We start from the raw sequence: 56,344 nt of genomic DNA, 5'->3' as shown, positions 1-56,344 counted from the left end.
GGAGGCGGCCATCGACCTGCTCGTGGACTACGCGCCCCGCTACCGGCCGATCGCCGAGCGGGCCGGGCTGCCGTTCGAGCCGGGCGATCCCGTGGTGGTCGCCCGCGAGCCGGGCAGCGAGATGACCGACTTCGGCGCGCCGTTCGCGATCCCCGAGCTCGACCAGGAGCCGATCGACGCCGAGACCGCGCGCCGCCGGGTGGCGCTGCTGCGCGCCGCCTGGGAGCTGTTCGACGAGGTCGCCGCCGAGTCGCCGGAGGACCTGCGCAAGGGCCCGCGGGGCGGCGGGCGCGACCTGTCGAAGGTCGTGGCGCACGTCGTGGAGGCGGAGCGCTCCTACGCCCGGAAGGTGGACGTACGGTACAAGCCCTACAAGAACCCGGCGGACCGCGACGCCATGCGCGAGGAGCTGGCCGAGGTGCTGTCACGCCCCTGGCAGCCGCCGCAGACCACCGGCTGGCCGCCCGCCTACGCCGTGCGGCGCACGGCCTGGCACGTCATCGACCATCTGTGGGAGATCGAGGACCGCCGATGAGGCGCGGCAGCGCGCTGATGTTGCGCGACAGGTAGGCGGCCACGGCCTCGGGGACGACGTGCCGCGAGGTGATCTCCGTCTTCCGCAGCGGCAGCCGTACGACCTCGTAGACGCCGCGCGACGGGTCCTCGAACTCGGGCCCGTGCCGCAGGGCCGGGTCCATGTCGATGAGACGGCAGCCATATACGTGCTGAGTCTTGACCTCGCCCTGCCACGGATAGGTGACCGTGGTCAGCGGGGTCACGCCCGAGACCGTCGCGCCCAGCTCCTCCAGCAGTTCCCTGTGCAGCGTGTGCTCCAGGGTCGCGTCCTGAGGCTCGACGTGGCCGCCGGGTACGGACCAGTAGACCTGGCGCCCCGGCACCGTCCGGCGGAAGATCACCAATCGCTCGTCATGATCAAGAAGGACACCACGGACGCTCGGTCGCATACGACCACCCTATTTGGCCGCTATGACCTTGGGGTAGCCTAACTTACGGTACCGTAACCTACAGGGAGACGATCTTGATGGCGATGACGCAGACGCAACTTCTGCACGAGCTGGAGCCCGTGGTCGCCGGGGAGCTGGACCGCCACAACTCGATGGCGAAAGAGTGGTTCCCGCACGAGTACATTCCGTGGAGCGAAGGCCGCGACTTCGACGGCGTCTATGGCGGCGAGGCTTGGCAGGACAGCGACTCGAAGCTGCCCGAGGCCGCCCGGATCTCGCTCATCGTCAACCTCCTCACCGAGGACAACCTGCCCAGCTACCACCACGAGATCGCCACCACGTTCGGCCGGGACGGCGCCTGGGGCACCTGGGTGCACCGCTGGACCGCCGAGGAGGGCCGGCACGGCGTCGCGATCCGCGACTACCTCACGGTGACGCGCGCGGTCGACCCGGTCGCGCTGGAGCGCGCCCGCATGACGCACATGGAGTCGGGCTTCATCACCGAGTACGGCACCATGCTGGAGCAGCTCGCCTACGTCTCCTTCCAGGAGCTGGCCACCCGCATCGCGCACCGCAACACCGGCCGGGCCTCCGGCGACGAGGGCTGCGAGCGGCTGCTGGCCAGGATCGCCGCCGACGAGAACCTGCACATGCTCTTCTACCGCAACCTGCTCAAGGCCGCCTTCGAGCTGGACCCCAACCAGACCATGCGCGCCGTGACCGACGTCGTGAAGACCTTCCAGATGCCCGGCTCCAGCATCGAGGGCTTCACCCGCAAGGCGATGATCATCGCCCACGAGGGCATCTACGACCTGCGCCTGCACCTCGACGACGTGCTCATGCCGGTGCTGAAGCAGTGGGCGGTGTTCGACAAGACCGGCCTCGACGCGAGTGGGGAGCAGGCCCGGGAGGAGCTGGCCGAGTTCCTGGCCAAGACCGAGACGACGGCGGCCAGGTTCGTCGAGCGCCGGGCCGAGCGCAAGGCTCGCGCCGCCATGCGCTGATCGAGCCTCCGGGCCGTTTGCCGATCACCAGCCGTAGCCGAACGGTTCGCGCGGGCGGTAAGGGGCCTCCAGGCGGGCGACCTCGTCAGGGGTGAGGACGAGGTCCACGGCGGCGAGCGCGTCGTCGAGGTGGCCGGGGCGCGTCGCCCCCACGATCGGCGCGGCGACGGCGCTCGCCGCACGCCCGCCCGCCGTGCCGTCGCCGGGCTTCTCGCCGAGCAGCCAGGCCAGGGCCACCCGCGCGGGCGGCACGCCGCGCTCCCCGGCGACGGCCCGCAGAGCCGCCACGACGCCGTCGTTCTCGGGCGCCCGGTCCTCGTGGGCCGCCCTGGCGGTGGCCCGCCCTTCCCGGCCGGCCAGCAGGCCCCGGGCGAGCGGACTGTAGGGCAGCACGCCCAGCCCCTGGTCGGCACAGTAGGGGAGCACCTCGCGCTCCTCCTCCCGGTAGGCGAGGTTGTAGCGGGTCTGCATCGATACGAACCGGGTCAACCCTGCCGCCTTCGCCACGTGCTGCGCCTTGGCCAGCTGCCAGCCGTACATGAGGGAAGCCCCGATATAGCGGGCCTTGCCCGCCCTGACCACGTCATCCAGGGCCCGCATGGTCTCCTCGACGGGCGTCTCGTCGTCCCAGCGGTGGATCTGGTAGAGATCCACGTGGTCGGTGCCCAGCCGCCGCAGTGACGCGTCGATCGAGTCCAGGATGTGCTTGCGCGACAACCCGCGATCGTTGATCCCCTCGCCCATGGGGTAACCGACCTTGGTCGCCAGCACGTAGTCGTCGCGACGGTCGAAGAGCCGGCGCAGCAGGCTGCCGGTGATCTCCTCGCTGACGCCGCCGGAGTACATGTCGGCGGTGTCGAAGAAGGTCACCCCGCCCTCCACCGCCCGGCGCACGATCGGCTCGGCGGCCTCCTCGGGCAGGAACCAGGGCGAGTGCGCCGGGTCGCCGTAGCTCATCATGCCCAGGCCGATCCGCGACACCTTCAGCCCCGACGTTCCCACGCGTACGTAGTCCATGGGTCCATCATCCGGTAAGCCCGTGCCCCCTCTTGACCCGGAGATGGTCTTGGACATCCCCGACATCGGGAAGGTTCCCGACTACGGGCCACACATCAACATCCCTGGGAGTGAAGGGTGAGAATCTTCGGGATCGCCGCGAGCCTCCACGCGGGATCGTTCATCACCAGGCTGCTGGAGGCGATGGAGGGTGAGCTGCCCCGGGGAGCACGCCTGGAGTGCTGGCGGGGGCTCGGCACGGTTCCGCCCCACTCCCTCGGTCCCGTGCCGGAGCAGGTCGGGGGCCTGCTCCGCAAGCTGGACGAGTCCGACGCGGTGCTGCTCACCGCCCCCGAGCACAGCCTGCTGCCGGCCGAGCTGGGTCACGCGCTGCGCTGGATGTCGAGCGGCGGGCGCCTGGCGGGCAAGCACGTTGCCGTGATGAGCGCCAGCGTGCGCGCCTGCGGCGCCATGTGGGCGCAGGCCGAGCTGTTCAAGGAGCTCACCGGCGCGGGCGCGGTCGTGATGGGCACCGAGCTGGTCCTCTCGCCCACCTGCCCGCACTTCGACGACCAGGGCCGTCTGACGGCGCTCTACCTGCGCGACCAGGTACGGGAGGTGGTCGGCCAGCTCTGCCCCGTACCGCACAGGACGCGGCCCGTGTTCACGCCCCGGCTCGTCCTGGCAGGACCTTCGGCATAATCCCGGCTCATGGGTCAGGGGCTGCGGCGCAGGCGCTTGACGTCGGAGCGGAGCTTCTTGGTGGCGATGCGACGCTCGACCGAGCCCCGGCTGGGCTTGGTGGCGCGGCGGCGCTTGGGCGGAGGCGCGATGGCCTCGCGGATGCGCTGGGCCAGGCGCTGTTCGGCGGCCTCGCGGTTGCGCAGCTGGGAGCGGTATTCAGACGCGGCGATGGTGATCGTAGGGGAGCCGAGCCGATCGAGGGCACGGGCCTTGAGCTCCGGCGGCAGCGCCGTGGTGGCGGACACGTCGAAGACGAGCTCGACCCGGCTGTCCGTGGTGTTGACGCCCTGGCCGCCCGGGCCTGACGAGCGGGAGAAACGCCAGACGAGCTCGGCGTCCGGGATGACGACCGAGTCGTTGACGACCAGCGGGCCGGGCATGGCGGGGTGCTCCTGTTCCTTCGACGTTGAATGTCACCGTATCTGAGCTACATATGCCGGAAGCAATGGGATTTTCAATCGCTGACGCCGCTGCGACTATGGAATCAACGATCTGTGGGGGAGGCCGATTCCGTGGTGCACGTGACGGCGGTGCAGATAGCCCTGGTGCACGTGTCGGCGACGCAGATAGCTGTGACGGTGCCCCTGGCCATCGCCTCCGCCACTGGATTCCTGCTGCTCCGCTGCCAGGGCAAGGGCCGGCCGTTCGGGCCCGGCGGCTGGTGGCTGGCGGTCGTCATCATCCTGCTGACCGGGCTGGTCTCCTCGGCTGTGGCGCTGGTGGGCGGTGAGCTGCTGAACAACTACCTGTCCACGGTGCTGGGCGCGGTCGCGCCGGGCGGCCTGTGGCTGAGCCAGGTGCGCTCCCGCGAGGATGACCGGCGCTCGCTGGCCAAGGAGGCGGCGACGTTCTGGCTGGTGTCGCTGCTGGCCAAGCTCGACCAGGCGATGGCCGAGGACCAGCGGGTCTGGTGCGAGAAGCGGGTCGACGACTCGTGGAGCGTGTACGAGCTGAGCCTGGCCGCCAACCGCTATCACGAGCGCATCGGCGAGCGGCTCTCGCCGGAGGAGCGCAGGAAGGAGCGGGTGCACGCCAGGCTCGACGCGATCGAGCGGCGGCTGGACGTGGCCGCGCTGGTCGAGGACGGGGCGTCGCGCTCCAAGGTGATCACCGCGCTGCGCGGCTCCCGGCACACGCGGCTGGCCAGGTATGAGCGCTATATCAATGATCTGACCCGGTTACACGGCATCCTGCGGCACGACGCCGAGAACGACGTGCTGCGGCTGCTGGCCTCGGCCTATCGGAGCGGATATCGGTCGCTGCCCAGGTTCGTGCCGCCGACGCGGTCGCGAATCGCCACGACGCTCAGGCCCCACCCATGAGACGCGCCGCTCACGTCTCACCTATGAGAGCCGCGAGTCTCCTCGACGAGCAGGATGGACTCCTCCTCGGCCTCGCTCAGCGTGAACTCGATGCGGGCCCCTAGCGCCTTGACGACGGAGTCGAGAGTGCGGAGCGTGAGATTCTCGTCCCCCGACAGGATCTGGCTCACCCTGCCCGGCGACACACCCATCGAGGCGGCCAGATCGGCCCGCGAGACCTTGTGCTCACGCATATACCACGTGATCTCGTCGACGGCGTCCTGGGCGAGACCGCCCGGGCTCACCTCGTCAGGCATGCTCCGGCGAAAGGCCATCTCGGTCTCGCTCTCAGCGGTCGGTTCCTGGTGACTTCACTTTAGCTCTACCTAAACCTTTAGGCAAGACTAAACCGGCAAACGATTTGCAAGTGAGGTGTGTCACGATCCCTGGGAATCACGGGGAAACTGGGAGGGCGCTGTGGCGGGCATCGTCGGCGTGCACGGGATCGGCAAGTACAACTACTACGTGGCGGCGGGCAACTCCGCGACGGGGGCGGCGGAGGCGATGCGCCTCAAGTGGGACCGCTACCTGCAGGCGGCGCTCGGGGGAGAGAGCCGGGCGTACTTCAGCGAGGTGGCCTACTTCTCCCACCTGCTGCACGACCGCCGGCCCGAGGAGGGCCCGCAGGCGTTCGCCGGTATGAAGGGCTCCGCCCAGCAGGTGCTCGTCGGCTGGGCCAGGAACATGGGTCTGGGGGAGCGCTTCACCGGAGCGCTCAAGCTGTTCACCGGGTGGCTGCTGGCCCGGCTCGACAGCCGGTCGGCGGCGTTCGCGTCGCTGTTCGCGCCGGAGGTGGCCGCCTACCTGACCGACCCGGCCCGGCGCGAGAGGTGCCAGGAGGCCGTCCGCGACACGATCAGGAAGCACAGCCCCCGGGTGGTGATCGCCCATTCGCTGGGCAGCGTGGTGGCCTACGAGACGCTCTGGGCCAACCCCGACCTCGAGGTGGAGCTGCTCATCACCCTCGGCAGCCCGCTGGGCATGCGCAACGTGATCTTCGAGCGCCTCCTGCCCGCACCGATCAACGGCCTCGGCTGCCGGCCCGCCGGCGTCAAGCGCTGGGTGAACATCGCCGACAAGGACGACATCGCGGCCATCCCACCCGATCTGTGCGGCAGCTTCACCGGCGTGGACGTGGAGGAGCTCGTCAATCTCGACTGGATCGATTTTCACACCGCCGAGAAATACCTGGGTTGCCCGGCGCTCGACCCGCATCTGCGACCATTCCTGCCATGACGTGGATTGTGTTCGACTACGGCAACGTGCTGTCCCTGCCCCAGTCCGAGTCCGACGCCGACGAGATGGCCCAGGCGGTGAACGCCGATCCCGAGGCGTTCAAGCGGGGCTACTGGGAGCACCGCCTGGAGTTCGACCGGGCGGCACTGTCTCCGGCCGCCTACTGGTCGGCGGTGCTCGGCCGGCCGGCCGCCATCGCCGAGATCGCCCGGCTGGTCGCGATGGACGTGGCCAGCTGGGCCTACCCGGACGAGGGGACGGTCGCCATCCTGAACGATCTCCTGGACGACGGCGGCAACGTGGCCCTGCTGTCCAACGCGCCCGCCTGCCTGGCCGACGGCCTGGACGGCCTGCCCTGGATCGCGAACATCAAGCACCGCTTCTACAGCGGCAGGATAGGCCTGGTGAAGCCGGACCGGGAGATCTTCGACCGGATGGCGGCCGACCTCGGCGCCGACCCGGCCGAGATCGTGTTCATCGACGACCGGGCGGAGAACGTGGCCGGGGCCGAGCGCGCGGGCATGACGGGCGTGCGCTTCACCTCCGCCGAGGCGCTGCGGGAGGCGCTCAAGGGGTAAGGCGTTCAGGTGTGAGGCGTTCAAGGTGTGAGGCGTGTTAATCGAGCGGCGGATTATCTCTTATGTGATTTATGGTGTCTCAAATGGAAAGCGCCTTTAACGTCGATCTGCGCGGTGTGGTCGACCTGCTCAGCCGCCATCTGTACTCGAGCCCCCGCGTGTACGTTCGCGAGCTCCTCCAGAACGCGGCCGACGCGATCACCGCCCGCCGGGCGGTCGACCCGGAGGCGCCCGCCATCGTGACCATCGAGGTGGCCGATGGGCGGCTCAGCGTGCACGACACCGGCATCGGCCTCACCGAGGACGAGGTCCACGTGCTCCTGGCCACCATCGGCCGCTCCTCCAAGCGCGACGAGCTGGGCTTCGCCCGGCACGAGTTCCTCGGCCAGTTCGGCATCGGCCTGCTGTCCGGCTTCCTGGTGGCCGATGAGATCAGCGTGCGTACCAGGTCGGCGAGGGGCGGCCCGACCGTGCTCTGGACCGGACGCTCCGACGGCCGCTACGAGGTGGCGCCGGCGGGGGAGGAGCGGGACGAGCCGGGCACCACGGTCACCCTCGTGGCGCGGCCGGACGCCGCCGAGTGGGTGACGGAGCGGACGATCACCGAGCTGGCGGAGCTGTACGGCTCGCTCCTGCCGATCGACGTCACCGTGAACGGCCGCCGCACCACCATCGGCGCCCCGCCCTGGCTGGCAAAGCACGCATCCCCCGCTATAAGACGGAATTTCCTGCAAAAGCATGGCGCGGAGCTGTTCGGGTTCACTCCGCTCGACGTCGTCGACCTCCACGTCCCCGAAGCCGGGCTCACCGGCGTGGCCTACATCCTGCCCACTCCGGCGAACCCGGCCGTCCGCGGCGGCCACCGCGTCTACCTCAAGCGCATGCTCCTCACCGAGAGCGCCGACGGCCTGCTGCCCGACTGGGCGTTCTTCGCCCGCGGCGTCGTCGACGCGGCCGAACTGCGGCCCACCGCCAGCCGCGAGGCGCTCTACGAGGACGACCTCCTCGAACACACCCGCCTGGAGCTCGGCCGCCAACTGCGTGCCTGGCTGGTCCGGCTGGCCGAGACCGACCCCGACGGCCTGCGCGCCTTCCTGGGTCTGCACCACCTGGGTGTCAAGGCCCTGGCCCTGCACGACGACGAGATGCTGAGGCTGGTCGATCAATGGCTGGAGTATGAGACCAGCGCCGGGCGGATGACGCTCGCCCAGTTCAGGACGAGGCACCCGAACGGCCGCTACACCACCAGCGTCGACGAGTTCCGCCAGCTCGCGGCCGTTTCCGGCGCGCAGGGCGTCGGCCTGGTCAACGGCGGCTATGTTTACGACGGCGAGATCCTGCCCCGCCTCACCCGCATCGACCCGGACGCCCGGCTGGCCCGCCTCGACCCCGCCGAGCTGGCCACCCACCTGAGCCCGCCGGACCCCGAGGCGGAACTGCGCGCCCGCCCCTTCCTCGGTGCCGCCGGGCGGGTGCTCGACCCGCTCGGTTGCGAGGTGGTGCTGCGCGACTTCGACCCGGCCTCGCTGCCCGCCCTCTACCTGACCAGCCGCGCGGCCCAGCACCACGCCGAGCTGCGCGAGGCCCGCGACGTGGGCGACGAGCTCTGGGCCGACGTGCTCGGCGCGATGGAGCGCACGCTGGCGGTGGACCGGCCCAGGCTGGTGCTCAATCACCGCAACCCGCTGGTCCGCCGCGTCACCGGGCTGCCGGACCTGACGCTGGCCGCCACCGCCGTCGAGGCGCTGTACGGCATGGCGCTGCTCCATGGGCACCATCCGCTGCGGCCCGCCGACACCGCGGCGCTCAACCGCTCGTTCCTGGGCCTGCTCGACTGGGCCGTGCAAGGGGGCACGCATGACTGACCAGGTCGAGACGCTGCTGGCGGAGGCGGCGCGCCTGCCGTACGGGGAGGCCAGGACCGTGCTGGCCGAGCGGGCGCTGCGCGAGGCCGAGGCGCTGCGCGAGCCGGAGCCGGCGATCGCGGCGCGGCTCGCGCTCACCCAGGCCTACCAGTACGGCGGTGAGCCCGCGAAGTCGTTCGCCACCTTCTCCCGGACCGTGGCCGCCTACGACGCCGAGCCCGGTCGGTTCACCGAGTGGCAGGCGCGCAGGGTGCTCTGGCAGTTCAAGTGGATCATGAGCGACATGCGCAGGTTCCCGGAGATCCCGCTGCGGCGGACGCTCGACGCCCTGGACGACATGGAGCGGCGCTACCGCGAGGCCGGGGCGCCCCAGGCCGTGTACGCGCAGCGCTGCCGCGTCGCGCTCCACCTCGGCGACGAACCGGCCGTCGAGGAGTGGCTGCACCGCTGGGAGACCACGCCGCGCGACGACCTGTCCGACTGCCGCGCCTGCGACCTCGGCGGCAGGGCGTACGCGCTGGCGTCGCTGGGCCGGTACGAGGAGGCCGTGGCCGTCGGCGGGCCCGTCGTCGCGGGCGAGTTCTCCTGCGGAGTGCAGCCGCAGAGCGTCCTGTGCACCCTGCTCACGCCGTACCTCAAGACCGGGCACCTGGACGAGGCCGCGGAGGCGCACCGCCGGGCGTACCGGATTGTGCAGGGACAGATCGGATATCTGGACGACATCGGCGACCACCTGGAATTCTGCGCGCTGACCGGGAACGAGACGCGCGGGTTGGAGATCCTGGAGCGAGAGCTGCCGCTGCTGGAGCGGCCGCCGTCGCCGGCGCAGGCCCGCTCGTTCATGACGGGCGCCGCGCTGGTGCTGCGCCGCCTGATGGAGACGGGCCACGACGGGCTCACCGTACGGCGGGCCGGCCGCGACGTGCCGATGCCGGAGCTGCACGAGGAACTGGCGGCCGGGGCGCGGGAGATCGCGGCCCGCTTCGACGTCCGAAACGGCGACGACGTCCACACGCGTCGCCTGGCGGCCACGCTGGCGGCCGAGCCGCTGGTCGCCCACCTCCCATTCGTCTCACCCGCCCGCCGCGGCGAGCCGGACGGACGGATCGACACCGACAGCCGTACGGCGGTCCGCGCGCTGTTCGAGCTGGGCGAACACGAAGCCGGGCTGGCCGCCCTGCGCGAGGCGGGCGACCCGGCCGCGGCCATGGAGGCGGCCAAGGAGCTGGCCGACCTCGATCTGGACGTCGGGGCGGCACAGGCGTACGCGGCGGCGGCCGACCTCTACCGGGACGCCGGCGAGCTCCTCGCCGCAGGCTGCGCCATGAGGCTGCGCGCGAAGTGCGTCTACTTCGCCAGCGACGATCTCGCCGAGATCAGCGAGGCGTACGCCCAAGCCAGAGCAGCCCTGACCGCGGCGTCGGACATGGGACAGCCGGACGCGGGGCAGCGGCGGGAGGCGGCCTGGGAGCTGGCCGGGCTCGGCTACGACGAGGCCGTCGCCCTCGAGTGGGCCAAGTGCTACGAGGCCGCGGCCGAACGCTGCCAAGAAGCCCTCGACACCTATCTGGCCCTCGACGATCAGATAGCCGCCGTGCGAGCCCGCGAGCTTCTGGAAGGACTGCGGGAAGAGACGGAGCAGGAGGGCTGACGCTGTTCGTCTCCGTCACGGCTCTCTTACTCCGCAACACCAACCTCTTCGGCATCACCACCCCCGGCATCGATCCCGGACTTGCAGACTGGACCCAGGAGGCCGACGGCCGTTGCGGGTGACCGGGATCGACTGGGGGCTCGGGTGGGACAGAGGATCGCAGTCGCCGCCGCGTGGATGGTGGTCCCGGTCACCGGGTCAGCGTTTGCCCCACACCGCGCGGACCACTTCGGCCAGAGCGCGCAACACCCGTGCCGGACGGTCAGGTCTTTTTCGGCCCGGATGGCCGGACCATCATCTCCTCTTCGGACCAGGGCGTTGTCGACGCCTCCACCGGCGCGCGGGTGGTCCCGCCCGACTCTGGCATGGATCGTCCGGTAGCGCTGAGCTCTGCCGGAGTTCTCGCCGACTACCACAGCGACAGTGGCAAGCTCCGGCTTCGGAACAGCCGAACATTGCGGCAGGAGGGGGAGGCGTCCATCGGCGGCGCCCCTGTGGCCTTCTCTCCCGACGGACGTCTCCTGGCCGTGCCGGACGCGGCGGACCAGATCCAGCTGTGGGACGTCGCCACCAACCGGCCTCTCGGGCTACCGCTCGCCGGCATTCCACCGGAAGCCGACTCCTTGGGCATCAGTTCCCTGTACTCGCTGGCGTTCACCCGGGACGGCTCGACCGTCCTGGCCGTCGACGGCCACAGCCGTCTCCGCACCCACGTCATCGCACCCGGCAAGATCAAGGATGCGTTCTGCGCCCAGTTCGGCGCCCTGTCCCCGGCGGACTGGAAGGCCCACATCCATGAACTCCCCTACCAGAACAGCTGCCGGACGATCTGAGGGGCCTGCACTCGGGCGCGGCGGGTTCAGCCGCCGGAGCTGGACGACCGACGCTGTTCATCCAGCCTTGACTCCACTGTCACAACCCTGTCAGTCGAGGTGGACATACCTGGACCGTGGACCGCAGATCCTTCCTCGCCGCAGCGGCAGTGACGTTCCTCGCGCCCTCCCAGCAGGCAGCAGCAGCCTCTTTCCAGCAGACCAGAACCCTCAAATCCGACCCCTTCACCCTCGGCGTGGCCTCCGGAGATCCGTCCACCGACGGCTTCGTCCTCTGGACCCGCCTCGCCCCGAACCCCCTCGCCGGAGACGGTCGCGGCGGCATGCCCTCCCGTGGTGTGGACGTCGACTGGCAGGTCTCCACCGACGAGCGCTTCTCCAAGATCGTCAAATCCGGTACGGCCGAGGCGCGGCCGGGCGCCGCTCACAGCGTCCACGTCGAGGTCGCGGGCCTGGAGCCGGGGCGCGACTACTTCTACCGGTTCAAGAGCGAGGGCAGGCTCTCACCCGCGGGGCGTACCAGGACCACGCCCACGGGGGAGCGGCCGCTCACGTTCGCGATCGCCGCGTGCGCGCACTACGAGCACGGCTACTACACCGCCTACCGGCGGCTGGCCGAGCAGGAGCCCGAGCTGGTGGTCTTCCTGGGCGACTACATGTACGAGTACGGCCCCAGCGGCTACACCGCGCTGGCCGGTCGGGTGCGTACGCATACGCCGGGCAAGTGCGAGACGCTGGCCGACTACCGGCTCCGGCACGCCCAGTACAAGAGCGACCACGACCTCCAGCGGGCGCACGCGGTGGCGCCGTGGCTGGTGGCCTTCGACGACCACGAGGTGGAGAACAACTGGGCCGGGTCCGTCTCCAGCACCGACGCTCCCCACTTCACCCGGCGCCGGGCGGACGCCTTCCGGGCGTACTACGAGAACATGCCGCTGCGCCGGGCGAGCCTGCAGGGCGCGGTGCTGCGGGTGAACCGGCGCGTCTCCTGGGGGTCGCTGGCCCGCTTCCACCTGCTCGACACGCGGCAGTTCCGTGACGACCAGGCGTGCCTGGACGGGGTACGCGCCGGGTGCGACGAGCGGCTGGCGAGCGGGCGTACGCTGCTGGGCGCCGACCAGTGGCGCTGGCTGGAGGACGGCCTGCGCGGCTCCGACGCCCGGTGGAACCTCCTCGGGCAGCAGATCCTGATGGCGCAGCGCGACTACAAGGTGGGACCGGGCCGCGAGGTGAACCTCGACTCGTGGGACGGGTACGCCGCCGAGCGGACCCGGCTGCTGGGCTCGCTGTCCGGCACCTCGAACCCCGTCGTGCTGACCGGCGACGCCCACATGCACCACCTGGCCGAGCTCAAGACCGACTTCGACGACCCCGACTCGCCCGTGGTGGCCAGGGAACTGGTGACGTCGTCGATCGCCAGTGACGGGGACGGGTACCGGGACCGGACGTGGATCGCCGAGGCGCTGCAGGAGAACCCGCACATCTCCTACATCGACCAGCGGCGGGGCTACCTGATGGCCAAGGTCACTCGTGATGATATTTCGGTGGATTTCCGGACGTTGGATTACATCTCCCGCAAGGGCGCCCCGGCCAAGACCGCCCACAGCCTCACCATCCCGGCCACCGCCGGACCCCGAGCCTGAACGTTCGCTGTCAAAGGGCTGAGGGTTCGCTCAACGCAGACGCGGCCGAGCCACCCCTGTGGCCCGGCCGGTGGGTGGTCAGCTCTCCGGCCAGCTGTCGTCCGGGAACTCGCCCGTGCCGCTGTCCGCCATGACCACCTGGTCGCTCTCGCTCAGGCCCGAGGTGATCTCCACGTACTGGTCCCCGCGCACCCCGGTACGCACCACCCGTGCCGCGTCGTGCCCGCCCGAGCGTACGGTGACCACGCTGGTGCCGTCGGCCCGGCTCTTCACCGCCTCTGCCGGTACGTAGATCCCGTCATCGGCCGTGCCCGTCGTCACCGACACCGAGGCGGTCTGCCCGAGCATCAGCCCGCGCGGCGGCTGGTCGAAGGCGAGCGTCACCGAGTAGCGGACGAGCTGGTTGCTCACGGTGGCGGTCGGCGCGATGCGGGTGACCGTGGCCGGATACTTCTCCGCGCCCCGCGTGGCCAGGGTGATGCTCGCCTGCTGGCCGAGCTTGAGCTTGTTCACGTCGGACTCGGTGACCAGCGCGTCGACCTGGAGCTCGTTCAGGTCGCCGAGGCTGATGAACGTACTGGTGCCCGCCGTGTCGCCGACCGATCCCGCCACCGACAGGACCGTGCCGACGGTGGGGGCCACGATCCGGGTGCCGCGCACCGCGTCGGTGGCCTGCACAAGGGCAGCCTGGGCGCGGTCCACGTTCGCGCTGGCCTGGTCCTCGCTGATGCCGCCCTTGCCGTTCGTACCGGAGCAGGGGCTGCCGCCCTGGGACTGGCGGGTTCCGGGCGTGGCCTTCCCGGTGGGCCGGCCCGAGGCGCCGGGCGTCGGCTTGCCCGTTGGCCTCCCGGTGGCCTTACCTGTGGGTTCGCCGGTGGCCTTGCCCGTGGGCTTCCCAGTGGGTTTGGCGGAAGGCTTGCCGGTGGAGGTGCCGGTCGGCGAGGCCGACGGACGGCCGCCGTCCGGCGTGGCCGTGACGGTCGCGGTGACGGTCGCGGTGACGGTCGCCGTGGCCGTGACGGTGACCGTGACGGTGGGCTGCGGCTCGTGGCCGCTCGGCGTGGGCTCCGGCGTCGGCGTCCAGGTGGGCCGGGGGGTCGGCGTCGTGCCCGGAGTAAGCGTGGTGGCGGGGCCAGCGTCCGCGACGGGCACCGAGGAAGGCCCGAAGGCGCCCCTGCCGGTGCCCACGACGGGAACTGCGGAAGGCCCGGAGGCGCCCTTGTCGGCGTCCACGACCGGAACCGCCGAAGGTCCGAAGGCGCCCTTGGCGGCGACCGCCCCGGCGACGGAGGCGGACGTGCCGCCGCCGCTGCTCGGCGCGCACGAGGCCGCGCTGGACGACGTGCTGGTGGCGGCGGTCGAGGCGGTCTCGAGGGCCTCCTCGGCGGCGGCCAGGTCGGCGGTGGCGGCCGTGTAGTTCTCGCGGGCCGCCCGGCTGTCCACCCGAGCCAGTACCTGCCCCTTCTTGACCTTGGCGCCGACCTTGACGTAGACCTTGGTCACCGTTCCGGAGCCGCCGAATCCCAGGTCACGCCGCGAGCCGTCCACGGTGTTGCCCGCGGCCGTGACCGAGGCGGTGACGACGCCCCGCTTGGCCGCGGCCAGCCGTACCTGGGCGGCGGGCTCCGAGTCGTCACGGAGCGCCAGCACCAGGCCGGAGCCGGCCACCAGGACGGCCAGGGCGAGCCCGCCGAGTTTGAGCGCCTTCGGCGGGATAGTCGATCTCATGAAGGCCCATCATGGCGTGAACAGGTTCGTACCAGGCTGCGAGCGGGCTCAGAGTTGTCTGTGTGTCTCCGTATGCTCCGGTTTTGTCAGCGAACCTTCAGCTAGCTCCCGGCTCCAGCGCAGACTGGTGTGCAAGGGTCACCGCCTGTGAAGGTGTCGACAAGGCGCAGAGCGCTGATGACCAACGGAGCCCTGAGCGTGCTCCTGCTGGGCGGGGTCGCGTTCGCGTACGCCCAGCTCGGCACGGGCGAGGTGGCGAGCGAGACGGTCACCCGCACGGTGACCGCCGGGCGCGGCACCGTGACCGCCTCGGTGTCCGCCTCGGGGGCGGTGGAGAGCTCCAAGAGCAGAGCGCTCACGTTCGGCACGAGTGGCACGGTCGAGCACATCTACGTCAAGGCCGGTGACAAGGTCCGCAAGGACGACATCCTGGCCAGGCTCGACGACGCGGCGGCACAGGAGAGCCTGTCGGCCGCCCGCGCCACGTACAACAGCGCCGTCGACGACGGGACCTCGACCGCCCAGCTCTACGCCGCCTACATCAAGGCGCGCAACGCCTACCGCGAGGCCCAGCGGACGGCCGCGGCGACGGTGCTGCGAGCGCCGTTCGGCGGCACGGTCACGGCCGTCAACGGCGCCGTCGGCGGTTCCTCCAACGGATCCGGCACGTCCTCCGGCACCTCCACCACGCAGAGCACCGGCCAGAGCGGGCAGAGCGGTCAGTCGGGCGGCGGATCGGGGTCCGGGTTCATCGACCTGGCCGACACCGGCAAGCTCCAGCTGGTCGGTACCTTCACCGAGTCGGACATCAGCAAGCTCAAGGTCGGCCAGGCGGCCACCGTCACGTTCGACGCGCTGCCGGGCGTCACCGCCACCGGCAAGGTCACCCAGATCGAGCCGGTCGCCGCCACCAGCAACAACGTCGTGCAGTATCCGGTGACGATCTCCTTCACCAAGGTCCCCAATCAGGTGCGACTCGGGCAGACCACCACGGTGGAGGTGGTGACCGGCGAGGCGGAGAACGTCATCTCCGTCCCTTCCACCGCGATCTCCACCAGCGGCGGGCAGAACACGGTCACCCTGCTCAAGAACGGCCGGCAGGTCAGAACCCCGGTCGAGGTGGGCGTACAGGGCGCCTCGCTGACCGAGATCAAGTCGGGCGTCTCCGAAGGCGACCAGATCGTCCCGCCGGCCACCACGACCACGGGCACCGGCAACAACCAGCGGCAGGGTGGCTTCGGCGGTGGCTTCCCCGGTGGCGGCGGCGTACCGGGAGGCGGGCGATGACCGCTCCCGTCCTGCGCGTGCAGAACCTGGTCAAGGAGTACGGCGAGGGCGACGCCAGGGTACGGGCGCTGCGCGGCGTGAACCTCGACGTCGAGCAGGGGGACTACGTCGCCATCATGGGCGCCTCCGGCTCCGGCAAGTCGACGCTGATGAACATCCTCGGCTGCCTGGACGTCCCCACCACCGGCCGCTACCTGATCGACGGCGCCGACGTCGGGCAGCTCGACGAGCACCAGCTCGCCAAGCTGCGCAACCGCCGGGTCGGCTTCGTCTTCCAGTCGTTCAACCTGATCCCGCGCATGAGCGCGCTGGCCAACGTCGAGCTGCCGCTGGTCTACGGCGGCGTCGGCCAGGCCGAGCGGCGCAGGCGCGCGCTGGCCGCGCTGGAGCAGGTCGGCCTGTCGGACCGCATCCACCACGAGCCCAACCAGCTCTCCGGCGGTCAGCAGCAACGCGTGGCCGTGGCCAGGGCGCTCATCACCGCCCCCGCCCTGCTGCTGGCGGACGAGCCGACCGGCAACCTCGACACCGCCTCCACGCAGGACGTACTGGAGATCATGGACAGGCTCAGCGAGTCGGGCCGCACGATCGTGCTCATCACGCACGAGAACGACGTGGCTGCGCACGCCAAGCGGGTCATCAGGCTGGTGGACGGCGCGATCGTGGAGGACGTCCGGCAGGGCCCGATCGACGGGCCGCCGCCGCGGATGGCGGAGGTCGCCCGATGAACCAGTTCGAGGTCCTGCGCTTCGCCCTGCGCGGGCTGCTGGCCAACAAGATGCGCAGCTCGCTGACCACGCTCGGCATCCTCATCGGCGTCGCCGCGGTCATCATGCTCGTCGCCGTCGGTGAGGGCTCCTCGCAGAGCATCCAGAAGAACATCCAGCGGCTCGGCGCCAACACGCTGACGATCTCCCAGTCCTTCGCGGGCGGCGGCGGTGGAGGCGGCGCATTCGGGCGGGGCGGCGGAGGCGGGGCACCCGGCGGCGTGCAGCAGAACACCGGCCCGCGTACCCAGGCCAGGGAGCTCAGCCTCGCCGACGCCAAGGCCCTGACCGACAAGACGGTGGCCCCGTCGGTCAAGTCGGTCTCGCCGGTCGTGACCGCCTCCTCGGCCGCCACCACCTACGGGGCGGCCAGCCACTCGATCGCCCAGCTCGTCGGCACCTACCCCAGCTACTTCGAGGCCACGAACAAGCCGGTGACCAAGGGCACGTACTTCTTCAACGACGACGTGCTGGCCGCCAGGAAAATCGTGGTGCTCGGGCAGACCGTGGTCGAGGAGCTGTTCGGCACCCTCGACCCGATCGGCAGGCAGGTGACGGTCTCCGGGGTGCCGTTCACGGTCGTCGGCGTGCTGAAGGAGACCGGGTCGACGGGCGGCCAGGACGCCGACGACGTGGCCATCGCGCCGCTGCCGGCCGTACAGCAGAGCCTGACCGGCTTCGGCTCGCTCAACTCCATCGTCGTGCAGGCGAGTGGCTCGACGGCGACGGAGTCGGCGCAGTCGGAGGTCACGGCCATCCTCAACCAGCGGCACGGCATCACCGGCACCGCCTCGGCCGACTTCCGGATCCTCAACCAGGCCACCCTGCAGGAGACCGTCAGCGCGGCGACCGGCACGTTCACCGTGCTGCTCGGCGCGGTCGCGGCGATCTCGCTGCTGGTCGGCGGCATCGGCATCACCAACATCATGCTGGTGACCGTCACGGAGCGGACCAGGGAGATCGGCATCCGCAAGGCCATCGGCGCGCCCAGGAGCGCGATCCTGGGCCAGTTCCTGATGGAGGCCACGCTGCTCAGCCTGGTCGGCGGGCTGTCCGGGGTGCTGGTGGCGTTCCTGGGCACCCGCTTCACCGTCGCGGGCATCCAGCCGGTGCTCGTTCCGTCGTCGGTCGCGCTCGCGCTGGGCGTCTCCGTCGGCATCGGATTGTTCTTCGGCAGCTATCCCGCCAACAGGGCGGCCAAGTTGAGGCCGATCCAGGCCCTGCGCCATGAGTGACAGACCCCCGAAGGAGACAGAAATGGCCAAACTCGACGGCTCGCCGTATCCGGACGATCTGGACAGCGAGCTGGCCGTCCAGCCACGGAAGCCCCTGTCGAAGGTGACGCTCGGACTGATCGCGGGCGTGGTGCTGGTGGCCGGGGTTGTGATCGGCATCCAGGCGCAGAAGGCGCTGGGCGCGCCCGCCACGGCCGCCGCCGCCCTGCAGCCGGGCGGCCGGCAGCTGCCAGGCGGGTACGGCCAGCAGGGCAGGCAGCCCGGCGGGTACGGCCAGCAGCCAGGCGGCCGGCAGCAGGTACCGGGCGGGTACGGTCAGAGGATGGGCGGCGCCGGCGGCGGCACCGTGGGCACGGTCGAGAAGGTCGAAGGCGGCAAGATCTACGTCAAGACCATGGACGGCTCCACGGTCACGGTCACCACCACCGACGCGACCACGGTCCAGGTGACCAAGCCGGGCAAGCTGGCCGATCTGCAGACCGGCGGCAACGTCGTGGTCCGCGGCGAGAAGGGCGGGGACGGCTCGGTGGCCGCCACCTCGATCAGCCAGGGGGGAGTCGGCAGATGACCGAGCCGGAGGCCAGGCTGCTGGTGGTGGACGACGAGCCCAACATCAGGGAGCTGTTCTCCGCCAGCCTGCGGATGGCCGGGTTCGAGGTCCTCACGGCGGCCGACGGCAAGGAGGCCCTGCGGGTCGCCGAGCAGAGCACGCCCGACCTGGTCATGCTGGACGTCATGCTGCCCGACCTGGACGGCCTGGCGGTCGCGGGCAGGCTGCGGTCCCGCGGCCGCCGGGTTCCGGTGCTGTTCGTGACGGCCAAGGACACGCCGGAGGACCGGCTCGCCGGGCTCGGGCTCGGCGAGGACTACGTGACCAAGCCGTTCAGCCTGGAGGAGGTCATCGCCCGCATCCGGGCGGTGCTGCGCCGGACCCGGCGGGGCGCGCCGCCGCCGAACCGGCTGCGCATCGCCGACCTGGAGCTGGACGAGGAGACGCATGAGGTGTGGCGCGACGGCGTCCAGGTGCGGCTCTCGCCCACCGAATACCGGCTGCTGCTCTACTTCATGCTCAACGCGGGACGGGTGTTGTCCAAGACGCAGATCCTCGACCACGTCTGGAACGGCGACTGGCGCACCGACGTGGGGCTCGTCGAGTCCTACGTCTCCTATCTGCGCCGCAAGATCGACACCGGCGAGCGGAGATACCTGCACACCCTGCGTGGCGTCGGCTACATCCTGCGCCCGCCCAAGGATTGACCCCGGCTTCCCGAATGGCAGGACTGAGGAGGTATCTCGCGCGGACGCCGCTCTGGCTGCGGCTCGTCTCGGCCACGCTGCTGATGGTCACGCTGGCCATCACGCTGACCGGGCTGTTCGCCGTACGGCTGCTGCGCGGCTATCTCGTCGAGCGCGTCGACCAGCAGCTGCGTGCCGCCAGCGTGCCGTGGCGGGGCGCTCCGCCGCCGCCTGAGCCGCAGCCGAGCCTGCGCCCGCAGCGCTTCTTCGGCCTGTTCCACTCGGTGCTCGTGGACTCCACCGGCGCCAAGATCCGGACCATGACCGAGTCCACCGAGACGCACACCCCCAAGCTGCCCAGGCTCACCAGCGCCGACGTCGCGCTCATGGCCGGGCAGCCCTTCACCGTCGACTCGCAGGACCCGCAGGGACCCTCCTGGCGGGCCGTGGCCATGCCGGGCCGCGACGGCGACAGCAGGATCATCGCGATCAGCCTGGGCGACCTGGACGACACGGTCTCCCAGCTGCTGCTCATCGTGGCGGTCGGCGGCGGCGGGACGCTCGTGGTACTCGGGTTCGCCTGTTACTGGCTCGTACGGCGGAGTCTGCGCCCTTTGGGGGAGATCGAGCGGACCGCCCGCCACATCGCGGACGGCGACCTGTCCCGCCGCGTGCCGCTCTGGGCGGCGACCACCGAGGTCGGCAAGCTCGGCCGGGCCCTGAACGGCATGCTCGGCCGCATCGAGGTGGCCGTCCGCGAGCGCGAGGCGGCGGCCGAGTCGGCCCGCGAGTCGGCCCGGTCGGCGCGGCGCTCGGAGGAGCTGACCCGCAGGTTCATGGCCGACGCCTCGCACGAGCTGCGTACCCCGCTCACCTCGATCAGGGGCTTCGCCGAGCTGTTCCGGCTCGGGGCGGACAAGGACCTGGCGGAGGCGACCCGGCTGCTGAGCCGGATCGAGGGGCAGGCCGCGCGGATGGGCCTGCTGGTCGAGGACATGCTGCTGCTGGCCAGGCTTGACCAGCGCCGCGAGCTCGGCGCGCAGCCCGTCGACGTGCTCAGCCTCGCCGCCACCGCCGTGATCGACGCCCAGACGCTCGCGCCGGACCGGAAGATCGAGCTGGTCATGCTGTACGGGAGCGAGGGTTCGGTGTTCGTGACCGGTGACGAGCCGCGGCTCGGGCAGGTGCTGGGCAACCTCGTGGGCAACGCGCTCAGCCACACGCCGCCGGGCACGGCCTTCACCGTCGGGGTCGGCGCGCGTGACGGGCAGGCCGTCGTCGAGGTGGCCGACGAAGGGCCCGGCTTCTCGCGGGAGGTGGCCGAGCGGGTGTTCGAGCGCTTCTACCGGGCCGATCCGGCGCGCAGCGCCGGCGGTGCCGGGCTGGGGCTGTCGATCGCGGCCACCCTCGTCGAGGCGCACGGGGGCAGCGTCGCCGCGTCGAGCGTGCCGGGCAAGGGCGCCACCTTCCGCGTCACGCTCCCGCTCGCCCCGTCCCAGGCCACCCGGTCGCAGCGTCAGCCGAGCGGACAGGCCGGGGCTCAACCGCACGGGTCTTAGCCGGGGGCTCAGCCGAACGCGTAGCCGTACAGGCCGGGGCCGCTGCTCAGCTCGCGGACCCTCCCCGGCAGCAGGCCGGGACGCAGGCCCGTCCGGCGCGAGCCGGGCACGTACAGCACCTTGCCCTGGTCCGGCGCCGCCACCACCAGCCCGTACAGCGGACGCTCCTTGGTGAGCTGCCGGTAGCGACCGCCGAGCGCGGGCAGCGCGGCCAGGGACGCGCCGAAGTCACGCCCCTTGCCCTTGATGAGCAGGTTGCCGTCCTTGGTCAGCCCGCCCTTCCTGGCCCCGGCCAGCACCTGGACCCCCTTTTCTCCGGGTACGCCGACGGCCAGCTCGTCGTCGCCGTCCCCGTTGAAGTCCCCGGCCGCCAGCGCGGCGCCGAACCGGTCGTAGTACCGGGGCGTGCCCTTGAGCAGCCGCTGCGTCCACATCTCCGACCGGGCGCCGCGCAGCAGCGCGCTCCCGCTCCCGTACAGGACGTGCACGGCGCCGTCGCCGTAGTCCATCGCCCGCTGGTTGGCGCTCAGCCCCTCGCCGGGTACGCCGACGGCCAGGTCGTCGTGCCCGTCGGCGTCGAAGTCGCCGGTCGTCAGCGCCGCCCCGAACGCGTCCCACTTCTCCGCCGAGCCCTTGAACCCGGGGCTGCTCTGGGTGAGGAGCCCGGCCCGCCGGCTCCGCACGTCGATGACGGTGACGGAGCCCTGGCCGTCCTGGGTGACGCTGTCGGCGGGCGCGCCCACGGCCAGCTCGGCGCGCCCGTCGCCGTTGAAGTCGCCGGTCGCCAGGGCCGCGCCCCACTGGTCCGTCACGTTCGCCGCCTGCCGTACCCAGGGGGTCTTCTGGGTGATCTGGTACGGCTTGCGGCCCTTCATCCAGTAGATCGTGACGCCGCCGCCCGTACGGTGGCCAGGAGCGCCCACCGCGAGCTCGTCGCGCCCGTCGCCGTCGAGATCACCGGCGGCCAGTGACGCCCCGAACCGGTCGCTCGACGGCTTCGCCGGCGCCAGCTCCTTGCCCGGCCGCAGGCCCGTGGGCGAGCCGTGGAACAGCTCGACGACGCCGTTGCCGTCGGCCCCCGGCACGCGCTCGCCCACGAACTCCTCTGACACGCCCACCGCGAGGTCGGCGCATCCGTCTCCGTTGAAGTCGCCGACCGCGAGAGCCGAGCCGAACGAGTCGCCCGGCTCGGCGCTCTCCTGGGTCAGCTTCTCCTTGCGCCCGCTGCCGTAGACGACCGTCACGGAGCCGGCCCGCCGGTTGTCGTAGGGGGCGGCCACCGCCAGATCGGGACGGCCGTCGCCGTCGAAGTCGGAAGGGGATCCGCCACACGACGGAGCCGCGGCGTGGGTCGTACCCGAAACGAGGGGAAGAACCAGGCAGGCGGCTAGCAGTGCGTTCATACCCGTAGGTATTTCCACCCCGACCGAACCAGGTCTTAACGCCACGGGAACGTGCCAGGATAGGCGGGTGGACATCGACCTCGCGGATCTGGGTTTCTGGCGCCAGTCCCCCAAGGCGCGGAATGAGGCGTTCGCCAGACTCCGGCAATTAGAGCATCCCGTGTTCTTCCCGGAGAAGAAGGTGCCCTTCCTCCGATCCGGCAGCGGCTTCTACGCCCTGGTCAGGCACGCGGACGTGGTGGAGGCCAGCCGCGACGCCAAAGTCTTCTCCAGCGAGCCCGCCGTCACCAACCCCGAGCCGCCGGGCTGGGTCAAGCAGGTGTTCGGCGAGTCGATGGTCAACATGGACGACCCGCGCCATGCGCGGTTGCGGCGCATCGTCACCCGCTCGTTCAGCCCGCGCATGCTCTCCGGCCTGCAGGACGACATCGAGGCCGCGTGCGAGCGGATCGTCGACGACGTGATCGAGCAGGGCCCGCGCGACTTCGTCGGCCAGGTCGCGGCCCGGCTCCCCATCCACGTCATCTGCGACATGATGGGCATCCCCGACGACCTGCGGGCGAAGGTCCACGAGCACGTCGACGTCTCCACCGCCTACACGGGCGTACGCCCCAGCCTGGTCCGCAGCGTTCAGCTCGCCGGCCAGAACATGCTGGCCCTCCTCGCCCTCCAGCGCATGGTGATCAAGCTGGGGCACGAGCGGGCCGCCGATCCGCAGGGCGACCTGGTGTCCCTGCTCGTCACCGCCAACCCCGACGGCGAGAAGCTCACCGACCGCGAGCTCGGCTCCTTCTTCGCCCTGCTCCTGGTGGCGGGCAACGAGACCGCCCGCAACACGATGGCCCACGGCATCAAGCTGCTCACCGACAACCCCGCGCAGCGCGACCTGCTGATGGAGGACTTCGACGGCCGCATCGGCAACGCGATCGAGGAGATGGTCCGCTACGTGTCGCCGATCATGCAGTTCCGGCGCACGCTGACCCAGGACTACTCCCTGCGCGGCCTGGAGCTGAAGAAGGGCGACAAGGTGGTGCTCTTCTACGGCTCGGCCAACCGCGACGAGACGGTCTTCCCCGATCCCGACAGCTTCGACATCACCCGCGAGACCAAGCCGCACGTCGGCTTCGGCGGGCCGGGCCCGCACTTCTGCCTGGGCGCCAACCTGGCCAGGCAGGAGATGCGGACGATGTTCCGGGTGCTGCTGACCAGGTTGCCGGAGATTCGCGCCGTTGGCGAGCCGGAGCTGCTGCTGTCCAACTTCGACAACAGCGTCCGCAGTCAGGGCTTCACGTTCTGAGCTGCTCTTCCGGGGCCAGGACGTTCCTTCTGATCGTCAGGAAGGTGATCAGTGCCGCGACGACCATCATCGCGGCGCTGATCAGCATGGCGGCGTGGAAGCCCGCGTTGAAGACGGGCGGGTTCTTGAAGGCGTCGCCGACCAGGCCGACCAGGGGCGGCACCGCGGCCACCGCGAGCAGGCTGCCGGTGCGGGCCACCGCGTTGTTGACGCCGCTGGCCGTACCCGCGTGGCGCTCCTCGGCGGTGGCCAGCACGGTCGCGGTCAGCGGCGCCACCGCCGCCGACAGACCGAGCCCGAACACCGTGACCGCGGGCAGGACCTGCAACACGTACGAGGCGCCGAAGCCGATCGTGCTCATCCAGAGGAACCCGAGCCCGGCCACCAGGATGCCGATCGTCATGGGCCAGCGCGGGCCGTAGCGCTTGGCCATCTCGCCTGCGCGCGCCGACAGCAGCAGCATCAGGATCGTCGTCGGCAGCAGCGACAGCCCGGCCGGGGTCGCCTTGAACCCGGACACCACCTGCAACTGCACGACGAGCAGGAAGAACACCACGCCCATCGCCGCGTACATGATCAGCGTCACCACGTTCACGGCCGTGAACACCCGATCCCGGAAGATGCTCACCGGCACCAGCGCGTCGGGGGACCTGCGCTTCTCCAGCACCACGAACGCCACGCCCAGCACCACCCCCACGACCAGCGGGATCGCCGCCCCCTTCTCGATCAGGCCGTAGGTGAGGCAGGCCAGGGCCAGCGCCGCCAGCACCGCGCCCAGCACGTCGAACCGGCCCGCGGCCTGCTCGTCCCTGCTCTCGGGCACGTGCCGCAGCGTGACCAGCACGACGAGCGCCGCGACCGGCAGGTTGAGCAGGAACGCCCATCGCCAGCCCGCTGTCTGCACCAGCACCCCGCCCAGCAGCGGGCCGATCGCCGCGGCCACCCCACCCAGTCCCGACCAGGCGCCGACCGCGCGCGGCCGGTCGTCCCTGACGAACGACGCCTGGATGATCGCCAGGGACCCCGGGGTGAGCAGCGCGCCGCCGACGCCCTGCAGCGCGCGGGCGGCCACCAGGAACTCGACGTTCGGCGAGAGCCCGCACAGCGCCGAGGCCAGCGCGAACCAGACCGTGCCGATCAGGAACACCTTGCGCCTGCCATAGCGGTCACCGAGCGAGCCGCCCAGCAGGATCAGCCCGGCCAGGGTGAGCGTGTAGGCGTTGATCGTCCACTGCAGGCCGGCCATGTCCGCGTCGAGGTCGGCGCCGAGGAAGGGCAGCGCCACGTTGACCACGGTGCTGTCGAGCATGGCCATCCCGGAGCCCAGCACGGTCGCCGCCAGGATCCAGCGTCCTCGGGCGGACTTGAGCGCTACGTGGTCGTCCTGCATGAGGGCAATCTTGTCATCCCTTTGGGTGCATAGCGGGCAGCCCCCTCCATGGACAGGTTCTACCCAGCACCCTCAGCGTTGCCCAGGGCCCTCAGCACGAAGCCCGTCACCAACGCCTCCGCCGCCTCGACGGTGACCGCGCCGCTGATCAGAGGCACTCGCTCCGCGCCGATCACCGCGATGATCATTCGGGCCGTGGCCTCCACATCGACCACCTGGAATTCGGCCGACTCGATCCCGCTCTCCAGGATCCCCACCAGGATGCGCTGCATGGGCGCCACGTGCTCGGCGAGCTGCTGGTAGGCGTCAGGACCGAGGGCGGCGCTGAGATCCGCCGCTCCCGGGTGCGGGTGCGCCAGCAGGCCGGCCAGCTGCAGCCGGACGAACACCCGCAGCCTGTCGGCGGGGGAGGCGACGGCCGGCAGCTCCTGCTCGTAGCTTTCGATGAAGTAGCTGGTGACCCGCTCGGTGAAGGCCAGCAGCAGGGCGGCCTTGTCCGGGTAGTAGTTGTAGAGGACGGTCCGGGTGATCTCGGCCTCGTGCGCCACGTCCGTCATGGAGATGGCGTCGATCCCCTGCGCCCTCGACAGGCGGGCGACGGCCTCGAGGATGCGATCGCGCGTCTGGGCTCGGTGCTCACCGATGGTGGCTGCGGAGATGCGGGGCATGCGTCCATGGTAGGCCGGTGCCCATCCGGCTATAGGCCGACTTCTCGTATGCCCTATGCGGCGGCCTTGACCACGTGGAGCAGCTCGCCGAGCACCTCGGTGTTGAGCTGGTAGGCCAGCTTGACCTCACGGATCACACGCTGCTGCTCCCGCTCGCCGAAGGGCAGCGCGTCGAGGCGGGCGCGATATTCGTTCTTGAACCGGGGCAGGCTGCCGACCTCGTCGAACAGGTAGAAGTCGACCCCGCCGCCCTTCTGGTAGCCGTAGATCTTCTGCAGCTCCATCCGGATGAACTGCCCGCCCGACAAGTCGCCCATGTAGCGGGTGTAGTGGTGGGCGATGTAGCCGCCCGGCCAGTCGGCCACCTGCTCGATCCGCGCCACCAGGGTCCGGGTCGCCTTCGAGGGCACGATCCGGTCACGCCAGCCGGCACCGTAGACGGTCCGCAGGTCACGCTCCAGCGCCTGCTCCCGATAGAGCTCCGGAAAGACGAACCGGCCGGCCACCGGGTGGTCGGCCAGGGCCTTGGCGGCGCCGTCGAGGGCGAGGTAGGCGAAGTAGTGCTGGGCGACGAGCTCGCCGTAGTCGTGCTCGCTCAACCGGCCGCCCATCAGCTCTTTGAGGTAGCTCTCGTCCTCGGCCGACTCGTGGTCGCTCCAAGTGGCGTTCTTCAAGGTCTCGGAGAACGACGTCACGCTTCACCTCAATGTATTGCCGGGTCTTTCATGACAAAGTGTCACAAACCCTGGACGGGCCCGTCAAGTTGATGACGACACTCTGTCATTAAACCCGACCCTGTCATGCTGGCGCCGCAGCCGTCACATCGCCGGGGCGGCCGAGGGCGATCAGCGTGAGATTGCGCAGCGACGGCGTGCCTGGTGCGAAGTAGTCACTGTGCCCGCCGGGCCCCACCTCAAACACCCGCGCCCCGTACCCGGGGCTCAGCGCGTCGGCTCCGAAACCGAGCGGCCCGAGCTTCACCTTCGGCACAAACCTGATCCAATCGCTTCCACCCACACCCGCCCACACCCTGGCGGGAGACGGCACTTGGCCGGCCGCTCCGTGGTCGGACGGCGGGTGATCTGACGCGTCGGACAAAGCGTTGGACAGGGGGCGGCCAGATGGTGCCCGGTCGGAGAGCGCAGGGTCGGACAGCGCACGGTCAGAGGGCGTACGGCCTGACGGTGCGTGGTCTGACGGCGGGCGGTCCGATGGCGCACTGCCATACGGTGCGTGGTTGGACGATGCGTCGATGCCGGGGCTTCCGAACAGCGCCACATCCGCGACGGGCAGGTCCGCTCCGGCCTTGGCGCACACCACCGAGCCGTAGCTGTGGCACAGCAACGCGATCGGCGCGGACGTCCGCCCGTGCAGCTCCATGACGGTACGGCGCAGCGCCTTCGCCCCCTCGATCGCCGCCGTGTCGGTGATGGCGCCCAGGCTCCACGTAGGCGGCGCGTCATAACCGAGCCAGGCGATCACGGCCAGCCGCTCGCCGTGGCCCACCTTGGCGGCCTCGGCCATCAGTGCCCGCGCCGCGCCTCCCGGCCGCTTCGTGCTCGCTTCGAAGGTGGCCACCGTCGTGTCCGCCCCCGGCACCACGATGGCGACCCGATCAGCGGTGGCCAGGTCGCCGTAGACCTTCACGAGCCGGCCACTGTGCTGGCCGGGCAGCGCCAGGACCGCGCCGAACGCGAGACTTCCGGCGAGCGTGAGCATTCTGAGCATGCACGGAAAGCTACGAACGAGAGGCCGTCGACCGCGTCACCGCTGGGGTTGAATTATCGGGTAGTACCTGGGGCTGACAAGGCCGCACGCAAGCGCTTGATGGGGATGGGCCGTTGGCGTGGCGGGCGATCTGGGCCGGACCCTCCCGCTGGACGAGCGGAAGCGCCAGGCCGGGCGGTGAAATACGAGCTGACCGGGTTGCTGGAGTCGCGGCCCACCAGCGCTGATGACCGCGTGAAGCTGGGCTGGTAACCGCGTGAAGCCGGGCTGGCTCCTGCCGCCTCATTGGGCTGGCTCATGCCGCCTCATGACGTGAGCCCATCGCGTACGCGGCAGGGCGGAGGTCACTTTTCCTTGATCGCTGCCTCTACCAGGGCACGTGCGGCCCAGGTGATGGTCTCCTGTTCGGCCTGAGGGTCAAGGCCGCGGACGTCGCGTAGAGCTATCTGCGCCTCCCAGCCGACCACGATGGTCAGGGCCGAGATGATGCGCTGGAACTGTTCCTCGCTGAGGGTGCTCCGGAGTGGTTCGCAGGCCTGTTCCAGCCATTCCACCCGGCGGCGAGTCCGGCGCGGGGCGGCTCCCTCCTGAGCGTCGTTCGGCGCCGGATCGACGGTTAGACGGATCAGCCGGCGGCCCAGGGGGAGGGATTGCGGTGAGTACTCCAGCAGTGTCCGGATGAGGGCGTCTACGCGGGCTACGGCATCGTTGGCGAGCGCGGGGTCGGCCAGTGCCGCCTCGACCGGGGGCTCGTTGAGCGCGCCGGCCGTCGCGTCGATCAGCAGGTGGTCGAGGGTCGGGAAGTGCATGTAGATCGTGCGGCGTGACACGTCGGCGGCGGCCGCGATCTCGTCGATGGACGGCGTTGCTCCGACGGCGCTCAGGCGGACCGCCGCGTCGACGATCGCTTTGCGGGTGCGGCGGCGCTGCGCTTCGCGTCCGCCGCGGCGGACTGGTTCGTCACTTGTCATCGTGCCCCCTGTCATTCCTCGGTCGGTCATTCCTCGGTCGGTCATTCCTCGGTCGGTCATCCCTCGGGCCGGTCTGCGGCTGGCTTGACGGCCGTTCGCGGCATGAGTATATCTTGGTGCAGTCGTTGCACGACAGTGCAATGACTGCACACCTGCACCTGCAAACGTTCTATGGCGCAGATCACAGAGCCGCACCTGTCACAGGGATCAGGTCGTCGGCGTCTCGTGTCCGGTAGCAGTCAGCAACGGAAGAATGGAATGTCATCATGAGCAAGGTCTGGTTCGTCACTGGTTCGTCTCGCGGCCTGGGCCGCAGCTTTGTCGAGGCGGCGCTGTCTCGTGGCGACAAGGTGGCCGCGACCGCCCGGAAGGCCGAAAGCCTTGACGACCTGGTCGCTGCCTACGGCGACGCGGTGCTCCCGCTCGCGATGGACGTGACCGACAAGGCTGCCGTCTTCGAGAGCGTGACGCGGGCCGCCGAGCACTTCGGCCGCCTGGACGTCATCGTGAACAACGCCGGCTACGCCCAGATCGGCGCGGTCGAGGAGCTGACCGAGCAGCAGCTGCGCGACCAACTGGAGACCAACCTGTTCGGCGCGGTGTGGGTGGTCCAGGCCGCCCTGCCCTACCTGCGCGAGCAGCGCTCGGGACGCATCATCCAGCTGTCCTCGGCCGCCGGCCTCATCGCCATGCCGCTCGGCGGCGCGTACCACGCCTCCAAGTGGGCCCTGGAGGGCTTGAACGAGGCCCTCGCCGGTGAGGTCGCCGGCTTCGGTGTCAAGGTGACCATCATCGAGCCCGGCGGCTTCGCCACCCGCTCCGGCAAGAACCCCGACCCGCTCGACAACGGCCATGTGGCCCAGCCCGACCCGGCCTACGACGGCCTCCGCCAGCGCCTCGGCGCGATGGCCGGCAAGATGCCCGCCGGCGACCCGGCCGCGGCGGCCCAGACGCTGCTCAAGCTGGTGGACTCCGACAACCCACCGCTGCGGATTCTCTTCGGCCAGGGCTTCCACCCGATGATCCAGCAGGCCTACGCCGACCGGCTCAAGATGTGGGCCGACTGGCAGGACCTGTCGGTGGAGGCGCACGGCAAGGCCGACCAGCAGGCCGCGGTTTGAGCCTTTCCAGCTCTGAGCCGCGTCGTTCTTCGCGGCTCGACGCACGCTCCCGGCGGGAGTTGGCGCTGGATAGGGGCGCCTCTCCGGTTCGTGTCGTGAGCTTGCCGTCGGCGAGGTAGTTCGAACCCTCGGACACCGGAGCCACCAGCACTGACATCGGACAGCCGCCCTCTCCCGAGGGCCCATTCGTCGCCCCCGGCCGCGATGGTCTCCGCGTGCGAGGGCGCGGATCTGTTCACCGAGCAGTTCAGCCCCACCGCCTGAAAGGTTTTGAACACCCATGCAGTCCAACCACCGTGGCCGCGGCGGCCTCTCGGCGTCCCGGCCCATGCTCGACACCCTTGAGAAGAACCTGGCCACCCACCGCGATCGGATCAGGCCCGCCGCTGACCGGGCGCTGGACGCCGTGCCGCTCGGGCCGGCCCGGGGAGATGCGGTGCCGCCGGACAGCGCCGACCCCGACTCGGTCCACTCATGAAGCGCCTGCATCTACGGCTCGCGCGCGCGGTGGGGGCGCGGCCGCGCGGCCGTAGCGACCACTGGTCGTTCCTGTTCGGTCAGATCGCGGTCTACAGCCTGGTGGTGCTCGTCGTCACCGGAGCCTTCCTGACCTTCTTCTACGACCCCGACATGACCCAGGTGATCTATCAGGGCCACTACACCCCGCTGCGCGGAGTGCCGGTCAGCCGCGCGTTCGCCTCCACGCTGGAGATCAGCCTGGAGGTGCGCGGTGGCCTGCTGATGCGGCAGGTCCACCACTGGGCCACGCTGATCCTCGTCGCCGCCATCAGCCTGCAGCTGCTGCGCCTGTTCTTCACCGGTGCCTTCCGTCGTCCGCACGGCCTGAACTGGCTGGTCTGGGTCGGCCTGTTCATCCTGGGCATCGTCGCGGGTGTCACCGGGGGCATCCTGCCCGACGACATGCTGTCCGGAGGCAGCCTCGCGCTGATCCAGGGCGTCACCCAAGCCATCCCGCTCGCCGGGACCTACCTGACCGGCCTGCTCTTCGGCGAAGCCGTCCCCGGCGAGCAGGTCATCCCGCTGTTCTACTGGTTGCACGTGCTGCTCGTTCCGGCGATCATGATCGAGTTGCTCATCGTCCGGCGCCGGCTGCTCCGGCGGCACGGCCGTACCCACTACCCGGGCGCGGCCCACGTGCCGCCGCTGAGCTCACTGGCGCTGTTCCTCGCCACCTGCGGCGTGCTCACGCTGCTGGGCACCCTCGCGCAGATCAACCCCATCTGGCTGTACGGCCCGGCCAGGCCGGGCACCACGAGCGCGGGCGCGGTGCCCGACTGGTACATGGGCTTCCTGGACGGTGCCATCCGCATCATGCCCGGCTGGGAACCCGTTGTCGCCGGCCACCCGCTCACCCTGTCAGTCCTCATTCCTGCCCTGGTCGTGCCGGGCGCCTTCTTCACCGTCCTGGCCGCCTACCCCCTCCTCGAACGTCGGCTCACCGGCGATCGAGGAGTCCACCGTCCCCTGGATCGGCCCCGTGAGGCCGCCGTCCGCACCGCCCTGGGCGCCGCCGGTATGACCTTCTACGGCCTGCTGTGGGCGGCGGCCGCCAACGACCAGCTCGCCCACCACTTCAGCCTGTCGTTGTTCGCCGTCACCTGGTTCTTCCGCATCGCGCTCATCGCCGGACCGGTCGTGGTCTTCGAGGTCACCCGCCGCATCTGCCTGGCCCTGCGAGCCCAGGAGCGGGAAGTGCGAACACACGGCATCGAGACCGGCGTCGTCCGCCGATCGCCTCTCGGTGAATACACCGAGGACCACCGGGCGGCTCCCGCAATGCTCACTTACGGAAGTACCTATGCCGATCAACACTGACATCGAGATCCACGCCCGGTGAACGTCCTGCTCATCGGCTCAGGCCGGCGGGGCTGCGGACGGCGATCGCCGCCGCCGAGGCAGGCCGCGAGGTGCTCATCGTCGGCCGTCTCACCGGCTGAAGGCAGTTGGTGACCCTGCTCGCAGTCCTCTCACGCCGAGGACAGCAGGAGGTCAACCGAACAGGACACGAGGTAGATCCATGGCGTTGCCGGTGGTCGTAGGATCGTCCGCGTGGCTCTGGACGACACCGCCGCCCGGCTCGGGGTACCCGTCGAGGACGTCGACCGCGTGCACCGGCTCGCCGGCGACCGGCCGTCGGCTCCGCTGCCCGCCAAGGCCGACGCGCCCGCCATCCTCGACCGGCTCGCGGTGCGGCCGGACGACGCCGCCGAGATCATGGCGGGCTGGCCCGACCCCGGCTCTCCACTGTGGACTCCGGAGCTGCGCTGGCTGCTCGACCGCTCGATCGCCCTGGTCCGCGCCGATCTCGGAGGCCACGGCTGGCTGCCGCCCGGTCCGGAGCTGCCACGTGAACGGGGTCCCGCCTGGCGGCATCTCTACGTGTACGCGTACCTGGCCCTGGTCGACGTCGTCATGGAGTACCACCGCGACCACGGCATCGCCGATGCCGTGTCGTGGGTGACCCTCGCGGACCTGGGCCGCAACCTCGCGATCGACCGGCGGATGCGCCGCGAGGGCTGGCCGGTCATGCAGAGCTGGCTGACGCTGCACGCGCGCGGCGGCATCTACGAGCTGGGCCGGCTGCAGCACCAGCGCGGCGGCACCACCATCGACCTGCACATCCCCGAGTCGGGGCCGATGACCCCGGAGGCGGTCGCGGCGTCGCTCGACGAGGCCCGCGCGTTCTTCCCACGCCACTTTCCCGATGAGCACTACACGGCGTTCTCCTGCGGCTCGTGGCTGCTCGACCCCCAGTTACTGGAGTACCTGCCCGGAGACTCCAACATCGTCCGGTTCCAGCAGAGGTTCGAGCTGGAGCCCTACGCGGAGCCGGAGGGGCAGGACGCCGACGTCGAGGTGCTGCGGTTCGTGTTCCGCACCCTGACCACGCCGCTCGACCAGCTGCCGCGCCGCACCGTGCTCCAGCGCGCGATCGTCGACCACCTGAAGGCCGGCCGCCATTGGCGCATCCGCCGCGGCCACTTCCCGATCTAGCTGGGCCGCGAGACATCCACGGATCGGCCTCATGATCGATGAGCCGTGGCTCCGTCGATTCGTCGCATCGATTCTGCGGCACCGCGGTTCAAGGAGGTCTCATGCCGCAAGTCCGACGAGACAGGACACGTCCTCAGCAACACTTCCAGGAGCACGCCGATCCCGTCCGGGCGATCGAGCGCGACGTGGCGGGCGGCCCGATCGGCAGGCCCGCGCCCGCTTCCTCGTGCCCGCCTCCCACATCACGACCAGCAGGCGGCGGCCATCAGCCGCGTGGTTGAGGTCGGAGCAGTGGGCGGCGTGTTGGGCGGGGCGGTGGTCGTGTGCGATGAGGTTGATGAGATGGATGCGAATTCCGGCAGCAGGCGCAACAGCAGGGATCGACCCGTCTGGGATCGTCCTGCCGGACGGTCGTCATGCCCGGGTGTAGCGGTGTTTGGTGCCGGGCGGGAAGTATTCGGGGTCGCCCAGTTCCCGTAGCCGGATGAACGGCGCCTGCTGGGCCATCGGTACATAGGCCGCGAACTCGCTGTTGAGCCGGAGCAGCTGTTCGAGGATCGACTCGCCCACCAGCCTGGCCGTCTCCTCCGACGGCTTCTCGCCGGGCATGAGCTCCACCGTCACCGTCAGGTGCCGGTCGCGCCGGTCGTCCTCGACCGTCTCCATGACGAACTTCCCGGTCACCAGCGAGCTGACCGTGGGCTGCTGCAGCCCCACGGAGATGTTCTCCGGGAACACGTTCGCCCCGTAGTAGGACACGGTGAAGTGGCTGCGCCCGAACACGTAGACGAAGGGCCGGGACGGGCCGGTCGCCGAAGGCTCGAAGCCGTGCTGCCGTACGAAACGCGTCATCCGTTCGAACGGCACGATCCCGCCCTCGTCGGCAATGTGATAGCGGACGAGGGGGATGCCGTTGTCGCCCGAGAACACCAGCGTGCCCTCGTGCTCCTCGAAGAAGCGGACCTCGGGGTCGTACTGGACGAGCGTCGGCAGTCGCGACTCCCCGAACAGCTCCCTCGCCGCCCCAGGACGTCCGGCCAGGAACCGGCGGATCTCCACCGAAAGAGGCGTCTCGTTGCCCAGCACGCCCGCGTCGGCCGTGCCGTACAGGGAGGCGATGCCGCGCACCGGGTCGGCGATGCCCGCCCGGCTCGCCACGAGCGTGCGCCACTCCTCGCTGAACACCTCGCCGGCCGTGACGAGCTTGACGTTCCATCTGGTCCAGGGCAGTCCCGCGTCGATGACGTCCTTGAGGAAGGGCGGATAGCCGAGCAGTACGACCTGGTCGAAGTGCGGGGCCAGCTGCGGGAGTACGCGAAGGATCTCCCGCTTGTCGCTGCCAGGGGCGACCACAGTGATCGGGTAGCCGCGCTCGGCCAGGTGTCGGCAGCAGGCCACGGTGAACAGCCCGCCCACCCAGGTGCCGAGCGCGAAGCAGACGACGGCCAGCGTCCTGCGCTCCCGGGCCTCGAAGGAGTCCCGGAACACCTCCTCGAACCGCGCGGCGATCACCCGCTCGTCGGACACCGAACGCGGCCAGAACGACGGCGTGCCCGTCGAACCGGACGAGACCGCGATCATGTCGCCGATCACGCCGTCGCGGCAGAGCCGGGGGAGTGGGTGGCGGTTGAGGTAGCCGTCCTTGGTGAGCAGCGGCAATCGCGCGAAGTCGGACATAGTGGAAACCTGGCCAGGGTCGACGCCGTGCTCGGCGAGAAACTCCCCGTACGCGGGCACCGACGCGGCCACCTGATGGAAAAGCGCAAGCGGGTCCATTTCTCAGACGGTAGGTCCTGCCTCCCGTTGACGCACGCGGTGGTCGCCTACGCCCGGCTGCCGCTGCCCGACAAGCACACAGCCGGCCGATCTACCACCACCTTGCCGAGCAGTTGCTCCCGCATCCGCAGCTCGACCCCTTCACCAAAGGGATGGTTCGAGGGAGATCTTGCGTTCTTCGGGGGTCAGTTCGCGGATGGTGCGCTTGGCGGCGAGTGCCTGGACCTGGTGCATGGGGCCGCATACCTCGCAGCGCCAGATCCGTACCGTGGCGTCGTCGTAGGTCGAGAGTAGCCGCCACCCGTCCGGGCTGAACTTCACGGAGTTGACCGTAGTGCCGGAGCCGCTGAAGACCACTGGCTCGCGCCCCTCGGCCGGTACCCAGATCCGCACGGTGTTGTCATTGCCACTGCTGATGACCTGCTGCCCGTCCGGGCTGAAGCCGACGCTCCACACCACGCCCTGATGGCCGCGCAGGACGATCGGGTCTCCGGTCCCGTCGGTGTTCCAGATGCGGATCGTGCCGTCATTGCCCCCGCTGACCACTCGCCGCCCGTCCGAGCTGAGGGCGAGGCACCACACCAGGCCTTGGTGGCCGCGCAGCATGACAGGTTGACCGGTCCCGTCGGCGTTCTGAATCAGGATCGTGCCGTCCACGCCTGCGCTCGCCACTCGCCGCCCGTCGGGGCTGAACGCGACATACCGGACCTGGCGCTGAGGGCTGTCCATGATGACCGGCGCTCCGGTCCCGTCAGTGTGCCAGACCCGTACAGTGCCGTCGTCACCTCCGCTGACCACCCGCGTGCCGTCCGGGCTGAAGGCGGCGTTCCACACGTTTCCACTGTGGCCGCGCAGCACGACAGCCTGGCCGGTCCCGTCGGCGTGCCAGATCCGTACCGTGCTGTCAGCACCTGTACTCGCCAGTCGCCGCCCGTCCGGGCTGAAGGCGACCCCGAGGACGTCCGCCTTGTGGCCGCGCACCACCAGCGCGTCACCGCTGCCGTCGATGTTCTGGACGCGGATCGTGCCGTCGATACCGGCACTGGCGACGCGTCGCCCGTCCGGGCTGAACGCGGCGTCGTACACGGCCCCGGTATGACCTCGCAGGATCATCGCGTCACCGGTGTACGCCACGTCCCACAGCCGCATCGTCCCGTCGTCGCTCGCGCTCGCCAGCGTACGCCCGTCCGGGCTGAACGACGCGTTCCACGTCGTACCACGATGGCCGCGCAGAACGAGCGGGTCGATGTTGCTGGCCATGTTCCAAATCCGGACCGTGCCGTCGTTGCCCACGCTGGCGATCCTCCGGCTGTCGCGGCTGACCGCCGCACCCTCCACCGTGCCGTCGTGCCCGCGCAGCACTGCTGGTGCATTCTGTCCGGTCACGTCCCACACCCGCACCGTGCCATCGGTACTGCCGCTGACCAGGTTCCGCCCGTCCGGGCTGTACTGCAGTCCTTCCACAGAATTCTCGTGGCCGCGCAGCACGACCGTTTTCGCCTTACCGGCCGGGTCCCAGATCCGGACGGTGCCGTCGCCGCCGCTGCTGGCCAGTCTCCGCCCGTCCGGGCTGAACACGACCTGCAGAGCCCGCCCATCGTGGCCGCGCAGCACCTTGGGAGCACCGCCTCCTGCAGATGAACTGCCGGTCCACTTGCCGCCATCCGGTGCTTTCCAGATCCGCACCGTGCCGTCGTCCCCGGCACTTGCCAGGCGTTGCCCGTCGGGGTTGAACGAGACGCCCCACACCGGACCACGGTGGCCGCGCAGCACCAGCGGATCGCCACCGCCGGCCCAGTCGGACACGCTGACCGTTCCGTCGATGCCGCCTGTCGCCAGGTAGCGTCCGTCCGGGCTGAACACGGGGTTCCACGCCTCACCGGCATGGCTGTGCAGCACCACCGGATCGCCCGTGGGCAGCCCTCGTGCGGACACCTGCCAGACCCGTACGGTGCCGTCCCCGCTGCCGGCGGCCAGATGCCGCCCATCCGGGCTGAATGCGACGCCGCAGACCTTGCCCGCAGCGATGGGAACGATGAGCCGGATCCGCGAGTCGACGGTGGCCTGCCGGAGTACCGCCGTGGCCTCCTCCGTTGGGCTGACCGCGTATGCCCGCCGGGCCAGCAGCAGCCCGAGCTGCGGGTCCAGCTGGAGCTGGCCACGCGCGTCCGCCGCCAACTGGCGAGAGTACGCGAGATCTCGCTCCTTCTCCGCCCGGTTCGCGTTCACCAGCGCCATCACGGCCAGTGCTCCGACCACGGTCGCCGCCACCACCAGGCTGATCAGAGCCGCGCGCACACGACGGCCCGCCGCCGCCCGATCCCGGCGCGCGCGTGCCCTGCTGGCCGCCAGGAACGTGTGTTCCAGGTCGTTGAGCCGGTCGAGCGCGCGGTCCTCCCAGGCCGTCAGCCGTGTTCCCCGGTACAGCAGCTCGTTCTCGCGCCCGTGCTGCTCCCACTCGGTGGCGGCGTCGGTGAGCCGCCGCTGGAGCCGGACGAGTTCCCGGTCTTCGGCGAGCCAGCCCCGCAGCCTCGGCCAGGAACGGATCACCGCCTCGTGAGCCACCTGGACGCTGTCCTCGTCGACGGTGAGCAGCCGCGCCGCCGTCAGCCGGGACAGTACGGCCTCCATCGCCGCCCCGTCCGGCCCCGCCAGCAGCTCCGCCGGCGGGACGCGCCTGCGCGTGTCCTCGGTTCCCTGCCCCAGCGCCGTCAGGCGGAGGAACGCGTTCCTGGCCAGATATCGCTCACCAACGTCGAGCCCGTCGTAGATCTGCTCGGCGGTCTGCGCGATGGCGCCCTGGATGCCTCCTGCTTCCCGGTACCCCGCGAGCGTCAACGTGCCGCCTTTGCGGCGCTTCCACGTCTCCAGCAGGGCGTGGGAGATCAGTGGCAGCGCGCCGGGCTCGCCTCTTGCGTCGCTGAGGATGGTCTCGACGAGCGCCCGCTCGACCTTGAGCTCTGCCCGGAGCGCCGGGCCGATGATCACCTGTCGGAGGTCGTCGTCCTCCATGGGACCGATCAGCAGGTGCCGGTCGCGCAGCATGGCTACCAGCGGCGGGTGCTCAGCGCACCGGGCGTAGAAGTCCGCGCGGATTCCCAGTACGACGCGGGCTCGATCGTTGGTCTCCTCCGCCGCGGCGAGCAGCGAGTCCAGGAAGAGGGATCTCTCCTTCTGGTCGTCGCAGAGGCTGAAGACCTCCTCGAACTGGTCGACCACGATCACGATGCGCACGCTCTTCGGCCTGCCCGCCAGTATCTGACCGATCGCCAGCCGGATGTTCGAAGGGGTGGCCACCAGGTCGGCGTACAGGGAGGGAGCGGAGGTTCCGCTGAGGTTGGCCAGGCCCACCGCGAGTTCGTCCAGGGGGTGCGCGCCTGGCGTGAGAAGGAGTGTCGGGCGGTCCAGGCCTTCTGAGGCGGCGCTGTTCCTCAACGCCGGAAGCAGGCCGGCTCGAAGCAGGGAGGACTTGCCGCTTCCTGAGGCGCCGAACACCGCGAGCAGGGATGTGTCGCGTAATCGCGCGGAGAGTTCGTTCACCAGCTCGCGCCGGCCGAAGAACCGGTCCGCGTCGTCAGGATCGAAGGTGACCAGGCCGAGGTAGGGCGCGTCCTGGTCCATCTGGTCCTCCGCACCGGCGTCGGTGTCGGCCAGCTCCGCGGCGACCTCTCGCCAGAGTCTTTCCCAGGTCTCGGTGTCGCCGCCGCAGGCCTCGACATAGGCCAAGGTGACCGCCAGCGTGGGAAAGACCTCCCCACCTGCTGCCTCGGACAGTGCGGTCACCGAGTAGTGCGCGCGCCTGGACAATTCGCGGTAGCTGGGCCGAGGGGCCCCGGCGCGTAACTGCCTCAGCTCGTGCGCGAACCGCTGTAACGGGCCCGCGTCAGGGTCGAGCGGCCGTTCCGGTCGTCCCATGAACCCGCCCCCATGGCCGTACGATCGCCGGTTGTCGAACTGCGAAGATCGCCGCTTGACAACCGGAATCGACTATAGCCATCGGGAGTTGATTACGCGATAAACCGCCCGTCGCGCCCCCGGGGGACGACGGGTGGCTCCAACGCGAGTTACGCCCGGTAATGCCGGCGACAGCCTAGGACTCGGCTGGATCCGGTCTTACAGGTCGTAGTGCAGGTCGGTCTTGCCATTGCTTGGGTTGTAGGTGCAGTAGTAGTCGATGCCGGTTTGCGAGTGCAGATAGGCCGCTCTGTTCAAGCAGTCGTAGCAGCTTTCGTAGTTCGGGGGCACCCACACGCTGTTCGGATTGGCCTCGGTCCTGAGGTGGCATCGGTTTGGGGCGAGGATCGTGGAGGTCGCGCTGCTCGACGAGGTGCTCGCGGTCGAAGCGTACGACAAGCCGGGTACGGAGGCGATGACAGCGGTTGCGAACATGGCTGCCGTCACAAGGCCCAGACCGCTCGCGAGCTTCCTGCGGGACTGTCGTTCCATGTCGATTCCCTTCGTCGGGTGACTCGGTAAGCCGTATCCCCTGGTCTAGCCGTCCCGAAGTTGTCCAGCACGCGTACGGCGTGCTGGACAAACAACTCTTCGGAGGCGGGTCGGTTTTGGAACTTCTCACAGGTGAAACGCATTCCGTTGATATGCGTGTGAGTTAACGCGGGTTTAGGCTCTGTTTTCCGGACCGGCGCATGCCCGATGCGGGAATGCAACAAAAGCCGCCAGAGCGCGTCACCTTCCTCAGGGAGCCCCGCGTTCCTCCGCATCCAGTCCCGCAGAGCTCACGGGTCACTTCGCTCGTCGCGTACGCGGTCAGTCGCCCGGGCGTACCAGTCCCGTTTCGTACGCGTAGACGATCGCCTGTGCCCTGTCGCGCAGCCCCAGTTTCATCAGCACCCGCCCCACATGCGTCTTTACCGTCTGCTCCGCCACCACCAGCTTCTCCGCGATCTCCTGGTTGGACATCGCCTGCGCGACCAGCGCGAGCACCTCCGTCTCACGCTCCGTCAGCTCCGCCAGTCGCCGGACCGTCGGCGCCCGGGGCGCGCCCAGCCGGGCGAACTCGTGGATCAGCCGCTTGGTGACCGCCGGGGCGATGAGGGCGTCGCCCGCCGCGACGACCCGCACGGCCTCGGCCAGCTGGACGGCCGAGGCGTCCTTGAGCAGGAACCCGCTCGCCCCCGCCCGCAGCGCCTCATAGACGTAGTCGTCGAGGTCGAAGGTGGTCAGGATGAGGACCTTCGGGCCGTCGCCCGACGACAGGAGCCGCCTGGTCGCCGCCAGCCCGTCCATGACCGGCATGCGTACGTCCATGAGCACCACATCGGGCCGCAGCTCGGCCGCCCGTCGCACTGCCTCCTCGCCGTTGGCCGCCTCGCCCACCACTTCGATGTCGTCCTGCGCGCTCAGGAACACCGTGAACCCGGTGCGCACCATTCCCTGGTCGTCCGCGATCAGCACCCGGATCACGCCGTCTCCTCCGCCCCGGCGATCGGTAACGTCGCGGCCACCTGGAAACCGCCTCCCTCGATCGGTCCCGCCTCCAACGTGCCGCCGAGCAGCGCCGCTCTTTCCCGCATGCCCACCAGCCCTTGACCGGTCCCTTCCGGGCCGCCGGGCGCGGCGCCGGCGCCGTTGGTGACGTGGAGCCGTAAGGCGTCGTCGTCGAGCGCGACGGCGACCGTGACCGTGGCGCCGGGTGCGTGGCGCATCGCGTTGCTCAGCGACTCCTGCACGATCCGGTACGCGGAAAGCCCGACGGCGGGCGGCAGCGCCCCGAGCGGCTCCTTCGGCAGCTCGACCCCCACGGTGAGACCGGCGGCGCGGGCGTTGGACACGAGCTCGTCCAGCCGGTCGAGGCCGGGCTGCGGCGCGGTGTCGGTGCGGCCGTCCTGGTCGCGCAGCACGCCGAGCACCTGGCGCAGCTCGGCGATGGCCTCCAGGGACAGGCCGCGGATCTCGGCCAGGCCCGCCTCCAGCCGCGCGGGATCGCCGGCCGCCTTGAGCGGCACCGCCTCGGCCTGGATGGCGATCACCGACATGTGGTGGGCGACCACGTCGTGCAGCTCCCGCGCGATCCTGGCGCGCTCTTCGAGCACGGCCTGCGCGCCTTCGGCCAGCCGCGAGCGCCGCTCCTCCTCCGCGAGCCTGGCCGTGGCGTTGCGGCGGACGCGCACGTTGTAGCCGTACAGGGCGGCGACCGTCACCATGATCGTGACGAGGTAGAGCGAGTTGGGGTCGATGATCCACCCGGTCAGGAAGCTGATCACCCACACGGCGACGGTGATCCGGCGGTCGCAGCGCACGGCGACCGAATAGGTCACCAACGGGTACATCACCGCCAGCCCGAGCATGTAGGGCGGATAGCTCGTGCCGACCCCCCGGATCACCCAGAGGACGACCGGCAGCATGACCATGGTCGCCCGCCAGGCCGCCAGCGGCCATCGGTCGCGCATCGTCACCGGCAGGGAGATGGCCGCGGCGGTGAAATAGAGCAGCGGCTCGGACATCTGCCGGGTGCCGGTGCTGTTCCAGTCCATCAGCTGGGACAGCGTGGTGCCGTAAAGGATCAGGGCCAGGACGATGCCGGCGATCGGCACCAGATCGATGACGCCGACGAGGGGCAGCCGGAGGCGCTGCCGCTGCGACCTGGGCGACGGCGGATCGGCGTCGCCCTGATACAGCGCCAGCGCGAAGGGCCGCACGACTGCCGAGAACACGCGACCACCCTACGGGGGCGTGGATGGGCGGGCATCAACCCTGGGTCGTCATACTCAGGTAGGGGTGACTTACATAATTACGATCGCCGTGAGCGAACATCGGCAAGCCTGGGAACAATGAGGGGCTCTAATGACTTGAGTCCATATAACTCAACCCTTTGGAGTTCGTATGAGTGAGAGCTTGATCCTCCCGGTCCTGCCGCTGGACGACGAGGTCGTCCTGCCGGGCATGGTGGTTCCGCTGGACCTGTCCGACTCCGAGGTGCGGGCTGCCATAGACGCGGCTCAGGCATCCGGTGGTAACAAGCCGCGGGTCCTTCTCGTTCCCCGGATCGACGGCCGTTACGGCGCTGTCGGCGTGCAGGCCGTTGTCGAGCAGGTCGGGAGGCTGCCCGGTGGCGAGCCCGCCGCCGTGGTGCGCGGCGTCGACCGCGTGCGTGTGGGCACCGGCACGACCGGTCCGGGCGCCGCCCTTTGGGTGGAGGCCATCACGATCGACACCGTCGCCGCCGGTGAGCGCGCCCAGGAGCTGGCCAAGGAGTACAAGGCCCTGGCCACCACGATCCTGCAGAAGCGCGGCGCCTGGCAGGTGGTCGACCAGGTCAACCAGATCGACGACCCGTCGGTGCTGGCCGACAGCTCCGGCTACACCCCTTGGCTGACGACGGCCCAGAAGGTCGAGCTGCTGGAGGCCGCCGACCCGGCCGAGCGGCTGGCCCGGCTGGTCGAGTGGTCGCGCGAGCACCTGGCCGAGCTCGACGTCGCCGAGACGATCCGCAAGGACGTCCAGGAGGGCATGGACAAGCAGCAGCGTGAGTTCCTGCTGCGCCAGCAGCTCGCCGCGGTCCGCAAGGAGCTCAAGGAGCTCAACGGCGACTCCACCGAGACCGAGGAAGAGGACTACCGGGCCCGCGTCGAGGCCGCCGACCTGCCGGAGAAAGTGCGCGAGGCCGCGCTCAAGGAGGTCGACAAGCTGGAGCGTACATCCGACCAGTCTCCCGAGACCGGCTGGATCCGTACCTGGCTCGACACCGTCCTCGACCTGCCCTGGAACGAGCGGACCGAGGACAACTACGACATCACCGGCGCCCGTGCGGTGCTGGACGCCGACCACACCGGCCTCGCCGACGTGAAGGACCGCGTCATCGAGCACCTGGCTGTGCGCAAGCGCCGCCAGGACAAGGGCTTCGGCGTGGTGGGCGGCCGTCGCAGCGGCGCCGTACTCGCGCTGGCCGGGCCTCCCGGAGTGGGCAAGACCTCGCTGGGCGAGTCCGTCGCGCGGGCGATGGGCCGCAAGTTCGTCCGCGTCGCGCTCGGCGGCGTCCGTGACGAGGCGGAGATCCGCGGTCACCGGCGCACCTACGTCGGCGCGCTGCCCGGCCGCATCGTCCGCGCCATCCGCGAGGCCGGTTCGATGAACCCGGTCGTCCTGCTCGACGAGGTCGACAAGGTCGGCTCCGACTACCGCGGCGACCCGACGGCGGCCCTGCTCGAAGTGCTCGACCCGGCGCAGAACCACACGTTCCGCGACCACTACCTCGAGGTCGAGCTGGACCTGTCCGACGTGCTGTTCCTGGCGACGGCCAACGTCCTGGAGGCCATCCCCGGGCCGCTGCTCGACCGCATGGAGGTCGTCACGCTCGACGGCTACACCGAGGACGAGAAGGTCGCGATCGCCCGTGACCACCTGCTGCCCCGGCAGCTCGACCTCGCCGGCCTGACCGCCGATGAGGTGGGCGTCGAGGACGCGGCGCTGCGCAGGCTGGCCGCCGAATACACCCGGGAGGCCGGCGTACGGTCCCTGGAGCGCTCGGTCGCCCGCATCCTGCGCAAGGTCGCGGCCAAGAACGAGCTGCCCGTCACGGTCGGCGAGGACGATCTGGTCGGCTACATCGGCCGCCCCAGGTTCGTGCCGGAGTCGTCGCTGCCGGAGGCCACTCAGCGCACCTCGGTGCCCGGCGTGGCGACCGGCCTGGCGGTCACCGGCGCGGGCGGCGACGTCCTCTACGTCGAGGCGTCACTGGCCGAGCCGGAGACCGGCGAGACCGGGCTCACGCTCACTGGCCAGCTCGGCGACGTGATGAAGGAGTCGGCGAGGATCGCGCTCTCCTACCTGCGCTCGCACGGCGCGGAGTTGGAGCTGCCGGTCACCGCGTTCAAGGACCGCTCGGTCCACGTCCACTTCCCCGCGGGCGCCGTGCCCAAGGACGGCCCCTCGGCGGGCGTGACGCTGACGACCGCGCTGGCCTCGCTCCTGTCCGGTCGTACGGTACGCAGTGACGTGGCCATGACCGGTGAGATCTCCCTCACCGGCCGGGTGCTGCCGATCGGCGGCGTCAAGCAGAAGCTGCTGGCGGCGCACCGGGCGGGTATCACCACGGTCCTCATCCCGGCCCGCAACGAGCCGGACCTGGATGACGTGCCCGAGGAGGTGCGCAACGAGCTGACGATCCACCCGGTCAGCGACGTGCGTGAGGTCCTCGACATCGCCCTGACACCGGCTCAGGTCGTCTCCACGGTCGCGGCCTGACCTCTCACCCGTTTGCCCCGTCGTACTTCGGTACGGCGGGGCTTTTGGCTATTTGGACGAATTATCCGTTCGTTTGACTGAATGATTCGTGCATGCTTTTCTGGGCCCATGCTGTACGGCACGCCCGCGCTGGAAGCCGCCGACAAGGCCGCGCTCGCGGAGATCGAGGACATGCGGCGCGAGCTGAAATACCGCCTGGCCGAGACGCATCGCTGGGACGGGCAGTTGCGCAGGCAGTTGCGAGCGCGAGCGATCCAGGGGTCCAACTCGATCGAGGGCTACCGGGCCAGCGTCGAGGACATCGAGTCGATCATGGCGGGGGAGGAGCCACTGGAGACGTCGGCTTCGGTGACGCGGGAGATCGCGGGCTACCAGCAGGCGCTGACCTATATCCAGGCGTTGTCGCGGGCGCCGGTGTTCCGATACGACGTGGGCGTGCTCAACGCGCTCAACTTCATGATGATCGGCCACCATCGCAACAAGACACCAGGCGTGATACGGCCGGGCGGGATCTACATCCGGGATTCCGAGTCGGGCGAGGTGGTCTATGAAGGCCCCGACGCCGACCTGGTCCCAGTGGCGATGGACGAGTTGGTCGCGTGGCTCAATGACGGTGACCAGGATTGCCCCAGCTATGTCCGCGCGGCCATGGCCCACTTCAACCTGGTCAAGATCCACCCCTGGCGTGACGGCAACGGCCGGATGTCCCGCGCGTTGCAGACGCTCGTCCTGGGCCGGGACCAGATCACGCTGCCGGAGTTCTCCTCCATCGAGGAGTGGCTCGGCCAGCAGCGCACCACCATCGACTACTACGACGTGCTCGGCCAGGTCGGCGGGCGGCGATGGAGCCCTCACGGGGACACGTTGCCGTGGGTGCGCTTCTGCTTGAAGGCGCACCACATGCAGGCCCAGCGGGTTCTCCAGCGTCTCGGCGAGGCCGGGGAGATCTGGGTGCTGCTGGAGGAGCAGGTCGACGCCGATGGTCTCAACAGCCGGACCGTCTCCGCCCTCTACGAGGTGTTCGTCAACAGGCGCCTGCGCAGGAGCCGCTATCAGGCCGACGAAGGGCTCAGTCAGGGCCAGGCCGCCCGCGACCTGCGCGACCTCGCCGCCAAGGGCTGGCTCCAGCCGTACGGCGAGACCAAGGGCCGCTTCTACGCCCCCGGCCCGCGCATGGCCAGGATCAAGGCCGACTTCGCCGAACGCGTCACCCCGCTGCGCGACCCCTATCGCGCGAACGCGTAGCGCGGCCGGTCCGATCAGGCCGCAGGCCCTCGACCAACCGCAGGCCCTCGACCAACCGCGGGCCCCCGGCTAACCGCAGGCCCTGCAGACCCCCGGCTAAACGCGGATCACGGTGTCCAGGTCGGATCTCGGCCGATGAGGCCGAGCAGGCGGTCGAAAGCCGGGGCGTCGTCCGGCACCGTCACCGGCGGCCCGAAGGCGCCGCGCTGCCTGCCCATCTCCACCATCCGGTCGGTGAAGTCCAGCGCCCGCGAGACGGCCTCGGGCTCCGGCTCATACTGCTGACCGGTGGCCCTGGCCAGGTCCCAGCCGTGCACGACCAGGTCGACGAGGTACATGTGGGCCAGCGCGGTCATCGGCAGGCCCATGTCGGGGCTGGACCCCTCCCACGCCTCGCGCCGCGACCAGGCGGCGAGCGTGCGCTCGGCGCGCTCGGGGAAGCCGCCCGCGTAAGGCCCCTGCTCGATGCGTGGCCCCTTGCGCCCCAGCGACTCGAACATCTCCGCCACCCACTCCAGGTGGTTGATCAACTCCTTGACGTCGAACTTCGCGCACGGCGTCGGCGACCCGAACTGTTCCTGTCGCACCGTGCCCACCAATCCCGAGGTACGTTCGGTGGCACGCGTCATCAGCGGCATCATGTCGTCCATGACAGCCATGGTGCCCCGCCTATCGCAGGCGCGGCTTGTAGAAACGCGACAGCGCGGCTGGGTCGACCCGTACGCGGGACTTAAAGCCTTCAATTTCGCCCGCCAAGCACCATCGCCCGAAATTTCGGCTTATGTGGAGCACTTCTGGGTCGTCACCTGGACCGACCTCGCCGAGCCGTACGAACAGCGCATCGTCTCCCATCCCACCGTGAACATGACCATCACTCAGGACTTCCACCAGATCGCGGGAGTGATCAAGGGCGGGTTCTCTTACACGATGCGAGGCAGCGGCCGGGCGCTCGGCACGCGCTTCCGCCCCGGCGGCTTCCGGCCGTTCCTCGGCGGCCCGGTTTCCGAGCTGACCGGGCGTTTCGTGGAGATCGGCGAGATGTACGGCGCGGCGGGCGCGACGTTGGTCGAGCGGGTCCTGGCGGAGCCCGATCCCCGGGCCGCCATCGCGCTCATCGAGACGTTCCTGCTGGGTGTGGGGCCGGAGCCGGATCCGCTGGCCGAGGAGGTCGCGGCGCTGGTGGCGCTGGTGGAGGATGACGTGTCCATGACCAGGGTCGACGAGCTGGCTGCCCGCTCGGGGCGGTCGGTGCGCTCGCTGCAGCGGTTGTTCCGCGACTATGTCGGTATCGGCCCCAAGTGGGTGATCCGCCGTTTCCGGCTGCACGAGGCCGCGGAGCGGGTCTACCAGGGCCTCGATCTCGCCACGCTGGCCACCGAACTCGGCTACACCGACCAGGCGCACCTGACCCGCGACTTCACCGCCGCGGTCGGCATGCCACCCGCGGCCTACGCCCGGCGCAGAGGCCAGGCCCCTGATCCTCACGTCCGCTAAGAGTCCTCTTCATTGGGTCGGGCGGTAGAGGCGGGCAGCTGGTCTGACCGGGCGATAGGGGCGCGGAGCTGGTCTGACCGGGCGGGAGGGGCGTGCAGTTGGTCGAGCAGGTCGGCGGCCACGGCCAGGATGCGGCACTCCGCCGGGGTGAGCCGCTGGGCCATGCTCTGGGCCAGCCACACGTCCGTGGTGCCGGCCTGCTCGGTGAGCATCGCGGTGCCGCGTTCGGTCAGGACGATGTGGTGCCGGCGGCGGTCGTCCTCGTCGCGGGAGCGGCGGATCAGACCCTGCTCGTCCAGTGCGGCGAGGACCCGGGTGACCGACTGCGGTTGCAGGTGTTCGGCCGATGCCAGCTCTCCGGCGGTCATGGCGCCTCGTCGGTGCAGGTGGCCCAGCAGCGAGAGGGCCAGGGCGCCCAGGCCGTGTGCGGGGCGCTCCTCGCGCAGGCGCCGGGCCAGGCCGACGGCTGCGCGGCGGAGTGAGACGGCCGTGGCTCGTAGTTCCTCGTCGTCCATGATTATTACGGTAGCACTTACTAATTGTCTGGCTGTGCTTGGTGTTCACCCGTTATTTACTACGCAATGCGTATAGATAGTGCTAGGCTCCCGCGTCGGGAGGTGCCGACGTGGGGATCGAGACGCGACGTATGATCGCCGCCGCGCTGGGGCTCGCCGGCCCGGTCGCGTGGGGCGTCGCCGCCGGACATCCCGCCCTTGGCGCGCTGGCCGCCATCGGGGCCCTCGCCGTGAGCGGAGTCTCCGTGGGCACGACCGGCGCCGACGGAGTCGCCGCACCAGCCAGGGGCGGGTCCTTGGCTGATGGGCTGGTGCGCGCAGGCCAGGCGGTGGCGCGCGGAGGGTCCGCGGCGGTGCGCGGAGGGGCCGCGGTGGCGGTCACAGCCGCGGCGGGGCTCATCGGGGCCGTCGCCGGTGGGCATGGCTGGATCACGGCGGTCACCGTCGTGCTCGTCGCGGCCATGGCGGCGGTGGTGGGCGGGATGAGCCGACCCATGGCCGAGCACACCACGCGCTTCATCGTCTTCATGGTCATCTCGACCGGCCTGGCCCAGGACGCCGCTCCCGTCGCCGCCGCCGTACTGATCGCCGAAGGGGCGACCTGGGGCCTGCTGGTCACGGCCCTGGTCGGCGCGATGGGCGCCCGACCACCACAGGGCGAGCGGACGGGCCCCGAGCCCACGGGCCCCGAGCCCACGGGCCCCAAGCCCACGGGCCCCAAGCCCACGGGCCCCAAGCCCACGGGCCCCAAGCCCACGGGCCCCAAGCCCACGGGCCCCAAGCCCACGAGCAGGGCGCTTCTGAAGCGCTGGTGGCGGACGCTCGGGACCGTGCGCGGCTGGCAGTACCCCATCCGCCTGACCACCTGCCTGGCCGCGGCCCAGGTCATGGGCCTCGTGTGGCCGCAGCCGAACGCCTCCTGGATCGCCGTGACCGTCGTGATCGTGGTCAGGCGGCGGCTGGAGGGCGCGCTGCGGCGCGCGATCGAGCGGGCCGCCGGCACCGCCGCCGGAGTGCTGGCCGGGTCCGCCGTGCTGCTGTGGGTGCCGCCGTCGTGGCTGTTCGTGCTGCTCGTCTCAGGACTGGCCGCGGTCAGGCCGGTGCTCAAGGACCGCCAGTACACCCTGTACGCGACCGTCATGACGCCGCTCGTCCTGCTGCTCATGGAGGGCGGCGGAAGAGTGGCGCCTGCCACGATCGGGTACCGGCTGGCGGACACGGCCATAGGTTGCGTGCTGGCTCTGGGGATCGGCTATCTACCCTGGACAGTACGCCGAGAGAGGAGCGTTCGTGCCATCGTGGACTGACCATGCGATCTGGTGGCAGGTCTACCCGCTCGGCTTCACCGGAGCGCCGGCCACCGCCCAGGCGGAGGTGCGGCACCGGCTGCGCCACCTCGAGGCGTGGCTGGACTATGTCGTGGAGCTGGGCTGTTCGGGGCTGCAGCTCGGGCCGATCTTCGCCGCTGAGACCCACGGATATGACACCGTCGACCACTTCAGGATCGACCCCCGTCTCGGCGACGACGCCGACTTCGACTCCCTTGTCGCCGAGGCGCGGCGGCGCGGGCTCCGGATCATTCTCGACGGCGTGTTCAACCACGTCGGCCGGTCGTTCCAGGCGGACGAGCGATGGTTCAGGAAGGGGGCCGACGGCTATGAGGTGTTCGAGGGGCATCCGGGGCTCGTCGCGCTCGACCACGTGGAACCGGCCGTGCGAGCCCACGTCGCCGCCGTACTGAACCACTGGCTCGACCGCGGCGCGGCGGGCTGGCGGCTCGACGCGGCCTATGCCGTGCCGGCGTCGTTCTGGCGGGAGGTCCTGCCCGGGGTGCGGGCGCGGCACCCGGAGGCATGGTTCGGCGGCGAGGTGATCCACGGCGACTATGCCGGATATGTCGCCGAGTCGGGGCTCGACTCCGTCACCCAGTACGAGCTGTGGAAGGCCATCTGGAGCTCGCTCAACGACCGGAACCTCTTCGAGCTGGCCTGGGCCCTCGACCGCCACGACGGGTTGCTGGACACCTTCGTCCCCCTCACCTTCGTCGGGAACCACGACGTCACCAGGCTCGCCACCCGGCTCGAGAACCCCCTCCACCTCGGCCACGCCCTGGCCGTGCTCTTCACGGTCGGCGGCCTGCCGAGCGTCTATTACGGCGATGAGCAGGCGTTCCGTGGGTTGAAGGAGGAGCGGGTGGGTGGGGACGACGCGATCAGGCCGGAGTTCCCCGCGGCGCCCGGTGGCCTCGCCCCGGACGGGATGGAGGTCTACCGGCTGCACCAGCGGCTCATCGGCCTGCGCAGGCGCCACCCGTGGCTGGTCAGAGCCCGTACCACCGCCGAGCACCTGACCAACACGGCCGTGGCCCTCCGCTCCCGCCCCCGCGACGGCGGCGGCGACGGGACGGAGATCGTCACGCTGCTGAACCTCGGCGACCAGCCGCACCACTTCCCGATCGGCCGTGCCGACCCGGCCGAGCCGCGGCACGGTGTGACGGATCCGGCCGTCGTCCCGGCGCACAGCTGGAGCGTCGTGACGCAGGTCACCGAAGAAGTAGGGAATAGCGGGAAGCCGTCAGGCCGTTAACAGTGGCGTGAACGAGGCATACGTGACAGACCAGAGCGCCCGCGTCGGCGCCGGATGTTGCTGTATGGGGCGAATGTCCGCTATGGGCTTCCAGGTCCGCTAACCAGCCGTCCCTCCTCGAAGGTCACCCATAATGCTTACTCCCAGTTTCGTGCTGCGCAGGTTGAGCCACCTGCCCTTCCACCCCGGCACCCGTTAGACCGCCCGCCTGCGGGCCCTCCAACGATGTCGATGTCGATTCCGGCGGCGTGCCGCCGCTCTTAGTGGTGGGGATTTTTCGTGATACAGGCGTCCGGCCTGCGCAAGGTGTACGGGAACACCGTCGCTCTCGATGGCGTCGACCTGCGCGTACGCGAAGGCGAGATCTACGGCGTGCTCGGTCAGAGCGGCGCGGGCAAGAGCACCCTCCTGCGCTGCGTCAACCTGCTCGAACGCCCCACCGCGGGCACCGTCACTGTCGCCGGGCAGGACCTGACCGCGCTGCGCAGCGGCGAGCTCAACCGCGCCAGGCAGCGCATCGGCATGATCCACCAGCACTTCGCGCTGCTCTCCTCACGCACGGTCGCCGGGAACGTCGCCTTCCCGCTGGAGGTCATGGGCGTGCCCAGGGCCGAGCGGGAGCGCCGCGTCGCCGAGCTCCTCGACCTGGTCGGCCTCGGCGGCCGGGGCGGCGACCGCCCGAGCCGGCTCTCGGGCGGGCAGAAGCAGCGTGTCGGCATCGCCAGGGCGCTCGCGGGCAACCCATCGGTCCTGCTGTCGGACGAGGCCACCTCGGCGCTCGACCCGGCCACCACGCAGTCGATCCTGGCCCTGCTCAAGCGGCTCAACACCGAGCTCGGCCTGACGATCCTGCTGATCACCCACGAGATGAACGTCGTCAAGAGCGTCTGCGACTCGGTCGCCATCATGGCGGACGGCCGCGTGGAGGAGTCGGGCACGATCGCCGACCTGATCAGGACGCCGGGATCGCGGCTGACGCGCGAGATCTTCCCGCTGCCCGAGCCGGCGCCCGCGGGCTCGGTCACGCTCACCTTCACCGGCGACCCGCGGCAGGCGGTGGTGTCGGAGGTGGTGCGCAAGTTCGACGTGGACGTGAACATCCTGGGCGGCTCGATCGAGGACCTCGCGGGTGGCGCCGTGGGGCGCCTGCGGGTGTCCTTCTCGGGGGGCGAGGAGGCGGGCGCGCTGGACTTCCTGCGCTCGCGGGGGGTGCTGGTGTCATGACCATTCTTGTACGGCACAGCACGGAGGAGCCGGTATGACCTGGGATGAGATGGGGCCGCTGCTCTGGGAGGCGGCCGGGCAGACCGCGCAGATGGTCGGCTGGTCGACCCTCTTCACCGTGCTGTTCGGGCTGCCGCTGGGAGTGGCGCTCGTGGTGTTCGATCGAGGGGGGCTGCGGCCGGCGCCGGCGTTGAAGTCGGTGCTGGGCGTCGTGGTGAACGTGGGGCGGTCGCTGCCGTTCATCGTGCTGATGATCGCCATCATCCCCTTCACCCGGCTCGTCGTGGGCACCACCATCGGGACCGCGGCCGTGGTCGTGCCGCTCACCGTGGGGGCGGTGCCGTTCTTCGCCAGGCTGGTGGAGACGGCGCTGCGCGAGGTGGGCGCCGACGTGGTGCAGGCGGCCCAGGCCATGGGCGCCGGTCGTACGACGATCGTGCGGAAGGTGCTGCTGCCCGAGGCGCTGCCCGGCCTCGTCGCCGCGGTGACCGTCACCGTCGTCGCGCTCATCGGCTACTCGGCCATGGCCGGGACCATCGGCGGCGGCGGGCTGGGGGACCTCGCCGTCAGGTACGGGTACCAGCGGTTCGAGACCCTGCTCATGATCGTCACTGTCGTGCTGCTCGTCGTGCTGGTGCAGCTGATCCAGAGCCTGGGCGACCTGGTCGCCCGTCGGCTATCGCATAAGTAAGGAAAAATAATGAAATTTCGGAACATTGTGGGCGCTATTGCCCTGGCCCTGTCGCTCGCCGCATGCGGAACGTCACAGGGAGCCACCGGCAAGACCGCCGAGTCGGCTGACACCGTGCTGAAGGTGGGCGCCAGCCCGGTCCCGCACGCGGAGATCCTGAACTTCGTGAAGCAGAACCTGGCCCCGGCTGCCGGGCTGAAGCTGGACATCGTGGAGTTCACAGACTACGTGCAGCCGAACGTACAGCTCAGTGAGGGCCAGCTGGATGCGAACTTCTTCCAGCACAAGCCCTACCTGGACGACTTCAACGCCTCCAAGGGCACCAAGCTGAGCTTCGTCACGCCGGTGCACCTGGAGCCGCTGGGGCTGTACTCCAAGAAGGTGACCGCGCTCGCGGCCCTGCCGCAGGGCGGCACCGTGGCCGTGCCCAACGACGCCACGAACCTGGGCCGCGCGCTCAAGCTGCTCGCCGACAACGGCGTGGTCAAGCTCAAGGACGGCGCCGGCACCGCGGCGACCGAGCGTGACGTGACCGACAACCCGAAGAAGCTGGTGTTCAAGCCGCTGGAGGCCGCGCAGCTGCCCCGCTCGCTCGACGACGTCGACGCCGCGGTCATCAACGGCAACTACGCCATCGAGGCCGGCCTCAAGCCCGCTTCGCAAGCCCTGGTGCTGGAGAAGGCCGAGGGGAACTCGTACGCCAATGGGCTGGTCGTGGCTGCCGGGCATGAAAAGGACGCGAATATCGTGACCTTGGGCAAGCTCCTTCAGGACCCGAAGGTCAAGGACTTCATCAAGCAGAAGTACGCCGGTGCCGTGATCGCCGCCGGATAATAACCGATAAATCCCGAAAGATCCGGAAAGATCGGGAAAAGCGTCTTATCCCGTCACCTGTGGTGTTAAGTCGGTTGAAAGTGCGGGGCAATCGGTCAGACGTACCAAGGCTGGGTCAGCAATACCTCTCCCGAGGAGGCCCCAAAGTGCGATTCGTTTCGCGAATCCTCATCGGCGTCGCAGCCACCACCGTGGTGGCTGTCGGCGCACCGGCAGCGGCCACTGCCACCACCGTCACCACCGCCACTCCAGCCACGACCGCGTCGAGCTTCTACGACGCGAGCTGGGGACCCTACTTCTCTAGCGATCACAAGGCCAAGGCGGACGGTCACGTGAGCGTGGACAAGAAGCGGTTCAAGTTCTGGCACTGGAAGACGTTCTTCGTCAAGACGAAGGTGTGCACCTTCGACAAGAAGACCCACAAGAAGCACTGCGAGTTCGTCGTCAAGAAGATCAAGAAGCGCGTGTGGGAGTGGCGGTTCAGCTACTTCTTCACCGTCGACAGCACTCTCACCACCTACAAATGGTGGGGCCACAACAAGTGCGCGTGGGAGACCTTCAAGGTCATCGACAGCGACGGTCACGCGTCATTCAAGTCCTTCTCCACCTGCGGCAAGCACCCCGAGGACTTCTCCTTCTCGGGTAAGGACGCGGCCCACATCTATGTGGACGTGAGCAGGGGCGACCGGCACGGACCGACAGGGTTCCACTCCGGGTGGCAGGACGTGTATCACGCCGCCTGAGCAGAACGCGGAGCCGCGATCTCGACGCTGAGATCGCGGCTTCGCCGTACTTGTGGGGATCGCTGGCATTGTGGGCACGTTCCCGAATAGTGTTCGGTCATGTACCCGGGAGCGATCGCAGCCGTCACCCCCGACAAGCCCGCTGTGATCATGGCCGGCTCCGGCCGGGTCGTCACCTACCGGCAGCTGGACGAGGAGTCGAACCGACTGGCCCACCTGTTCCGCGCCGCCGGGCTGCGGCCGGGTGACCACGTCGCCTTCATGCTCCCCAACCATCCGCTCTTCCTGGCCATCGCCTGGGCGGCGCAGCGGTCGGGCCTGTACTACACGGCGATCAGCTCCCGGCTGGGCACCGACGAGCTCGCGTACATCGTGAACAACTGCGGCGCCCGGGTGTTCATCTCGGACGCGAGCCTGGCGGAGGTCGCCACCTCGATCACCGACGTGACGCCCGGCGTCGAGCTGCGCCTCATGCTGGACGGCGCCGCCGAGGGCTACGCCTCCTACGAGGAGGCGGTGGCGGGTCAGCCGGCCACGCCGATCGCCGACGAGTGCCAGGGCTCCGACATGCTCTACTCCTCCGGCACCACCGGCAGGCCCAAGGGCGTCAAGCCCGCCCTGCCGCGTACGCCGCTGACGGAGCCGAACATGCTGCTCCAGCTCATCCAGGGCCTGTTCGCGCCGACGGCCGACAGCGTCTATCTGTCGCCCGCGCCGCTCTATCACGCGGCGCCGCTGCGCTACTGCCTGAGCTTCCAGCGGCTCGGCGCGACGATTGTGGTGATGGAGCGCTTCGATCCCGAACGCTATCTGGAGCTGGTCGAGAAGTACGGGGTGACGCATTCGCAGCTCGTCCCGACCATGTTCATCAAGATGCTCAAACTCCCCGCCGAGATCCGGAAAAAGTACGACCTGTCATCCCTGCAGTGCGCCATCCACGCCGCCGCCCCCTGCCCCGTCCCCGTCAAGGAGCAGATGATCGCCTGGTGGGGCCCGATCATCCACGAGTACTACGCGGGCACCGAGGGCAACGGCTTCCTCTACACCGGCTCGCAGGACTGGCTGGAGCACCCGGGCACCGTCGGCCGCTCGCTGCTCGGCACCGTGCGCGTCTGCGACGAGGACGGCAACGAACTGCCGGCCGGCGAACACGGCACGATCTACTTCGACAGCTCCACCCGCTTCGAATACCACGGCGACCCCGACAAGACCCGCTCCGTCCAGGACCCGCAGGGGAGGGGCTGGACCACGCTCGGCGACATCGGCTACCTGGACGCCGACGGCTTCCTCTACCTCACGGACCGCCGCTCGTACATGATCATCTCGGGCGGCGTGAACATCTACCCGCAGGAGGCGGAGAACATCCTGTGCCTGCACCCGAAGGTCGCCGACGTGGCCGTCTTCGGAGTGCCGGACGAGGAGATGGGCGAGCAGGTCAAGGCTGTGGTGCAGCCGGTGTCGATGACCGAGGCCGGGCCGGGGCTGGAGGCGGAGCTGATCGAGTACTGCCGGGCGCGACTGGCCCACTACAAGTGTCCCAAGTCGGTGGACTTCCGCGTGGAGCTCCCGCGCCACCCGACGGGCAAGCTGTACAAGCGGTTACTGAAGGACGAGTACTGGCCCACCGGCGCGTAGGCGGCCGCTGCCATTGACACCGCTGGTGTGACGTCCTAGCCTACTTATTGCAGACGCGTTTCGTCTAAATTAACCACCGCTCCACCCATCTTTCCCCACGCCGCTTCCCAGAGCAGCTCCATCGCGGAGCTCCCCCGAAGCCGCAGCTCGGCTGCCGAAGCAGCCCGACCCCCTCGCACGTACCACATCGCCACATTTCTTCGAGCTGGAGGGCCGCTTTCCGCGCCGGGAGGACGTGCCGAAGACCGCGTGGACTACGTGGCGGGGCAGGTGAAGGTCGATGCGGCGCTGTTCGCCGAGTACCGCTGGTCGGGCAGCACGATCGAGTATCACCGGGCGCAGATCCGCCGGTTCCACGGCTTTCGCGAGCCGACGGTCGCCGATGAGGACAAGCTGACGTTCTGGCTGGCCGACAAGATCTGCCCGGTGGAGACCTCGCGGGAGCGGCTGCGCGCCGCGCTGCTGGCCCGCTGCCGGGAGGAACGTACCGAGCCTCCCACGCCCAAGCAGATCGAGCGGCTGGCCGGCGCGGCCGAGGCGTTGTTCGAGCGGGAGTTCACTGCCACCATGAGGCGGCGGTTGCCGGTCTCGGCGGTGGTCGCCCTGGAGGATTTGATCGCGGTTCCCGACCCCGACCCGGAGGGAGAGGGCGAGGCCGGGGGCGCCGGAGCGCGCAGCTTTCTGCAGGAGCTGAAGGAGGACCCGGGTCCGCTGCAGTTGGAGACGCTGCTGGCCGAGATCGTCAAGCTGGAGCGGGTCAAGGCCATCGGGTTACCGGAGGGCCTGTTCGAGGGGGTGTCGGAGAAGGTGGTGGAGGTGTGGCGGGCGCGGGCGATGCGCATGTACCCGTCCGATTTCGCCGCCGCGCCTGAGCCGATCCGGCTGACCTTGCTGGCGGCGCTGTGCTGGGTGCGCAAGGCCGAGATGATCGACGGCCTGGTGGAGCTGCTGATCCAGCTCGTGCACAAGATCAGCGTGCGGGCCGAGAAGGTCGTATCGAGCGCATCCCGTACGAGCTGTGCGTTCTGGTGGCGATGCGCAAAGGCACCACCGGGGGCGTGAAGATCACGCGGAAGAAGGGTGAGCCGTGGATCAGTGTCCCGCCGCTGGGCAAGCAGGAGGAGCCGACGGGCCTGAAGGCGCGTAAGGCGGAGATATCCCGCCGGTGGGGCGTGATCGACCTGCTGGACGTGCTCAAGGACGTGGCCCACGTCACCGACTACACCGACGCTTTCACCTCGGTGGCCTCGCGGATCGTCATCGACCCGGCGGTGCTGCAGAGACGGCTGTTGCTCTGCCTGTACGGGCTGGGGACGAACGTCGGGATCAAGCGGGTGGCCGACGGCGTGGCCGCGGCCGGCCCTGTTCTGGTCCCATCTGAACCTGTATGGCCGCTTCGAGCTCGACATGAGTCGCCACCTGGAACTGGACGGCGTTCCGCTCGGGCGGCCCAGCGCCCCGTGACGCACGGGGTTGGGCCAAGGCTGGCACCGCTCAGCCCTGTCAGCCCCGCCGTGTACTGCCGGATCGCTACTACCGGATCGGCAGGCCCGGTGGCGGGGTCGAACGGCTCCCACCGTTGCACGACGGTCTGCCGCACCCCCTGGTCGAGCTGCGCCGCCACACGGTGTTGCCCCTCGTAGTAGCGCTAGCGGAGCCGGTCGAGGCACAGGTTCGTGATGGCCTTGGTCAGCCATGCCAGTGAGGCCAGCCGGTTTCGGCCCGGCCTCACTGGCCTATGGGCTGGTGGTGTCGAAGCGATCAGTGGCGGTGCTGTCCACGCGGACCACGTGAGGCGGTTACGCGAGCGCCTTCTCGGCGGACGCATCCGGCGCGGCGGCCAGGCGGCGCTTGCGCTTGGGCAGGCCAAAGGTCGGGTGCGAGATGCCCCACAGCGAGATCTGGAGGATGCCCGACTTGATCCGCGCGGCCTTCCGGCCGCCCACGTACTTTGGCTTTGCTTGCGCTTCGTCGTCGACCATCTGCAGGTGTCCGCGTACTTCTTTGGGTGCTCCACCAAGTACGGAGATGTGTGCACCAGCTCAGGCGACCTCAGTGGCTTGTTCGATGTTTCTGAGCCGGTTCTTGAGTCGGTAACTGGGGCCGTTGATGGAGA

At 69.9% G+C, this 56,344-nt stretch carries 52 protein-coding genes (1 of these 52 cut by a window edge); 33 read left to right on the top strand and 19 right to left on the bottom strand.

What is annotated here, in order from left to right; translation table 11 throughout:
- A protein-coding gene (locus LDL49_RS14230; protein ID WP_225291502.1) for a DinB family protein crosses the window boundary here: on the top strand, nucleotides 1-535 show its 3' portion. It extends 89 nt beyond the left edge of the window; the window shows 535 of its 624 coding nt (coding positions 90-624); its start codon lies off the left edge, out of view; its stop codon occupies nucleotides 533-535.
- Here the strand turns inward: LDL49_RS14230 and LDL49_RS14225 are convergent.
- Entirely contained in the window at nucleotides 498-965 is a 468-nt protein-coding gene (locus tag LDL49_RS14225) for an NUDIX domain-containing protein (protein ID WP_225291501.1), read from the bottom strand. The genes LDL49_RS14230 and LDL49_RS14225 overlap by 38 nt on opposite strands.
- A gap of 77 nt (nucleotides 966-1,042) precedes the next feature.
- Here LDL49_RS14225 and LDL49_RS14220 point away from each other — a divergent pair, with 77 nt between their 5' ends.
- Nucleotides 1,043-1,969 carry an acyl-ACP desaturase gene (locus LDL49_RS14220; protein ID WP_225291500.1) on the top strand — a complete coding sequence of 309 codons (927 nt, stop codon included), beginning with the start codon at nucleotides 1,043-1,045 and terminating at the stop codon, nucleotides 1,967-1,969.
- A gap of 24 nt (nucleotides 1,970-1,993) precedes the next feature.
- On the opposite strand, the gene LDL49_RS14215 is transcribed toward LDL49_RS14220, so the two are convergent.
- The gene (locus LDL49_RS14215; protein WP_225291499.1) at nucleotides 1,994-2,986 is read right to left on the bottom strand and encodes an aldo/keto reductase; all 993 of its coding nucleotides are present in this window, start codon (nucleotides 2,984-2,986) and stop codon (nucleotides 1,994-1,996) included.
- Between the two features lie 117 nt (nucleotides 2,987-3,103).
- Between LDL49_RS14215 and LDL49_RS14210 the strand changes: the two genes are divergently transcribed.
- Nucleotides 3,104-3,667: an NADPH-dependent FMN reductase gene (locus LDL49_RS14210; protein ID WP_225291498.1), complete on the top strand. Its 564-nt coding sequence runs from the start codon at nucleotides 3,104-3,106 to the stop codon at nucleotides 3,665-3,667.
- 14 nt (nucleotides 3,668-3,681) lie between these two features.
- On the opposite strand, the gene arfB is transcribed toward LDL49_RS14210, so the two are convergent.
- Entirely contained in the window at nucleotides 3,682-4,089 is a 408-nt protein-coding gene (gene arfB, locus LDL49_RS14205) for an alternative ribosome rescue aminoacyl-tRNA hydrolase ArfB (protein ID WP_225291497.1), read from the bottom strand.
- Nucleotides 4,090-4,221: 132 nt separating this feature from the next.
- Here arfB and LDL49_RS14200 point away from each other — a divergent pair, with 132 nt between their 5' ends.
- Nucleotides 4,222-5,031, top strand: coding sequence for a hypothetical protein (locus LDL49_RS14200; protein WP_225291496.1), 810 nt, complete (start codon nucleotides 4,222-4,224; stop codon nucleotides 5,029-5,031).
- A 17-nt stretch (nucleotides 5,032-5,048) separates the two neighbouring features.
- On the opposite strand, the gene LDL49_RS14195 is transcribed toward LDL49_RS14200, so the two are convergent.
- Nucleotides 5,049-5,327, bottom strand: coding sequence for a helix-turn-helix domain-containing protein (locus LDL49_RS14195; RefSeq protein WP_225291495.1), 279 nt, complete (start codon nucleotides 5,325-5,327; stop codon nucleotides 5,049-5,051).
- A 160-nt stretch (nucleotides 5,328-5,487) separates the two neighbouring features.
- Here LDL49_RS14195 and LDL49_RS14190 point away from each other — a divergent pair, with 160 nt between their 5' ends.
- The 6 genes from LDL49_RS14190 (at nucleotide 5,488) to LDL49_RS14165 (ending at nucleotide 12,876) form a co-directional block, all read left to right on the top strand.
- Nucleotides 5,488-6,306 (top strand): hypothetical protein, encoded by an 819-nt coding sequence (locus tag LDL49_RS14190; RefSeq protein WP_225291494.1) that lies wholly within the window; start codon nucleotides 5,488-5,490, stop codon nucleotides 6,304-6,306.
- Complete coding sequence (locus LDL49_RS14185) at nucleotides 6,303-6,884, top strand: HAD family hydrolase (protein WP_225291493.1); 582 nt, start codon at nucleotides 6,303-6,305, stop codon at nucleotides 6,882-6,884. The genes LDL49_RS14190 and LDL49_RS14185 overlap by 4 nt, the downstream gene beginning before the upstream one ends.
- An 83-nt stretch (nucleotides 6,885-6,967) precedes the next feature.
- Complete coding sequence (locus tag LDL49_RS14180) at nucleotides 6,968-8,749, top strand: HSP90 family protein (RefSeq protein ID WP_225291492.1); 1,782 nt, start codon at nucleotides 6,968-6,970, stop codon at nucleotides 8,747-8,749.
- Nucleotides 8,742-10,400 (top strand): hypothetical protein, encoded by a 1,659-nt coding sequence (locus tag LDL49_RS14175; RefSeq protein ID WP_225291491.1) that lies wholly within the window; start codon nucleotides 8,742-8,744, stop codon nucleotides 10,398-10,400. Before LDL49_RS14180 ends, LDL49_RS14175 begins: the two co-directional genes overlap by 8 nt.
- Nucleotides 10,401-10,765: 365 nt before the next feature.
- Nucleotides 10,766-11,233 (top strand): WD40 repeat domain-containing protein, encoded by a 468-nt coding sequence (locus LDL49_RS14170; RefSeq protein ID WP_225291490.1) that lies wholly within the window; start codon nucleotides 10,766-10,768, stop codon nucleotides 11,231-11,233.
- 116 nt (nucleotides 11,234-11,349) lie between these two features.
- Nucleotides 11,350-12,876, top strand: coding sequence for an alkaline phosphatase D family protein (locus LDL49_RS14165; RefSeq protein WP_225291489.1), 1,527 nt, complete (start codon nucleotides 11,350-11,352; stop codon nucleotides 12,874-12,876).
- A gap of 78 nt (nucleotides 12,877-12,954) precedes the next feature.
- Here LDL49_RS14165 and LDL49_RS14160 read toward each other — a convergent pair whose 3' ends face one another.
- On the bottom strand, nucleotides 12,955-14,604 hold the full coding sequence (locus LDL49_RS14160; protein WP_225291488.1) for an efflux RND transporter periplasmic adaptor subunit: 1,650 nt from the start codon (nucleotides 14,602-14,604) through the stop codon (nucleotides 12,955-12,957).
- Nucleotides 14,605-14,781: 177 nt separating this feature from the next.
- Between LDL49_RS14160 and LDL49_RS14155 the strand changes: the two genes are divergently transcribed.
- Genes LDL49_RS14155 through LDL49_RS14130 form a run of 6 tightly spaced genes read left to right on the top strand, consistent with a single transcriptional unit; the run spans nucleotide 14,782 to nucleotide 20,688 of the window.
- The gene (locus LDL49_RS14155; protein WP_225291487.1) at nucleotides 14,782-15,891 is read left to right on the top strand and encodes an efflux RND transporter periplasmic adaptor subunit; all 1,110 of its coding nucleotides are present in this window, start codon (nucleotides 14,782-14,784) and stop codon (nucleotides 15,889-15,891) included.
- Nucleotides 15,888-16,619 (top strand): ABC transporter ATP-binding protein, encoded by a 732-nt coding sequence (locus LDL49_RS14150; protein WP_225291486.1) that lies wholly within the window; start codon nucleotides 15,888-15,890, stop codon nucleotides 16,617-16,619. The genes LDL49_RS14155 and LDL49_RS14150 overlap by 4 nt, the downstream gene beginning before the upstream one ends.
- Nucleotides 16,616-17,893: an ABC transporter permease gene (locus LDL49_RS14145; protein ID WP_225291485.1), complete on the top strand. Its 1,278-nt coding sequence runs from the start codon at nucleotides 16,616-16,618 to the stop codon at nucleotides 17,891-17,893. Before LDL49_RS14150 ends, LDL49_RS14145 begins: the two co-directional genes overlap by 4 nt.
- A gap of 22 nt (nucleotides 17,894-17,915) precedes the next feature.
- Entirely contained in the window at nucleotides 17,916-18,461 is a 546-nt protein-coding gene (locus LDL49_RS14140) for a hypothetical protein (protein ID WP_225291484.1), read from the top strand.
- The gene (locus LDL49_RS14135) at nucleotides 18,458-19,150 is read left to right on the top strand and encodes a response regulator transcription factor (RefSeq protein WP_225291483.1); all 693 of its coding nucleotides are present in this window, start codon (nucleotides 18,458-18,460) and stop codon (nucleotides 19,148-19,150) included. Before LDL49_RS14140 ends, LDL49_RS14135 begins: the two co-directional genes overlap by 4 nt.
- A gap of 14 nt (nucleotides 19,151-19,164) precedes the next feature.
- Entirely contained in the window at nucleotides 19,165-20,688 is a 1,524-nt protein-coding gene (locus LDL49_RS14130; RefSeq protein ID WP_225291482.1) for a sensor histidine kinase, read from the top strand.
- 8 nt (nucleotides 20,689-20,696) lie between these two features.
- On the opposite strand, the gene LDL49_RS14125 is transcribed toward LDL49_RS14130, so the two are convergent.
- Nucleotides 20,697-22,091 carry an FG-GAP and VCBS repeat-containing protein gene (locus tag LDL49_RS14125; protein WP_225291481.1) on the bottom strand — a complete coding sequence of 465 codons (1,395 nt, stop codon included), beginning with the start codon at nucleotides 22,089-22,091 and terminating at the stop codon, nucleotides 20,697-20,699.
- A 67-nt stretch (nucleotides 22,092-22,158) separates the two neighbouring features.
- Here LDL49_RS14125 and LDL49_RS14120 point away from each other — a divergent pair, with 67 nt between their 5' ends.
- Nucleotides 22,159-23,388, top strand: a complete 1,230-nt coding sequence (locus LDL49_RS14120) for a cytochrome P450 (RefSeq protein WP_225291480.1) — start codon at nucleotides 22,159-22,161, stop codon at nucleotides 23,386-23,388.
- Here the strand turns inward: LDL49_RS14120 and LDL49_RS14115 are convergent.
- From LDL49_RS14115 to LDL49_RS14095, 5 genes are all read right to left on the bottom strand, one after another.
- Nucleotides 23,378-24,778 (bottom strand): MFS transporter, encoded by a 1,401-nt coding sequence (locus tag LDL49_RS14115; RefSeq protein ID WP_225291479.1) that lies wholly within the window; start codon nucleotides 24,776-24,778, stop codon nucleotides 23,378-23,380. The genes LDL49_RS14120 and LDL49_RS14115 overlap by 11 nt on opposite strands.
- Before the next feature lie 59 nt (nucleotides 24,779-24,837).
- The gene (locus LDL49_RS14110) at nucleotides 24,838-25,446 is read right to left on the bottom strand and encodes a TetR/AcrR family transcriptional regulator (RefSeq protein ID WP_225291478.1); all 609 of its coding nucleotides are present in this window, start codon (nucleotides 25,444-25,446) and stop codon (nucleotides 24,838-24,840) included.
- Nucleotides 25,447-25,499: 53 nt separating this feature from the next.
- Entirely contained in the window at nucleotides 25,500-26,141 is a 642-nt protein-coding gene (locus LDL49_RS14105) for a biliverdin-producing heme oxygenase (protein WP_225291477.1), read from the bottom strand.
- A 103-nt stretch (nucleotides 26,142-26,244) separates the two neighbouring features.
- Complete coding sequence (locus tag LDL49_RS14100; RefSeq protein ID WP_225291476.1) at nucleotides 26,245-27,174, bottom strand: alpha/beta hydrolase; 930 nt, start codon at nucleotides 27,172-27,174, stop codon at nucleotides 26,245-26,247.
- 344 nt (nucleotides 27,175-27,518) lie between these two features.
- The gene (locus tag LDL49_RS14095) at nucleotides 27,519-28,145 is read right to left on the bottom strand and encodes a TetR/AcrR family transcriptional regulator (protein WP_225291475.1); all 627 of its coding nucleotides are present in this window, start codon (nucleotides 28,143-28,145) and stop codon (nucleotides 27,519-27,521) included.
- A 266-nt stretch (nucleotides 28,146-28,411) separates the two neighbouring features.
- Here LDL49_RS14095 and LDL49_RS14090 point away from each other — a divergent pair, with 266 nt between their 5' ends.
- From LDL49_RS14090 to LDL49_RS14075, 4 genes are all read left to right on the top strand, one after another.
- Nucleotides 28,412-29,266, top strand: a complete 855-nt coding sequence (locus tag LDL49_RS14090; protein WP_225291474.1) for an SDR family NAD(P)-dependent oxidoreductase — start codon at nucleotides 28,412-28,414, stop codon at nucleotides 29,264-29,266.
- 280 nt (nucleotides 29,267-29,546) lie between these two features.
- On the top strand, nucleotides 29,547-29,744 hold the full coding sequence (locus LDL49_RS14085; protein WP_225291473.1) for a hypothetical protein: 198 nt from the start codon (nucleotides 29,547-29,549) through the stop codon (nucleotides 29,742-29,744).
- A complete protein-coding gene (gene qcrB / locus LDL49_RS14080) occupies nucleotides 29,741-31,102 on the top strand; it encodes a cytochrome bc1 complex cytochrome b subunit (protein ID WP_225291472.1) in 1,362 nt (453 codons plus the stop codon). The genes LDL49_RS14085 and qcrB overlap by 4 nt, the downstream gene beginning before the upstream one ends.
- 234 nt (nucleotides 31,103-31,336) lie before the next feature.
- Complete coding sequence (locus LDL49_RS14075; protein ID WP_225291471.1) at nucleotides 31,337-32,281, top strand: acyltransferase domain-containing protein; 945 nt, start codon at nucleotides 31,337-31,339, stop codon at nucleotides 32,279-32,281.
- 414 nt (nucleotides 32,282-32,695) lie between these two features.
- Here LDL49_RS14075 and LDL49_RS14070 read toward each other — a convergent pair whose 3' ends face one another.
- The 5 genes from LDL49_RS14070 to LDL49_RS58345 form a co-directional block, all read right to left on the bottom strand.
- Nucleotides 32,696-34,057, bottom strand: a complete 1,362-nt coding sequence (locus tag LDL49_RS14070; protein WP_225291470.1) for a phenylacetate--CoA ligase family protein — start codon at nucleotides 34,055-34,057, stop codon at nucleotides 32,696-32,698.
- 141 nt (nucleotides 34,058-34,198) lie between these two features.
- Nucleotides 34,199-37,972, bottom strand: coding sequence for a WD40 repeat domain-containing protein (locus tag LDL49_RS14065; protein WP_225291469.1), 3,774 nt, complete (start codon nucleotides 37,970-37,972; stop codon nucleotides 34,199-34,201).
- 198 nt (nucleotides 37,973-38,170) lie between these two features.
- Complete coding sequence (locus LDL49_RS14060) at nucleotides 38,171-38,503, bottom strand: hypothetical protein (protein WP_225291468.1); 333 nt, start codon at nucleotides 38,501-38,503, stop codon at nucleotides 38,171-38,173.
- A gap of 321 nt (nucleotides 38,504-38,824) precedes the next feature.
- The gene (locus tag LDL49_RS14055; RefSeq protein ID WP_225291467.1) at nucleotides 38,825-39,481 is read right to left on the bottom strand and encodes a response regulator; all 657 of its coding nucleotides are present in this window, start codon (nucleotides 39,479-39,481) and stop codon (nucleotides 38,825-38,827) included.
- Nucleotides 39,478-40,731: a sensor histidine kinase gene (locus LDL49_RS58345; protein WP_225291466.1), complete on the bottom strand. Its 1,254-nt coding sequence runs from the start codon at nucleotides 40,729-40,731 to the stop codon at nucleotides 39,478-39,480. Before LDL49_RS58345 ends, LDL49_RS14055 begins: the two co-directional genes overlap by 4 nt.
- 169 nt (nucleotides 40,732-40,900) lie before the next feature.
- Here LDL49_RS58345 and lon point away from each other — a divergent pair, with 169 nt between their 5' ends.
- Both lon and LDL49_RS14040 read left to right on the top strand, forming a co-directional pair.
- A complete protein-coding gene (gene lon, locus LDL49_RS14045) occupies nucleotides 40,901-43,261 on the top strand; it encodes an endopeptidase La (RefSeq protein ID WP_225291465.1) in 2,361 nt (786 codons plus the stop codon).
- 108 nt (nucleotides 43,262-43,369) lie between these two features.
- A complete protein-coding gene (locus LDL49_RS14040; RefSeq protein WP_225291464.1) occupies nucleotides 43,370-44,506 on the top strand; it encodes a Fic family protein in 1,137 nt (378 codons plus the stop codon).
- 107 nt (nucleotides 44,507-44,613) lie between these two features.
- Here the strand turns inward: LDL49_RS14040 and LDL49_RS14035 are convergent, their stop codons facing one another.
- Nucleotides 44,614-45,156 (bottom strand): TIGR03086 family metal-binding protein, encoded by a 543-nt coding sequence (locus tag LDL49_RS14035; protein ID WP_225291463.1) that lies wholly within the window; start codon nucleotides 45,154-45,156, stop codon nucleotides 44,614-44,616.
- Between LDL49_RS14035 and LDL49_RS14030 the strand changes: the two genes are divergently transcribed.
- Nucleotides 45,155-46,000: a DUF6597 domain-containing transcriptional factor gene (locus LDL49_RS14030; protein WP_225291462.1), complete on the top strand. Its 846-nt coding sequence runs from the start codon at nucleotides 45,155-45,157 to the stop codon at nucleotides 45,998-46,000. The genes LDL49_RS14035 and LDL49_RS14030 overlap by 2 nt on opposite strands.
- Here the strand turns inward: LDL49_RS14030 and LDL49_RS14025 are convergent.
- On the bottom strand, nucleotides 45,997-46,515 hold the full coding sequence (locus LDL49_RS14025; protein WP_225291461.1) for a MarR family transcriptional regulator: 519 nt from the start codon (nucleotides 46,513-46,515) through the stop codon (nucleotides 45,997-45,999). The two genes, LDL49_RS14030 and LDL49_RS14025, sit on opposite strands and share 4 nt — an antisense overlap.
- A gap of 110 nt (nucleotides 46,516-46,625) precedes the next feature.
- Here LDL49_RS14025 and LDL49_RS58340 point away from each other — a divergent pair, with 110 nt between their 5' ends.
- The 9 genes from LDL49_RS58340 to LDL49_RS13980 all read left to right on the top strand — a co-directional run bounded on the left by LDL49_RS58340 (nucleotide 46,626) and on the right by LDL49_RS13980 (nucleotide 55,871).
- Entirely contained in the window at nucleotides 46,626-47,822 is a 1,197-nt protein-coding gene (locus LDL49_RS58340; RefSeq protein ID WP_225291460.1) for an FUSC family protein, read from the top strand.
- The gene (locus LDL49_RS14015; protein ID WP_225291459.1) at nucleotides 47,806-49,101 is read left to right on the top strand and encodes an alpha-amylase family glycosyl hydrolase; all 1,296 of its coding nucleotides are present in this window, start codon (nucleotides 47,806-47,808) and stop codon (nucleotides 49,099-49,101) included. Before LDL49_RS58340 ends, LDL49_RS14015 begins: the two co-directional genes overlap by 17 nt.
- 279 nt (nucleotides 49,102-49,380) lie before the next feature.
- Nucleotides 49,381-50,325 (top strand): methionine ABC transporter ATP-binding protein, encoded by a 945-nt coding sequence (locus LDL49_RS14010; RefSeq protein WP_225291458.1) that lies wholly within the window; start codon nucleotides 49,381-49,383, stop codon nucleotides 50,323-50,325.
- 34 nt (nucleotides 50,326-50,359) lie between these two features.
- A complete protein-coding gene (locus LDL49_RS14005; RefSeq protein WP_225291457.1) occupies nucleotides 50,360-51,016 on the top strand; it encodes a methionine ABC transporter permease in 657 nt (218 codons plus the stop codon).
- Between the two features lie 6 nt (nucleotides 51,017-51,022).
- Nucleotides 51,023-51,850, top strand: a complete 828-nt coding sequence (locus LDL49_RS14000) for a MetQ/NlpA family ABC transporter substrate-binding protein (protein ID WP_372470371.1) — start codon at nucleotides 51,023-51,025, stop codon at nucleotides 51,848-51,850.
- A gap of 146 nt (nucleotides 51,851-51,996) precedes the next feature.
- Nucleotides 51,997-52,593: a hypothetical protein gene (locus tag LDL49_RS13995; RefSeq protein WP_225291455.1), complete on the top strand. Its 597-nt coding sequence runs from the start codon at nucleotides 51,997-51,999 to the stop codon at nucleotides 52,591-52,593.
- Between the two features lie 99 nt (nucleotides 52,594-52,692).
- Nucleotides 52,693-54,228, top strand: coding sequence for an AMP-binding protein (locus LDL49_RS13990; RefSeq protein ID WP_225291454.1), 1,536 nt, complete (start codon nucleotides 52,693-52,695; stop codon nucleotides 54,226-54,228).
- Between the two features lie 87 nt (nucleotides 54,229-54,315).
- Nucleotides 54,316-55,290: a DUF4158 domain-containing protein gene (locus LDL49_RS13985; protein ID WP_308016127.1), complete on the top strand. Its 975-nt coding sequence runs from the start codon at nucleotides 54,316-54,318 to the stop codon at nucleotides 55,288-55,290.
- Nucleotides 55,287-55,871 (top strand): Tn3 family transposase, encoded by a 585-nt coding sequence (locus LDL49_RS13980; RefSeq protein WP_225291453.1) that lies wholly within the window; start codon nucleotides 55,287-55,289, stop codon nucleotides 55,869-55,871. The genes LDL49_RS13985 and LDL49_RS13980 overlap by 4 nt, the downstream gene beginning before the upstream one ends.
- 156 nt (nucleotides 55,872-56,027) lie before the next feature.
- Here LDL49_RS13980 and LDL49_RS13975 read toward each other — a convergent pair whose 3' ends face one another.
- On the bottom strand, nucleotides 56,028-56,210 hold the full coding sequence (locus tag LDL49_RS13975) for a hypothetical protein (RefSeq protein ID WP_225291452.1): 183 nt from the start codon (nucleotides 56,208-56,210) through the stop codon (nucleotides 56,028-56,030).
- Nucleotides 56,211-56,344 lie beyond the last annotated feature (134 nt).

The sequence above is a fragment of the Nonomuraea aurantiaca genome, assembly GCF_020215705.1.
Taxonomy (GTDB): domain Bacteria; phylum Actinomycetota; class Actinomycetes; order Streptosporangiales; family Streptosporangiaceae; genus Nonomuraea; species Nonomuraea aurantiaca.
Note: the sequence above shows the minus strand (reverse complement) of the source record. Positions and strands in the feature narration are given on the sequence as shown.

What these genes read in the sequence shown, in the direction of transcription:
- LDL49_RS14225 (WP_225291501.1), bottom strand. Translation starts at nt 965, where the DNA reads ATGCGACCGAGCGTCCGTGGTGTCCTTCTTGATCATGACGAGCGATTG.
- LDL49_RS14220 (WP_225291500.1), top strand. Translation starts at nt 1,043, where the DNA reads ATGGCGATGACGCAGACGCAACTTCTGCACGAGCTGGAGCCCGTGGTC.
- LDL49_RS14215 (WP_225291499.1), bottom strand. Translation starts at nt 2,986, where the DNA reads ATGGACTACGTACGCGTGGGAACGTCGGGGCTGAAGGTGTCGCGGATC.
- arfB (WP_225291497.1), bottom strand. Translation starts at nt 4,089, where the DNA reads ATGCCCGGCCCGCTGGTCGTCAACGACTCGGTCGTCATCCCGGACGCC.
- LDL49_RS14195 (WP_225291495.1), bottom strand. Translation starts at nt 5,327, where the DNA reads ATGCCTGACGAGGTGAGCCCGGGCGGTCTCGCCCAGGACGCCGTCGAC.
- LDL49_RS14185 (WP_225291493.1), top strand. Translation starts at nt 6,303, where the DNA reads ATGACGTGGATTGTGTTCGACTACGGCAACGTGCTGTCCCTGCCCCAG.
- LDL49_RS14180 (WP_225291492.1), top strand. Translation starts at nt 6,968, where the DNA reads ATGGAAAGCGCCTTTAACGTCGATCTGCGCGGTGTGGTCGACCTGCTC.
- LDL49_RS14175 (WP_225291491.1), top strand. Translation starts at nt 8,742, where the DNA reads ATGACTGACCAGGTCGAGACGCTGCTGGCGGAGGCGGCGCGCCTGCCG.
- LDL49_RS14170 (WP_225291490.1), top strand. Translation starts at nt 10,766, where the DNA reads ATGGATCGTCCGGTAGCGCTGAGCTCTGCCGGAGTTCTCGCCGACTAC.
- LDL49_RS14160 (WP_225291488.1), bottom strand. Translation starts at nt 14,604, where the DNA reads ATGAGATCGACTATCCCGCCGAAGGCGCTCAAACTCGGCGGGCTCGCC.
- LDL49_RS14155 (WP_225291487.1), top strand. Translation starts at nt 14,782, where the DNA reads ATGACCAACGGAGCCCTGAGCGTGCTCCTGCTGGGCGGGGTCGCGTTC.
- LDL49_RS14150 (WP_225291486.1), top strand. Translation starts at nt 15,888, where the DNA reads ATGACCGCTCCCGTCCTGCGCGTGCAGAACCTGGTCAAGGAGTACGGC.
- LDL49_RS14145 (WP_225291485.1), top strand. Translation starts at nt 16,616, where the DNA reads ATGAACCAGTTCGAGGTCCTGCGCTTCGCCCTGCGCGGGCTGCTGGCC.
- LDL49_RS14140 (WP_225291484.1), top strand. Translation starts at nt 17,916, where the DNA reads ATGGCCAAACTCGACGGCTCGCCGTATCCGGACGATCTGGACAGCGAG.
- LDL49_RS14135 (WP_225291483.1), top strand. Translation starts at nt 18,458, where the DNA reads ATGACCGAGCCGGAGGCCAGGCTGCTGGTGGTGGACGACGAGCCCAAC.
- LDL49_RS14130 (WP_225291482.1), top strand. Translation starts at nt 19,165, where the DNA reads ATGGCAGGACTGAGGAGGTATCTCGCGCGGACGCCGCTCTGGCTGCGG.
- LDL49_RS14125 (WP_225291481.1), bottom strand. Translation starts at nt 22,091, where the DNA reads ATGAACGCACTGCTAGCCGCCTGCCTGGTTCTTCCCCTCGTTTCGGGT.
- LDL49_RS14115 (WP_225291479.1), bottom strand. Translation starts at nt 24,778, where the DNA reads ATGCAGGACGACCACGTAGCGCTCAAGTCCGCCCGAGGACGCTGGATC.
- LDL49_RS14110 (WP_225291478.1), bottom strand. Translation starts at nt 25,446, where the DNA reads ATGCCCCGCATCTCCGCAGCCACCATCGGTGAGCACCGAGCCCAGACG.
- LDL49_RS14100 (WP_225291476.1), bottom strand. Translation starts at nt 27,174, where the DNA reads ATGCTCAGAATGCTCACGCTCGCCGGAAGTCTCGCGTTCGGCGCGGTC.
- LDL49_RS14095 (WP_225291475.1), bottom strand. Translation starts at nt 28,145, where the DNA reads ATGACAAGTGACGAACCAGTCCGCCGCGGCGGACGCGAAGCGCAGCGC.
- LDL49_RS14090 (WP_225291474.1), top strand. Translation starts at nt 28,412, where the DNA reads ATGAGCAAGGTCTGGTTCGTCACTGGTTCGTCTCGCGGCCTGGGCCGC.
- LDL49_RS14085 (WP_225291473.1), top strand. Translation starts at nt 29,547, where the DNA reads ATGCAGTCCAACCACCGTGGCCGCGGCGGCCTCTCGGCGTCCCGGCCC.
- qcrB (WP_225291472.1), top strand. Translation starts at nt 29,741, where the DNA reads ATGAAGCGCCTGCATCTACGGCTCGCGCGCGCGGTGGGGGCGCGGCCG.
- LDL49_RS14070 (WP_225291470.1), bottom strand. Translation starts at nt 34,057, where the DNA reads ATGGACCCGCTTGCGCTTTTCCATCAGGTGGCCGCGTCGGTGCCCGCG.
- LDL49_RS14065 (WP_225291469.1), bottom strand. Translation starts at nt 37,972, where the DNA reads ATGGGACGACCGGAACGGCCGCTCGACCCTGACGCGGGCCCGTTACAG.
- LDL49_RS14060 (WP_225291468.1), bottom strand. Translation starts at nt 38,503, where the DNA reads ATGGAACGACAGTCCCGCAGGAAGCTCGCGAGCGGTCTGGGCCTTGTG.
- lon (WP_225291465.1), top strand. Translation starts at nt 40,901, where the DNA reads ATGAGTGAGAGCTTGATCCTCCCGGTCCTGCCGCTGGACGACGAGGTC.
- LDL49_RS14040 (WP_225291464.1), top strand. Translation starts at nt 43,370, where the DNA reads ATGCTGTACGGCACGCCCGCGCTGGAAGCCGCCGACAAGGCCGCGCTC.
- LDL49_RS14030 (WP_225291462.1), top strand. Translation starts at nt 45,155, where the DNA reads ATGACAGCCATGGTGCCCCGCCTATCGCAGGCGCGGCTTGTAGAAACG.
- LDL49_RS14035 (WP_225291463.1), bottom strand. Translation starts at nt 45,156, where the DNA reads ATGGACGACATGATGCCGCTGATGACGCGTGCCACCGAACGTACCTCG.
- LDL49_RS14025 (WP_225291461.1), bottom strand. Translation starts at nt 46,515, where the DNA reads ATGGACGACGAGGAACTACGAGCCACGGCCGTCTCACTCCGCCGCGCA.
- LDL49_RS14005 (WP_225291457.1), top strand. Translation starts at nt 50,360, where the DNA reads ATGACCTGGGATGAGATGGGGCCGCTGCTCTGGGAGGCGGCCGGGCAG.
- LDL49_RS13990 (WP_225291454.1), top strand. Translation starts at nt 52,693, where the DNA reads ATGTACCCGGGAGCGATCGCAGCCGTCACCCCCGACAAGCCCGCTGTG.
- LDL49_RS13975 (WP_225291452.1), bottom strand. Translation starts at nt 56,210, where the DNA reads ATGGTCGACGACGAAGCGCAAGCAAAGCCAAAGTACGTGGGCGGCCGG.